This window comes from Nitrosarchaeum sp., from assembly GCF_025699065.1.
Classification (GTDB): domain Archaea; phylum Thermoproteota; class Nitrososphaeria; order Nitrososphaerales; family Nitrosopumilaceae; genus Nitrosarchaeum.
Map to the genome: position 1 here is coordinate 1 of NZ_JAILWF010000002.1, position 57671 is coordinate 57671.

The 57671-nt window shown below is 32.2% G+C and carries 56 protein-coding genes, 3 tRNA genes, 1 other RNA gene and 1 pseudogene; 30 read left to right on the top strand and 31 right to left on the bottom strand.

The window, feature by feature from the left end:
* A pseudogene (locus tag K5782_RS02240) lies at positions 1–472 on the bottom strand (hypothetical protein); the annotation flags it as partial.
* Between the two features lie 34 nt (positions 473–506).
* Here K5782_RS02240 and K5782_RS02245 point away from each other — a divergent pair.
* The gene (locus K5782_RS02245) at positions 507–2735 is read left to right on the top strand and encodes a hypothetical protein (protein WP_297463700.1); all 2229 of its coding nucleotides are present in this window, start codon (positions 507–509) and stop codon (positions 2733–2735) included.
* A 52-nt stretch (positions 2736–2787) separates the two neighbouring features.
* On the opposite strand, the gene glyS is transcribed toward K5782_RS02245, so the two are convergent.
* Positions 2788–4245 (bottom strand): glycine--tRNA ligase, encoded by a 1458-nt coding sequence (gene glyS / locus K5782_RS02250; protein WP_297463702.1) that lies wholly within the window; start codon positions 4243–4245, stop codon positions 2788–2790.
* 31 nt (positions 4246–4276) lie between these two features.
* Entirely contained in the window at positions 4277–5116 is an 840-nt protein-coding gene (locus K5782_RS02255) for a deoxyribonuclease IV (RefSeq protein WP_297463704.1), read from the bottom strand.
* A gap of 85 nt (positions 5117–5201) precedes the next feature.
* Here K5782_RS02255 and K5782_RS02260 point away from each other — a divergent pair, with 85 nt between their 5' ends.
* From K5782_RS02260 to K5782_RS02280, 5 genes are all read left to right on the top strand, one after another.
* Positions 5202–6230 carry a DNA primase gene (locus K5782_RS02260; protein WP_297463706.1) on the top strand — a complete coding sequence of 343 codons (1029 nt, stop codon included), beginning with the start codon at positions 5202–5204 and terminating at the stop codon, positions 6228–6230.
* On the top strand, positions 6230–7351 hold the full coding sequence (locus K5782_RS02265) for a DNA primase small subunit domain-containing protein (protein ID WP_297463708.1): 1122 nt from the start codon (positions 6230–6232) through the stop codon (positions 7349–7351). Before K5782_RS02260 ends, K5782_RS02265 begins: the two co-directional genes overlap by 1 nt.
* An 88-nt stretch (positions 7352–7439) precedes the next feature.
* Positions 7440–10292, top strand: a complete 2853-nt coding sequence (locus tag K5782_RS02270; protein ID WP_297463710.1) for a UPF0182 family protein — start codon at positions 7440–7442, stop codon at positions 10290–10292.
* Between the two features lie 51 nt (positions 10293–10343).
* Complete coding sequence (locus K5782_RS02275) at positions 10344–10886, top strand: gamma-glutamyl-gamma-aminobutyrate hydrolase family protein (RefSeq protein WP_297463712.1); 543 nt, start codon at positions 10344–10346, stop codon at positions 10884–10886.
* 33 nt (positions 10887–10919) lie between these two features.
* The gene (locus tag K5782_RS02280; protein ID WP_297463714.1) at positions 10920–11879 is read left to right on the top strand and encodes a tetratricopeptide repeat protein; all 960 of its coding nucleotides are present in this window, start codon (positions 10920–10922) and stop codon (positions 11877–11879) included.
* Between the two features lie 2 nt (positions 11880–11881).
* Here K5782_RS02280 and K5782_RS02285 read toward each other — a convergent pair.
* A tRNA-Gly gene (locus K5782_RS02285) sits at positions 11882–11955 on the bottom strand.
* A gap of 51 nt (positions 11956–12006) precedes the next feature.
* Between K5782_RS02285 and K5782_RS02290 the strand changes: the two genes are divergently transcribed.
* Positions 12007–12180, top strand: a complete 174-nt coding sequence (locus K5782_RS02290; RefSeq protein ID WP_179365615.1) for a zinc-domain-containing protein — start codon at positions 12007–12009, stop codon at positions 12178–12180.
* On the opposite strand, the gene K5782_RS02295 is transcribed toward K5782_RS02290, so the two are convergent.
* On the bottom strand, positions 12181–12303 hold the full coding sequence (locus K5782_RS02295; protein WP_255458273.1) for a hypothetical protein: 123 nt from the start codon (positions 12301–12303) through the stop codon (positions 12181–12183).
* 74 nt (positions 12304–12377) lie between these two features.
* On the opposite strand from K5782_RS02295, the gene K5782_RS02300 reads away from it, so the two are divergent.
* The 5 genes from K5782_RS02300 (at position 12378) to K5782_RS02320 (ending at position 17161) form a co-directional block, all read left to right on the top strand.
* Complete coding sequence (locus tag K5782_RS02300) at positions 12378–12770, top strand: S6e family ribosomal protein (RefSeq protein WP_297463718.1); 393 nt, start codon at positions 12378–12380, stop codon at positions 12768–12770.
* A 40-nt stretch (positions 12771–12810) separates the two neighbouring features.
* Positions 12811–14073 (top strand): translation initiation factor IF-2 subunit gamma, encoded by a 1263-nt coding sequence (locus tag K5782_RS02305; RefSeq protein ID WP_297463720.1) that lies wholly within the window; start codon positions 12811–12813, stop codon positions 14071–14073.
* Positions 14066–14434 (top strand): twitching motility protein PilT, encoded by a 369-nt coding sequence (locus K5782_RS02310; RefSeq protein ID WP_297464074.1) that lies wholly within the window; start codon positions 14066–14068, stop codon positions 14432–14434. The genes K5782_RS02305 and K5782_RS02310 overlap by 8 nt, the downstream gene beginning before the upstream one ends.
* Before the next feature lie 35 nt (positions 14435–14469).
* Complete coding sequence (locus tag K5782_RS02315) at positions 14470–14922, top strand: YbhB/YbcL family Raf kinase inhibitor-like protein (RefSeq protein WP_297463722.1); 453 nt, start codon at positions 14470–14472, stop codon at positions 14920–14922.
* 100 nt (positions 14923–15022) lie between these two features.
* Positions 15023–17161, top strand: a complete 2139-nt coding sequence (locus K5782_RS02320; protein WP_297463724.1) for an STT3 domain-containing protein — start codon at positions 15023–15025, stop codon at positions 17159–17161.
* Positions 17162–17165: 4 nt separating this feature from the next.
* On the opposite strand, the gene K5782_RS02325 is transcribed toward K5782_RS02320, so the two are convergent.
* Genes K5782_RS02325 through cobO form a run of 3 tightly spaced genes read right to left on the bottom strand, consistent with a single transcriptional unit; the run spans position 17166 to position 18694 of the window.
* Positions 17166–17321, bottom strand: coding sequence for an RNA-protein complex protein Nop10 (locus K5782_RS02325; protein ID WP_007549367.1), 156 nt, complete (start codon positions 17319–17321; stop codon positions 17166–17168).
* A gap of 1 nt (position 17322) precedes the next feature.
* Complete coding sequence (locus K5782_RS02330; protein ID WP_297463728.1) at positions 17323–18120, bottom strand: translation initiation factor IF-2 subunit alpha; 798 nt, start codon at positions 18118–18120, stop codon at positions 17323–17325.
* A gap of 40 nt (positions 18121–18160) precedes the next feature.
* Positions 18161–18694 (bottom strand): cob(I)yrinic acid a,c-diamide adenosyltransferase, encoded by a 534-nt coding sequence (cobO, locus tag K5782_RS02335; RefSeq protein WP_297463730.1) that lies wholly within the window; start codon positions 18692–18694, stop codon positions 18161–18163.
* A 91-nt stretch (positions 18695–18785) separates the two neighbouring features.
* Between cobO and K5782_RS02340 the strand changes: the two genes are divergently transcribed.
* On the top strand, positions 18786–20138 hold the full coding sequence (locus K5782_RS02340; RefSeq protein ID WP_297463732.1) for a cobyrinate a,c-diamide synthase: 1353 nt from the start codon (positions 18786–18788) through the stop codon (positions 20136–20138).
* Here K5782_RS02340 and K5782_RS02345 read toward each other — a convergent pair.
* The 4 genes from K5782_RS02345 to K5782_RS02360 are packed head-to-tail and all read right to left on the bottom strand — an operon-like array spanning position 20127 to position 23691.
* Complete coding sequence (locus K5782_RS02345; protein ID WP_297463735.1) at positions 20127–20768, bottom strand: precorrin-8X methylmutase; 642 nt, start codon at positions 20766–20768, stop codon at positions 20127–20129. The two genes, K5782_RS02340 and K5782_RS02345, sit on opposite strands and share 12 nt — an antisense overlap.
* Positions 20758–21510, bottom strand: coding sequence for a CbiX/SirB N-terminal domain-containing protein (locus K5782_RS02350; RefSeq protein WP_297463737.1), 753 nt, complete (start codon positions 21508–21510; stop codon positions 20758–20760). Before K5782_RS02350 ends, K5782_RS02345 begins: the two co-directional genes overlap by 11 nt.
* Positions 21507–22559: a cobalamin biosynthesis protein gene (locus K5782_RS02355; protein WP_297463738.1), complete on the bottom strand. Its 1053-nt coding sequence runs from the start codon at positions 22557–22559 to the stop codon at positions 21507–21509. The genes K5782_RS02350 and K5782_RS02355 overlap by 4 nt, the downstream gene beginning before the upstream one ends.
* A gap of 37 nt (positions 22560–22596) precedes the next feature.
* Entirely contained in the window at positions 22597–23691 is a 1095-nt protein-coding gene (locus K5782_RS02360; protein ID WP_297463740.1) for a cobalt-precorrin-5B (C(1))-methyltransferase, read from the bottom strand.
* A 134-nt stretch (positions 23692–23825) separates the two neighbouring features.
* On the opposite strand from K5782_RS02360, the gene K5782_RS02365 reads away from it, so the two are divergent.
* Positions 23826–24695, top strand: a complete 870-nt coding sequence (locus K5782_RS02365) for an NAD-dependent epimerase/dehydratase family protein (RefSeq protein ID WP_297463742.1) — start codon at positions 23826–23828, stop codon at positions 24693–24695.
* Here K5782_RS02365 and metK read toward each other — a convergent pair.
* Together metK and K5782_RS02375 are read right to left on the bottom strand one after the other, a co-directional pair.
* Positions 24672–25838, bottom strand: a complete 1167-nt coding sequence (gene metK, locus K5782_RS02370; RefSeq protein WP_297463744.1) for a methionine adenosyltransferase — start codon at positions 25836–25838, stop codon at positions 24672–24674. The two genes, K5782_RS02365 and metK, sit on opposite strands and share 24 nt — an antisense overlap.
* A 5-nt stretch (positions 25839–25843) precedes the next feature.
* A complete protein-coding gene (locus K5782_RS02375) occupies positions 25844–26089 on the bottom strand; it encodes a U6 snRNA-associated Sm-like protein LSm6 (RefSeq protein WP_007549380.1) in 246 nt (81 codons plus the stop codon).
* Between the two features lie 109 nt (positions 26090–26198).
* On the opposite strand from K5782_RS02375, the gene K5782_RS02380 reads away from it, so the two are divergent.
* Complete coding sequence (locus K5782_RS02380; RefSeq protein WP_297463748.1) at positions 26199–26858, top strand: ATPase domain-containing protein; 660 nt, start codon at positions 26199–26201, stop codon at positions 26856–26858.
* Between the two features lie 98 nt (positions 26859–26956).
* Positions 26957–29710: a DEAD/DEAH box helicase gene (locus K5782_RS02385; protein ID WP_297463750.1), complete on the top strand. Its 2754-nt coding sequence runs from the start codon at positions 26957–26959 to the stop codon at positions 29708–29710.
* On the opposite strand, the gene K5782_RS02390 is transcribed toward K5782_RS02385, so the two are convergent.
* Complete coding sequence (locus K5782_RS02390; RefSeq protein ID WP_297463752.1) at positions 29707–31104, bottom strand: single-stranded DNA-binding protein; 1398 nt, start codon at positions 31102–31104, stop codon at positions 29707–29709. The two genes, K5782_RS02385 and K5782_RS02390, sit on opposite strands and share 4 nt — an antisense overlap.
* A 171-nt stretch (positions 31105–31275) precedes the next feature.
* Between K5782_RS02390 and K5782_RS02395 the strand changes: the two genes are divergently transcribed.
* Together K5782_RS02395 and K5782_RS02400 are read left to right on the top strand one after the other, a co-directional pair.
* Entirely contained in the window at positions 31276–32214 is a 939-nt protein-coding gene (locus K5782_RS02395; RefSeq protein ID WP_366069288.1) for an ABC transporter ATP-binding protein, read from the top strand.
* Positions 32198–32959 carry an ABC transporter permease gene (locus tag K5782_RS02400; protein WP_297463756.1) on the top strand — a complete coding sequence of 254 codons (762 nt, stop codon included), beginning with the start codon at positions 32198–32200 and terminating at the stop codon, positions 32957–32959. Before K5782_RS02395 ends, K5782_RS02400 begins: the two co-directional genes overlap by 17 nt.
* Here K5782_RS02400 and K5782_RS02405 read toward each other — a convergent pair.
* The 3 genes from K5782_RS02405 to K5782_RS02415 form a co-directional block, all read right to left on the bottom strand.
* Entirely contained in the window at positions 32956–33711 is a 756-nt protein-coding gene (locus K5782_RS02405; protein WP_297463758.1) for an NAD-binding protein, read from the bottom strand. The two genes, K5782_RS02400 and K5782_RS02405, sit on opposite strands and share 4 nt — an antisense overlap.
* Before the next feature lie 59 nt (positions 33712–33770).
* Positions 33771–33846, bottom strand: a tRNA-Gln gene (locus tag K5782_RS02410).
* A 74-nt stretch (positions 33847–33920) separates the two neighbouring features.
* Entirely contained in the window at positions 33921–34949 is a 1029-nt protein-coding gene (locus tag K5782_RS02415) for a DUF354 domain-containing protein (RefSeq protein ID WP_297463760.1), read from the bottom strand.
* A 64-nt stretch (positions 34950–35013) separates the two neighbouring features.
* Here K5782_RS02415 and K5782_RS02420 point away from each other — a divergent pair, with 64 nt between their 5' ends.
* The 6 genes from K5782_RS02420 (at position 35014) to K5782_RS02445 (ending at position 40625) form a co-directional block, all read left to right on the top strand.
* Positions 35014–36153 carry a hypothetical protein gene (locus tag K5782_RS02420; protein WP_297463762.1) on the top strand — a complete coding sequence of 380 codons (1140 nt, stop codon included), beginning with the start codon at positions 35014–35016 and terminating at the stop codon, positions 36151–36153.
* A gap of 35 nt (positions 36154–36188) precedes the next feature.
* Positions 36189–36752, top strand: a complete 564-nt coding sequence (locus tag K5782_RS02425) for a nucleotide exchange factor GrpE (protein ID WP_297463764.1) — start codon at positions 36189–36191, stop codon at positions 36750–36752.
* 12 nt (positions 36753–36764) lie between these two features.
* A complete protein-coding gene (gene dnaK, locus K5782_RS02430; protein WP_297463766.1) occupies positions 36765–38621 on the top strand; it encodes a molecular chaperone DnaK in 1857 nt (618 codons plus the stop codon).
* Positions 38622–38662: 41 nt separating this feature from the next.
* Positions 38663–39742: a molecular chaperone DnaJ gene (dnaJ, locus tag K5782_RS02435; protein ID WP_297463768.1), complete on the top strand. Its 1080-nt coding sequence runs from the start codon at positions 38663–38665 to the stop codon at positions 39740–39742.
* Positions 39743–39751: 9 nt separating this feature from the next.
* A complete protein-coding gene (locus tag K5782_RS02440) occupies positions 39752–40288 on the top strand; it encodes a hypothetical protein (protein WP_297463769.1) in 537 nt (178 codons plus the stop codon).
* 252 nt (positions 40289–40540) lie between these two features.
* A tRNA-Leu gene (locus K5782_RS02445) sits at positions 40541–40625 on the top strand.
* 5 nt (positions 40626–40630) lie between these two features.
* On the opposite strand, the gene gatE is transcribed toward K5782_RS02445, so the two are convergent.
* The 3 genes from gatE to K5782_RS02460 are packed head-to-tail and all read right to left on the bottom strand — an operon-like array spanning position 40631 to position 46056.
* Positions 40631–42535 carry a Glu-tRNA(Gln) amidotransferase subunit GatE gene (gene gatE, locus K5782_RS02450; protein WP_297463771.1) on the bottom strand — a complete coding sequence of 635 codons (1905 nt, stop codon included), beginning with the start codon at positions 42533–42535 and terminating at the stop codon, positions 40631–40633.
* 11 nt (positions 42536–42546) lie between these two features.
* Positions 42547–43836: a Glu-tRNA(Gln) amidotransferase subunit GatD gene (gene gatD, locus K5782_RS02455; RefSeq protein ID WP_297463773.1), complete on the bottom strand. Its 1290-nt coding sequence runs from the start codon at positions 43834–43836 to the stop codon at positions 42547–42549.
* 33 nt (positions 43837–43869) lie between these two features.
* Positions 43870–46056, bottom strand: coding sequence for a CDC48 family AAA ATPase (locus K5782_RS02460; protein WP_297463775.1), 2187 nt, complete (start codon positions 46054–46056; stop codon positions 43870–43872).
* A 105-nt stretch (positions 46057–46161) separates the two neighbouring features.
* On the opposite strand from K5782_RS02460, the gene K5782_RS02465 reads away from it, so the two are divergent.
* Together K5782_RS02465 and K5782_RS02470 are read left to right on the top strand one after the other, a co-directional pair.
* Positions 46162–46896, top strand: coding sequence for a 50S ribosomal protein L2 (locus K5782_RS02465; RefSeq protein WP_179365643.1), 735 nt, complete (start codon positions 46162–46164; stop codon positions 46894–46896).
* A 55-nt stretch (positions 46897–46951) separates the two neighbouring features.
* Positions 46952–47230 carry an acylphosphatase gene (locus K5782_RS02470; RefSeq protein ID WP_297463777.1) on the top strand — a complete coding sequence of 93 codons (279 nt, stop codon included), beginning with the start codon at positions 46952–46954 and terminating at the stop codon, positions 47228–47230.
* On the opposite strand, the gene K5782_RS02475 is transcribed toward K5782_RS02470, so the two are convergent.
* From K5782_RS02475 to K5782_RS02490, 4 genes are all read right to left on the bottom strand, one after another.
* Positions 47227–47559, bottom strand: a complete 333-nt coding sequence (locus K5782_RS02475; RefSeq protein ID WP_297463779.1) for a DUF5655 domain-containing protein — start codon at positions 47557–47559, stop codon at positions 47227–47229. The genes K5782_RS02470 and K5782_RS02475 overlap by 4 nt on opposite strands.
* Positions 47560–47590: 31 nt before the next feature.
* Positions 47591–47902, bottom strand: an RNA gene (gene ffs / locus K5782_RS02480) — signal recognition particle sRNA.
* 34 nt (positions 47903–47936) lie between these two features.
* Entirely contained in the window at positions 47937–48851 is a 915-nt protein-coding gene (locus tag K5782_RS02485) for a TIGR00269 family protein (RefSeq protein WP_297463781.1), read from the bottom strand.
* Between the two features lie 44 nt (positions 48852–48895).
* Positions 48896–50035 carry a site-2 protease family protein gene (locus K5782_RS02490; protein WP_297463784.1) on the bottom strand — a complete coding sequence of 380 codons (1140 nt, stop codon included), beginning with the start codon at positions 50033–50035 and terminating at the stop codon, positions 48896–48898.
* Between the two features lie 105 nt (positions 50036–50140).
* On the opposite strand from K5782_RS02490, the gene cutA reads away from it, so the two are divergent.
* Complete coding sequence (gene cutA / locus K5782_RS02495) at positions 50141–50452, top strand: divalent-cation tolerance protein CutA (RefSeq protein WP_297463785.1); 312 nt, start codon at positions 50141–50143, stop codon at positions 50450–50452.
* Here cutA and K5782_RS02500 read toward each other — a convergent pair.
* Positions 50449–51501, bottom strand: coding sequence for an mRNA surveillance protein pelota (locus K5782_RS02500; RefSeq protein WP_297463787.1), 1053 nt, complete (start codon positions 51499–51501; stop codon positions 50449–50451). The genes cutA and K5782_RS02500 overlap by 4 nt on opposite strands.
* Before the next feature lie 32 nt (positions 51502–51533).
* Positions 51534–51950 (bottom strand): hypothetical protein, encoded by a 417-nt coding sequence (locus tag K5782_RS02505; protein WP_297463789.1) that lies wholly within the window; start codon positions 51948–51950, stop codon positions 51534–51536.
* A 171-nt stretch (positions 51951–52121) separates the two neighbouring features.
* Between K5782_RS02505 and K5782_RS02510 the strand changes: the two genes are divergently transcribed.
* A complete protein-coding gene (locus K5782_RS02510; protein ID WP_297463791.1) occupies positions 52122–52541 on the top strand; it encodes a secondary thiamine-phosphate synthase enzyme YjbQ in 420 nt (139 codons plus the stop codon).
* 1 nt (position 52542) lies between these two features.
* Here the strand turns inward: K5782_RS02510 and K5782_RS02515 are convergent, their stop codons facing one another.
* Genes K5782_RS02515 through K5782_RS02525 form a run of 3 tightly spaced genes read right to left on the bottom strand, consistent with a single transcriptional unit; the run spans position 52543 to position 53987 of the window.
* Entirely contained in the window at positions 52543–52707 is a 165-nt protein-coding gene (locus K5782_RS02515; RefSeq protein WP_297463793.1) for a hypothetical protein, read from the bottom strand.
* A gap of 52 nt (positions 52708–52759) precedes the next feature.
* Positions 52760–53218, bottom strand: coding sequence for a metal-dependent transcriptional regulator (locus K5782_RS02520; RefSeq protein WP_297463795.1), 459 nt, complete (start codon positions 53216–53218; stop codon positions 52760–52762).
* 1 nt (position 53219) lies between these two features.
* On the bottom strand, positions 53220–53987 hold the full coding sequence (locus tag K5782_RS02525) for a helix-turn-helix domain-containing protein (RefSeq protein WP_007549421.1): 768 nt from the start codon (positions 53985–53987) through the stop codon (positions 53220–53222).
* A 116-nt stretch (positions 53988–54103) separates the two neighbouring features.
* Here K5782_RS02525 and tes point away from each other — a divergent pair, with 116 nt between their 5' ends.
* Both tes and K5782_RS02535 read left to right on the top strand, forming a co-directional pair.
* Positions 54104–55768: a tetraether lipid synthase Tes gene (tes, locus tag K5782_RS02530; RefSeq protein ID WP_297463799.1), complete on the top strand. Its 1665-nt coding sequence runs from the start codon at positions 54104–54106 to the stop codon at positions 55766–55768.
* Between the two features lie 38 nt (positions 55769–55806).
* Positions 55807–56751, top strand: coding sequence for a glycosyltransferase family 4 protein (locus K5782_RS02535; protein WP_297463800.1), 945 nt, complete (start codon positions 55807–55809; stop codon positions 56749–56751).
* Here K5782_RS02535 and K5782_RS02540 read toward each other — a convergent pair.
* A complete protein-coding gene (locus K5782_RS02540; RefSeq protein WP_297463802.1) occupies positions 56748–57641 on the bottom strand; it encodes an NAD-dependent epimerase/dehydratase family protein in 894 nt (297 codons plus the stop codon). The two genes, K5782_RS02535 and K5782_RS02540, sit on opposite strands and share 4 nt — an antisense overlap.
* Between the last annotated feature and the right edge of the window lie 30 nt (positions 57642–57671).

Here is a 57671-nt window from a genome sequence, read left to right on the forward strand (position 1 = left end):
AGACAGCATCAGTATCACTCAACGAGTCACTATCACTACAAGACACCATAACCAAGACAGCTTCAGTCTCTCTAGCAGAATCACTATCACTTGATGACACAGCAAATGCAACCAGATCCGTATCAGTATCCCTCTCAGAATCATTAACCATCAATGACGCCATAACCAAGACAGCATCAGTATCACTCAACGAGTCACTATCACTACAAGACACCATAACCAAGACAGCTTCAGTCTCTCTAGCAGAATCACTATCACTTGATGACACAGCAAATGCAACCAGATCCGTATCAGTCTCTCTCTCAGAATCATTAACCATCAATGACGCCATAACCAAGACAGCTTCAGTCTCTCTAGCAGAATCACTATCACTTGATGACACAGTAGATAATGAACAAGCTATATCTGTATCATTATCTGAATCACTGTCACTACAAGATAAAATCAACAAAAAAATTCCACGTTCATTCACTGAATCATTAAAGTTATCTGACAGTGTAACTTCGTTGAAAAATATACAACCTAATCAAATTCTAGTTGAACAACAACAATCTACTATTACTCTTAACACCAGCAATTCTGAGCTAGTCATATTGTCTACTGATGCTATGCTAAACTCTGTTTCCATAGAAAGAAATGTTGCAAATACAAAAATGAATTACACTGCAATTAAAACAGGAAATACTGTTCTTGTGTCTAATAGCTGGACAGCTCAAATTGATCTAGATGATAGTATAGCTGAATATGACGTACAAGTAACACTTGCCAACTCTACTACAATTACAGGACCTGCTGGATGGAATGGTTTGCTCTCATTGCCAACAATCACTACAATCACAATCCCTGATACCAGTACTGATACATTTGATGATATCACTTCATTTGAAATTGGATTGCCTTCTGATAGTGTTACATTTGATGAACCTGTTAGAATGAAGTTTTCAAATTCTGGTGGTCAGGGATTTGTAACCTACTTTAAGAAACCTGGTGACAGCAGTGTGACATTTATCAATACTGTTTGTAACTCTGATAACCTTGCTTCAGTAAAGGCACAACTTGGTGGAACAGGAGAATGTGCTATTGATAATGGAACTGATATTATCGTCTGGACAACTCATTTTACATCATTTGGTGATGCTCATAAATCAGCAAAATCTAGTTCCTCTGGTGGCACTGGTAGTGCTGGCGGAACATCTAGTGGTTCCTCTGGTGGTGGTAGTCGTGCAAGTGGTAGTGGTACAGGAGCTGCTAGTGGATTTGGTGGAATACTTGGTACTTCATTGACAATCAATGAGGTAACTTATGATAAATGTGGTCAACATATTGCAAGAATTATTGTATCAAGTGATGCTGATACTGCACCATCTGTGAGAGTACAAACTGCAAAGTCAGGATCCATTGATGCAAAATTATCTGATAATCAACCATATGCAGAATCAAACAAGATAACAAAAGTAGACAAGTATCTCTACGAAATTACAATTGATTCAGATGAATCATTTTTGATGATAGTAGTCACAGAACAAAAAGGAGAAATCAAAAACACTGTTCAGACAGTGGTCCGTTTGTTATCCTGTGAAGGATCTATTGTGATTGCAAAGGTGCCAAAAGATGAGATTGAAGAGACATCCACTATTGCACCTAGAATATTTGATACCAAATTCCAAATTGATGATGGAAAGCAATATCGTGCAGATACTGAATCAGAATTCTACTATCTTGATAACCAAGATTTGACTGTTACTGCAATAATTGATAGTAAGATTTCATTACAGAGAGCTGAACTTAGGATAATTCCAATGACTCAATCTGATAATGAGTATGTTGCAGTTAAAATGAATATAAAGTCCATACCTGTATCAAACTCTACATATCTTGTCAGTGCAACAATTCCATCACAATTCATTGCAGAACCAGCAATGAAGTACTGGATACATGTATTAGATGAAGATCAAAACACAAATGAATCAAAACAATACAGCATTGGTGTTAAACCAACAACCATCCCTGACGTGATAGTTGAGATGGATACGCCAACAATTAGACCCACAGGATCTGTTGCAAAACCAGAAATATACATTAAAAATGAAAATTCTCCAACATTTGGTATTGTTTCTCTAGTGGTAGATGGCAAGATAGTCTCAAAGAAATCTCAACTAATTGAAACAGGACAAACTAAAGTCTCATTTGACTGGACTGTACCATCATCTGAGGGTTATTCAAGTAATGAATTACAAGGAAGAGTTGATTTGTATGATAAGACAATTATCACAAGTCAAGCACTAGTTCACAGCTATCCAAAGACAATTACAATGTCCGTATATGATATGAAGCCATTAGAAGTATTGGTAAAAGATGACAAAGTCTTGGCAGATCCTGCATTGATTTATGCCTCTGATTCAGATGAAAATCTTAGATTTAGAGTAATAGATCCTCAAGGACAATGTATTATTGGCGGAACTGATGAATGTCTTGTTAAAGAAAGCACCAAACAGAGTCGTGGTGGATTACAAAGTATTCCGTATGGAGATCAAATTCTTAGAGTAAAGTACAGTGGATCTGATAATGCACTAGAGAGATTCTCAATTACATCAATTGATCCAATTACTGATCAATGGACTGTAACATTGGAAACTGATGATGGATTTGTACCACAAGTTCATGCAACAGAAGACACATCAATTAAGATAAAATACAGATATCACTCTGAAACAATCACCGTGAAATCAAATTAAATCTTAATTTAATTTTGTTATTTTTTAATTAAATATTAAAATATTTTAAAAATTAAGGATATGCAATTGATTCTGCAATTATTGATTGCAAGTCTGAAATTTTTATTCTACTTTGTTCCATAGAATCTCTTTTACGTATGGTGACAGTTTGATCTTCTAGAGTTTGATAATCTACAGTTATTGCAAATGGAGAACCAATCTCATCTAATCTTCTATATCTTCTTCCGATTGCTCCTGAATGATCCAAAAATGCATCACATTTTCTTTTAATTTGTAGATAAATATCGTCGGTTTTTTCTTTTAGTCCGTCTTTTTTTATCAAGGATAAAACTCCTACATGAACAGGCGACAAATATGGTTTTAGAGATAGAACAATTCTATCATTTTCTTTATCATCTTTCAAACTATGCTCTAAAATTGTGTATAGACTCCTGTCAATTCCCATTGAAATCTCAAAGATATGTGGCAATACTTTTTCATCATTGTCCATGACCTCAAATTTTTCATTGCTTTTCTTTGCATGGCTTGAAAGATCATAGTCTGATCTATAATTACATGCAACTAATTCAAGCCATCCTATTGTTGTTTCAACTTCAAAGTCAAATGCAACCTCAGCATAGAATGCTTTTTCTTTATCTCCGAGTTTTCTAAATCTACTTTTTGTTACATCAATGCCAGTTTTTTCATAAAATTCAGTTAATATCCCAAGATAATATGCCACAAACTTGTTAGGGATTACTTTAGATTCCACTGCTTCTCTGCATGTCATAGATACTAGTTTAGTATCTGTCTGAATTCTAATTATTGTATTTTGAATCTCAGAAAATCTATCCATCTGATCTAACTTTTTTGGATTACAAAACACTTCGATTTCTGCCTGATAGAATTCTCTTAAACGAAGTAGACTTTGTCTTGGTGCTATTTCATTTCTAAAACTTTTTCCTACTTGAGCTATCCCTAATGGCAATTTTCCTCGCATTGTCTTAAAGAGTCTTGGAAAATCAACAAAGATTGATTGACATGTTTCTGGTCTAAGATATGCTTCCTCTTCTTCAGGCCCAATTCCTACTTTAAACATCATATTGAATTTTCTTGTTTTTTCAAAATCCCCCTTACATTTTGGACATTTGATGTTATTTTGCAAAACTGCATTATCAAATTCTATCAAATCCGCACTTTCAGGAATTTCAATTTTTGATATTTCAGCTATTGTTCTATCTGCTCTAAAAGTTGATTTACATTTTATACATTTTATTATTGGATCAGCAAAGTTTCCCAAATGACCTGACGCCTCAAAAACAGATTTTGACATTATCTGTGAACCATCAATTTCCATCATTCCGTCTCTTCTTATCAATTCTCTTCGCCATAATTCAAGAAATTTGTTTTTCAAACTTACGCCAGAAGGACCATATTCCCAAAACCCTGCCTGTGCATCTGCATAAATCTCACAACTTGGAAAGTAAAATCCACGCTCAAGTGCTAATTTCATGACATCTTCATAATTCATTGTATCGTATCACCAGTAACTGAATAAATTTCTACGCCAACTCCTTGACCTTTCTTATATTTTCAAAATCATCTCTAGTGTCATCAATTGGAGTTTCCAAAATTATTGGAATTTTTTTCTTGTTGGCAGTTTTTATTACTTCGGCTAATCCTTTCTCTCCAATATTTCCCAATCCTATATGATAATGTCTATCGAGGTTACAGCTAATCTCACCTTTGGCATCATTAAGATGAAGAATCTTCAAATTCTCAAATCCTACTGTGTCATCAAATTTCTTTAATGTTTCTTTGACTGATTTTTCTGTTCTTAGGTCATATCCAGAAACAAAAGCATGACATGTATCCAAACAAACACCAAACTTTTTTGATGGCTTTAATTGATTAAATATCTCTGCTAATTGTTCAAAGTTTGCACCAACAGAATTTTTTTGCCCTGCTGTGTTCTCAAGCAAAATCATAACATCATTTTTTGTTTGTCCTGCCTTGTTTAGTCCCTTAACAAGTTGTTTTATTCCAGCTTCTTTTCCTGTTCCTAGATGACTGCCTAGATGTGTAACTAAATATGGAATACCAAGTTTTCCACATCTCTCAATTTCATTAACTAGTGTATTTACAGATTTTTCAAAACCGTCTACTTTTGGCGTAGATAAATTTGGTAAATATGGCATATGAGCACATGTTGCAAATCTATCTATCATACTTGATTTTAGTTTCTCTTTGAAATTAGTAATGTCATCATTTGAAAGATCTTTTGCATGCCATCCTCTAGGATTTCTAGTAAATATCTGAAAAGCGGAACATTCTCTCTCTACTGCATTATCTACTGCTTTGTCAATTGATCCAGATATTGAAACATGACATCCGATCTGCATAATTGATATTTTTCTTAAAACATAATTTAAACCACCGTTCAAATTCAAAAATCAGATTTTTAAGTAAACTCGGTAAATTACTTTTATGCTTGAACTTGGAGCTGATGAATATGCCAAGTATCCCTTTATGGCCGATGCTGGTCAATATCTAAAGGATAAAGGTTTTCCTCTAGTTAAATTTGGAACAGATCCTGATCTAAAACCCTCTGTTGAAAAAGCATTTCATAGGCTTAAAGTTTCTACTGAAGGAGGAATTTACAAATCTGAACTTATTGATGGTCAAGCATCAAAATCATATGTCCTTGAGATTGAAGTTTTTTCATTTCTTTTAGCTATAGTTTTGATTAAATTAACTGGTATGCATACTCTAACCAAAAGATTTGCACTAGCGGAAGCCAGGCGAGCAGAACAACATCTTGAAAGAGATCTAGGAAAAGCCTCTGAAAAATCTAAAATTGATTTAGCAATAAAAATAATTCATGATTTATTTGGTATTGAAGTAATAAAACGAGACAATTTCTTTGAAATACCAGTAGCTGATTATCTAAAACACTCTACAAGTTTCCATGAGCGAGAATGGAAATTAATCAATAGATATGTCAAGGATGGCAAAGTGTTACTTACTCCAGAAAAAACAGTTAGATTAATTCGAAAAGAACTAGGAACCTATATTGGCTCTAAAATTAATAATGCTCCCACACCTCCTATGATTCCTGGATTTGAAAATATGGTAAACGAATTAATCTCAATTTGTAAAAAACTTACCCCTTCTTACACTACTATTACTGGAGAATATCCACCATGCATAAAACATGCAATTGACGTTCTTGAAAAAGGAGAAAATCTACCTCACTCTGGTAGATTTATGCTTGCTACGTTTCTCTTATCAAAAGGACAATCAGTTGAAGAGATTGCACCATTATTCAAAAATGCACCAGATTATAATCAAAGAGTAACTCTTTATCAATTAAACCATCTTGCTGGAACTTCAGGAAGTGGGACTCACTATTCTTGCCCTTCATGTGAAAAACTTAAAACACAAAATTTGTGCTTTGCAATACCAGAATGTGATAATATCATAAACCCAATCCAATTTGGAAAAAAGAGAATCTGATGCAAGAAAATGACATAAAATTTCTAGAGGATACTTTTAAAAAATATTATTTTGATCATTTTGATCTAATTCGTGTTCCAAACAGAACCTCAGAGAGAGAGTTTGGATTCCAAAAATTTAACTCTGGTATGACTAGACATATCTCAATCAAAGATGATAAAGAATTACATCTACTGTTGATGAAAAATACTCCGTCTGATGTATACTGTTCTAATGCATGTTATTCATTTCCAAATTTACCTATGAATGAAAAAGATTGGAAAGAAGCCGATCTAATTTTTGATATTGATGCTAAAGATCTTAATCTAGAATGTAGAAAAAATCATACAATTTCTAAATGTAATGACTGCAATGAAATATCTACTAATATGAATAGTTGTAGTAAATGTAATTCTATAAAACTAGAGAAAAAATCTCTTTCTTGTAAAAATTGTATAAATGCTTCAAAAAATGAAGTATCAAAACTATCCAATATTCTTATTGAAGATTTTAGTATTCCCCAAAATGATATTCATGTATATTTTTCTGGTAATGAAGGATTTCATGTGTATGTATACAATTCACAATTTCAACAATTAGGTTCTAAAGAAAGATCAGAATTAACAGATTACATAATGTTTCATGGGGCAATTCCAGAAACATTTGGAATGAAAAAAATTAAGCCAAATCGTTCAACATTTCCGGATTTTGATGAAAATGGATGGAGAGGAAGATTTTCTAAAGAAGTGTATGGTACAAAATCAAAGCGTTCAAAAATAATCACCGAATTAATTGTAAATGGATATTCTTCTTTTCAAAAAACTTTGGATGATATTTCTGATAAAATTGGTGCAAAAATAGATCCTAATGTTACAATGGATATTCATAGAATTTTCAGACTTCCTGGTTCATTAAATAGTAAAAGTGGTCTAACCAAAGTTTTCTGTACTGATCTTACAAAGTTTGATCCATATCTTGAAGCCTCATTTCTCAATGAAAAATTAGTTGAAGTAATAGCTAACTGTCCAATTAGATTTAATCTAAAAAACACAAAGTTTGGTCCATATTTTAATGAAAAAGTATCTGTTCCGACATTTGCTGCAGTATATATGATTTGCAAAAAACTAGCAACAATCTCTTAACTTAAACCTCTTAAATGAGAAATTCATGACTAAATTCTAAAATTTACTGGTAAGACATTAATTTACCAAACTGCAAGAAACATTGATTTTGTATAGCGCCTCTACTGACAAACAAGTTCCGCCTCCTGACGCAGGTAAACTTGTCCGATTAATTATAGTTGCAATAATTGCAATTGTAATAATTGCAGTTGCTGGAAATCAGGCAGTAATTTTATCAATGAATTTTACTGAATTTGGGGATCAGTTTACCAAACCACTGTATTATTCCCTTGTCTCAACCATTATTCTTTCAGCTATTGCTCTAGTAAGAGTAAATATCATTGGTAGATCTTCTATCTTTTGGTATGGGCTTCATACGGCAATTGGCTTTATAGGGAAAAGTACTCAACAACCACTCTCAAATAATATTACAAGCTTTAAAGATTACAAGCTTAGCCCATTACAATTTGTAATTTGGCAGATTACCAAGATTTTGCTTTTCGGAGCATTTTTTGTCAATATTATGTTTGGATTTGCAGCTATCTCTTTTATTGATGGGAATAATCTTGGTATTGAAAATATAACTAATATTTTCTCTTTACCATTCGTTACACCAAGTACTGATGGTAGTTATTCGGTTGAACAAGTTGTTCCAATGATTCCATCTCTTGTACTTCTTTTACCTCCAATTCTTGCAGCAATTGGTCTTCGATTGGTTTTGTATGTTGGCATTCATAAAATTATTAATGTCATTACGTCATATCTCCAAGATTCACAAAGCGGAAAACCAAGATATCTCAATTATGTCTCAACAGTAGAAACCATAATTGGTGTGGGAATAGTTTGGTTGGGATTCAATCTCTTTTTCACTGATCAAATTGATTATAATACTAGATATGTGATTGGTGGAACACTTGTAATTGGTTTTGCTCTTTTAGCATTTGCACTTGTAGATAGAATTCGAGCTCGTGTTCTTACTCATATGTTTAAGAGAGATGTTTATATTAGAATTTTAACAATTCTTGCAATTGCAGTTATTGTTGGAGGACTAGTCTCTGTTAACAATAGTATTGCTGATGCAAAAAAAATTGAGTATTTGGGACCATACACTGCTCAACAAATTAGTCTCAATAGACACATTGGCCAACTAAATGATATCAAAGAAAATACTCACGATGTAAAATTACAATCTGTATCGCCAAATAATATCAAAAATTATGTTAATCAAAATAAAGATGTGCTTAATGTTGTTAGAGTATGGGACTGGGAGGCAGCTTTTGCTAAACTAAAACCTGAAATTGGATTAATTCCTTACGTGGATTTTGAGGATAATGATATTCTTCGTTTTAATGGTACATTATACTGGACTGCTTCGATGAAACCAATTTTGCCATCTTCAGTAAGTCTTGCAAACACATGGTATAATGAACATCTTGTATATACTCACGTTCCAAATGGATTTTTAACACTTGAGGCTACAACTGGCCAAATAATTGATAGTAGTAAATTTTTCAAACAACGAGAAATCTATTATGGTGAAGGAGGTCTCTTTTCTACAACCTGGTCTGCATATCCAAACTCTAGGACTACTAGTGCCGAACTTGGAGGTGTATCTTATAATGGTGCAGGAGGATTAGATGTATCTCCACCACTTAGCTGGACTTTTGAACCAAACTTTTTACTTTCATTTCCTGTCGAATCTGTACATGTGATGCGATACAAAGATGTTCATGATAGAATGAAAACTTTGTATCCGTATTTTCTGTATGATCTTTTTGGTAAAGAACTAGATTCTATTCCAGTAACTGATGGCACAAATTCCTATTGGCTTATTCCTTTGATAGTTGGATTTGATACTCACGATGTACCATGGTCTGTTGGAAATCCATATTTGAGATTAGTAGGATTTGCTCTCGTAGATACCTATGATGGTGATATCCAATTAATGAAAACAGGTGATGATTTCTTTACCGATATGTTTGTTAGTCAATACTCTGACAAGTTCACACCAATACCTGCTTGGCTTGAGGAACAAATACGATATCCAGTTGAACTCTTTAATTGGAAAGCAGAGATGTATAACATTTATCATGTAAATGATGTTGAAACATTTATTCAAGCAAATGAATTTTATGAAGTTCCTCAAGGACTAGAGGCATATTATGTTGAAGCAAAACCTCCAGGTTTTAATCAAACTGAATTCATTGGTTTACTTTCATTAGAACTTAGAGGTTCTCAAGGAAGAAATCTTGCAGGATACATGATAGTTGAAAACGATCTTAATCATTTAGGAGATTTACAATTCTATGAAGTTCCATTAAACTCTACTACTAAATTGATTGGTCCTACTGCAGTTAGAGAAGCATTAGATAAAGATCCTACATTTGCAGAACTAAAGACTCTTTTAAGAAATCCTAGAATTGGAGATAATATTCTGTACAGAGTTGGTCAGCATGATGTTTACTTTATACCTGTATACACTGCAGGTTCTGGTGGAGTTGTTGCACAACTTGGTACTATTGCAGCAGTAGGTGCAGCCTTTACTGGTGAATATTATGTTGGTCTTGGAGATACTCAAGAAAAAGCCTTTGAAGCATATTTGAAAAAGGTATCTGGCGTAGCTGGTTCCTCAACTTCAGTTAATGTAGATTATATTGAATTAGGAAAAACAGATAGAATCAATATTATAAAATCATCATTTACAGATAATAAAATTGAGATCTCTGAGCCAACATCAATTCAGATTCCATTATCATTTAAAGAGGGAGAAATATTCTTCTTTACTGAAAATGATCGTCTTGATACACAAGATTTCTTGAAAAAATTCATAGATAATTTTGTAAAACCAAGAACTGATAGAGTATTCATGTGGCAAGAAAACAATAATCTCAATATTGGAACAATAATAGTAAAAGACAATATTCCTGAAATGCATTACATTTCAATTGAAATTGGAAATTAACTTCTAAAATAATTTAGAACGTTAAATTACCTGCATCTTTAGTATCTACTAATGCTACTAATAATTGATAATGGGTCTGTTTACACAAAAACTCTGATTGATTTTTTAACTGAAAAAAATATTTTATTTAAAATTGAAACACCTGAAATATTAGATTTAAAGTCTTTAGATAATTATAATTCATTTATTCTATCTGGAAGAAGAAAAAATGAAAAAATAACAAACCAAATTAATTCTAAAATTATTAATCATGCAATTCAAAATAATAAAAAATTATTAGGAATATGTTATGGCGCGGAAATGTTGGCTTTGACTTTGGGTGGAACAATTAGAAAACTTGCAATATCTCAAAAAGGTACGCAAAAAATTAACATTAACAAAGAAAACTCACTTGTTACAAATGATATAGAAGTATTTGAAAGCCATGGATTTGAAATTTCTAAATTACCAAAGTTTTTACATGTTCTGGGTTCATCTAAAAACTGTAAAATTGAAATTATTCAATATGAGAATAAACCCATTTTTGGAACTCAATTTCATCCTGAAATGAGTAATGATGGTCAAAATTTGATTCAAAAATTCTGTTCTCTATGATTGCTTTTAATAACTCAAATCTTTTTTGATTGTATGGACACGAATGACCATCAACTTTTACTTCCTTTAGTAGATGAAGAAAATATTTGCTTGCCTTTGCCAATAAATGTAGTTTCAAAATATTGGAATATTACACTTCCAATGTCTGAAGCTATTGAATCTGCTAAACAATATCCGAATTCTAATGGAAGTGTCTTAATTGAAGGAATTGAATCTGCAGAAAGGCATGGACTAAAGTGTAAAATTATTAATTCATCTTTATCTGAATTAAAAAAAATTATTGCATCAGGAATTCCTCCAATAGTTATTTTACCTGGAATTCCTGAAATCACACAACACGCTTCAGTATTATCTGGATATGACGATGATGAAAAAACCATTCTTCATTACATCCAAAAAGGGAATTATGAAGGTGAACAACAAGTGGGAGCTATTCCGCAAGAACTTTTTGATAAAGAATGGTCTGAAGATGGACGATTGTTAATTATTTTAGCACCACCCGATGTCTTTTCTTCTATAAAACTAAATGATACCAACGAAATCTCAAATCGATTATGTCTTATTTCTGAAAGATTAATCATACAAAAAAATCTTTCTGACGCTTTGGCATCTTTAAAAAAAGCAATTGAATCAGATGAAAATAATCCAACTGCATTATATCTAATAGCTAGTTTACTTAATGAACAAAACTCTAATGATTGTGTAAAGTATTATGAGAAATGTATTGCTCTTAACAAAAGGTTTTACCTTGCATATGTAGGACTCGGTAACTATTATCTTAAAAACAATCAATTTGAAAAAGCTGAAATTCAGTATAGTAAAGCAATTGAAATCAATCCTAAAAGATCTGCAAAAATTTACAAAAATAGAGCTTATCTCAAAGAAAAACAAAAAAAGAATTCTGATGCAAAAAATGATCTAAAAAATTATCTGAAACTTTTCCCAAAAGCTAAAGATCGTGGGATTATCGAGCAAGCAATAAGAGAATTATGATGTGCGGAGTGCGGGATTTGAACCCGCGACCTTCAGCTTGGGAAGCTGACATCTTACCGAGCTAGACTAACTCCGCTTACTGAAATTAATTAATTATGATTAAATATCTTGATTGTAAAATAATATCATGGATGCACGTTGCCCTGAATGTGAGAAAGTAGCAATTTTAAATGACGAAATTACTATAGTAAAATGCCCGCATTGTAATTTTGAAGCAGATTATGATACATATCTTGAGATAATGAAAGATCAAGCAATTAACATGTCATATGATTATATACCAAAAAGACCTGGGCTTTAACTACCAAAAATTTCCTTTATCTGAACAATCCAAATGTGCTCCACACTTTGGACAAAACATATGGCATGCTTGCAAATCTACCATCTTGTTATCACATCTAGGACACCTAATTTCTTCATCCATGCGTATGTTAAGTAATCTTGATTTAAAAATAATGTCCAAAGGTTAATTAGTCGTTCAACTTTTTTTTGAAACAATTGACAAACTTCAAACTTACCGTATCTGATGTAAAAGGAAAATCTATTACTAAAGAGTTGAAAGACAATGATGCAAACAAGTTACTTGGTTTACAACTCGGTAATGAAACAGATGCGTCTATTGTAGGATTGCAAGGGAAACTAAGGCTTACTGGTGGCAGTGATAAATCTGGAGTACCAATGAGAAATGATATTCATGGATCTGCAAGAAAATATATTTTACTTTCAAAGGGAGTTGGATTACAAGCAGCAGAAATAGGTCAGAGAGTAAGAAAACTTATGCGTGGTAATACAGTTTCAGAAGAGATATACCAAATAAATTGTAAATTTGACGGAGAACTACCAGTAGAAGCTCCTACTGAAGTAGCAACAGAACCTAAAGAAAATAAATAAAAAGAATAGCTTAACATATGCCGGATCTACATTTTCATTGATGCACTGGCGAGAAACTCTTCCTGATTGGTACATAAAAAAATATGGTCATCAACCATGTGTAAATATTGGAACTGCAGGTCATGTTGATCATGGAAAAACTACACTTATTCAAGCATTAACAGGTTCATGGACAAGTGTTCATAGTCAAGAACTAAAAAGGGGAATTACTATACGTGTAGGTTATTCTGATGCAGCATTTTACAAATGTAAAAGTTGTGAAGAACCATTAGGATACTCTACAACTCCAAAATGTAAAAACTGTGGAAAAGAAAGCGAGTTATCTAGAGTCGTTAGTTTTGTAGATAGTCCAGGACATGAAAGTCTGATGGCAAACATGCTATCAGGTTCAGCTTTAATGGATGGAGCATTATTGCTAGTGGCTTCTAATGAACCAGTACCTAAACCGCAAACCAAAGAACATTTTTTGGCACTTCAAACACTTGGAATACAACAAATTGTAATTGTGCAAAATAAAGTAGATTTAATTTCATATGAAGAAGCCATTGCTAATCAAAAAGATATTACAAAATTTGTTAAAGGAACAAATGCTGCAAAAGCACCAATCATTCCAATATCTGCTCAATCAGGACTTAACATAGATGCTTTGATTGGTGCAATTGAATCAACCATTAAGACTCCAGAAAGAGATGAATCTAAAGAACCGATAATGCATGTATTGAGATCATTTGATGTCAACAAACCTGGAATTAAATTAAAAAATATCAAAGGTGGTGTTATTGGTGGTAGTTTAACACAGGGAACTTTGAATGTAGGTGATGAAATTGAAATTAAACCAGGGATAATGGATGAAAAAAAGAAATCATATGAACCACTACTTACAGAGATTACTTCTCTAGGTACAGCGGCTGGTATAGTAGATTCTGTAAAACCAGGAGGTTTGGTAGCAATTGGTACAAAACTAGATCCTGCAATGACAAGAAGTGATTCGTTTATCGGTTCTGTAATTGGAAAACCTGGAACACTACCGGAAAATTCAACTCAAATAAGTCTAGAAGTAAATTTATTTGATTCTGCAGTTGGAGCAGCTGAAGATACTAAAGTACTTCCAATCCAAGTTGGAGAATTACTACGATTAAACATAGGAACTGCTCCAATTCTAGGTAAAGTTTCTAAAATAAAATCAAATAGTATAGACGTTGAACTTAGAAGACCAGCTTGCATATTTGAAGGTGGAAATGTCGCAATTAGTAGGAGAATTACTGACCGATGGAGATTAATTGGTGCAGGAATCCTTGGTTGAAGTTATCTGTGATACAAATTTCTTAATTCATCTAGCAACTAGAAGAATCAAAAACATTGATAATCTTGATGTTGAAATAGGACAAGTTATTTTTGTTGTTCCACAAGTTGTTCAAAATGAACTTTCTGGATTAATCAAAAATCCTAAAAAACAACAGGATATTAGTCAAACATTAAATTTCATAAAAAATTTCAAAGTACTTCCTATAAATGGAAATTTTGCAGATAAAGAACTAATTAATTATGTAAAAAAAAATGGTTCCATTATTGCCACCATGGACAAAGAATTAAAAAAACAAATCAAAAAACATGGTGGAACTATAATGTCTTTATCAAATAATAAAATTATTCTAGAATCATAGCAAAATTTAACTTGAAGAATTTCTTTATCATTGATATGACTAATTTAATTTTGGAAAGTAGTGCTTTCAAAAATGGAGAGCAAATTCCAAAAAAATATGGCTATAAAAATTCTAATGTAAATCCACCATTGACTATTAAGGGAATACCAAAAGATACAAAATCACTGGTGCTTATAATGGATGATCCTGATGCAATGGGTGCAGTAGGAAAAGTTTGGGTACATTGGTTAATGTGGAATATTGCACCTATTGCAGAAATCAAAGAAAATTCAATTCCTGTTGGTGCAATTGAAGGTAAAACTGATTTTGGAGAAATCGGTTATGGTGGTCCAGCTCCGCCTGACAAAGAACATACTTACATTTTCAAATTATATGCGTTAGATACAAACTTGAATCTCAAGGAAGGCACATCAAAAAAAGATGTAGAAAACTCAATGAAAGATCATATTCTTGCCGAAGCTAAACTGACAGGTAGATACTCTCCTTAAACCCTCTTCTTGATTTTATATATCTGATCTCAAATCCATGAATAATTTTAATTACTTTTTATACAAAGAGTAATAAGCAAAGTTTAGAGAGAAAAGCTAATTGATTTCAAACGTAACTTTGGTTTCATTAGGAAAATTTGATCTGAAATTACACCATCTCTTAATTGTAGGAATTCTATCACTATCTTTTTCTATTTCATTTTTAGTTAGATCACAAGCAGCTGATTATGGTTGGGAATTAAATGAATTTGATCCTTTTTTCAATTACAGAGCTACACAATATATCGTTGATAATGGAATAAATGCATATTTTGAATGGAATGATGATCTTAGTTGGTATCCTCACGGAAGAGATGTTTCACAAACTTCTCAAGTAGTCCTTCATGTTACTGCTGCTGTCACGTATTGGATTTTTGGCGGAGGTATGGAACTTTATGATTTTACCATTTTATTTCCAGTTGTTTTTGGTTCTCTTAGCACTATTGTAATTTTTGCGCTAGTCAGAGTGATTGGTGGAACAACTGCAGGATTGCTTTCTGCATTGTTATTTTCCGTATCGTTACCTCTGATAGTAAGAGGTGCAATTGGTTGGTTCAAATCTGAACCTCTTGGGTTGTTTTTAGGCATTTTAGCACTCTATTTTTTGCTTAGCGGTCTTAATTCTAAAAATAGAAAGATAGCAATTGTAAAATTAATAGCTGCAGGAATTACTGTACCGTTATCTATCTCTGCATGGGGCGGTAGCCAGTTTTTTATAATTCCTATAGGCATTTTCTTTCTTACGTTACCTTTTGTAAGATCTGATCATAAATTTATCATGTGGGCAATTCCTCTTTTCACTGCAATTGTATTTTTGATCTCTCTAAGTTTTGAAAGATTGAGTTCAAGTTTTATTTTTGGATTGGGAGGAGCTTCATTACTAATTCCGACAATCTTCATTGTTGCTTGTATTTTCCTTCAAAGTAAAAGTAATGAAAACAAAAAAACTAGAAATGGCTTGTTGTTTTTAGCTGCCATTCTGATAATCGGTGCAAGTCTTTTAATTATTAATGCAGAATCAGAATTTTTATCTCTCCCAAGTTATAGATATCTAAATGCAATTAATCCGTTTTTGACCACTTCAGTTCCCTTGATAGATTCAGTTGCAGAGCATGCTAGCACAACAATTTCACAGTCATTTCTGTTTCATTCTATTCTAATGATATTTGCAGGATTAGGAGTATGGTTGATCATAAAAAATCAAAAAGAAAAAAGTTCTAATTTTATTAAAAATGATATGATTTTATTTTCATTAATTTTTGGATTAATTGGGATCTATGTTAGTTCCGCATTCGTAAGATTGGAAGTATTTGCGTCTATATCTTTGATAATATTGTCTTCAATGGGGTTGTCAATACTTGTAAGAAATATTTTAACCAATACAGAGAGCAAAAAATCTAAAAATCTGATTATAAAATCTTCATTTCTTGCAGGAATTATAATTCTTTTAATCATTCCAATTTCTTTCCCAGAGAATAGTAATTGGGTTACGGCAGCAAAATCACCCCCTACAATTCTTAATGGTGGTACTGCTTATCCAATAAGTACAAATGATTGGACAGAATCAATGGAATGGATAAAAAATAACACTCCCAAAGATGCTGTAATTGCATCTTGGTGGGACTATGGGTACTGGATATCTACGTTGGGTGAACGAGCCTCAATAGCTGACAATTCTACATTAAATACCACTATTATACAAAATCTAGCAAAAATGTTAATGAGTTCTCCAGATCAAGCATGGAAAATGTTAACAGAGATGCAAGCTGATTATGTAGTAGTTTTTGTTTCAGGTCAGAGATTGGCAGTTGACAATGAAGGTCAAGCTCTTTATGTATTACAAGGCGGTGGAGATGAATCAAAAAAACAGTGGTTCATACGAATTGCTGAAAAACCTTTAACAGAATTTTTAGAATCTGATGGTATGAGCGGTAATGAGCATTTTTGGAATGAAACCTTATTGGGAAAAATGTTTCCTTTTACTCCATTAGCATATGTTAATTTCCAAACAAATCAACAATCTGCAACATACCAACCAGGATTTACTCCTGTATATGTAAAAAATATAAAATATCCCTCTGACAGCAACGGTCCATTAAGATTAGTTCATGCATCACCAAGTTTTGATATAGGAAAAGGTCAACCAATGATAGGCGTATTTATCTATCAAGTAAACAAAGATTACGTTCCACTCAACTAATTTTTTAATTATATCTTTCAGCCAATCTATATCTCATGTATTTGTCATCTGGTGAAAACTTTGCTGGATGTGCTGAGATAGTCTCTTCATTACATAAAGGACATTTTTCTTTAAGTGAATAATGATTACATTTTAAACATTTTCTTAATTGGAATCTCATTTTAATTTTCTCTTGTTTTTTTAGATTCTTCTCTAGTAAATTTGAATGAACCTTTCTTTTTTTCTATGCTGTCTTGAATCTCTACAAGTATTGGTTTTAGTGTTTTTTCAGCGGATTTAAAATCTTCGGCAGTAATGGATAATCTATATTTTGGGGCACCCAAATACGTAATATCTATAGTAGGATCTTTTTTTGTTGCATCCAAAAGTGCTTTTTTAATAATTTCAACTCCATCTGATTTATTATTGGTGATTTCCATAATTCCTCTAATTTCTACTGAAGGTAGTTTAATTTTAGAACATATTTCTTCAATAACGGTTGCCGTTTTTTTAGGAAGTTTTAGCTCTTTTATTGATTCTATCCCATTTCTTGCAATTTCAATAAATGCGTCATATACCGAATCAAATTTTGAATAAATTACATCTTCTAATTTCTCAATATCCTCATCTGAGAGATTTCCTTTTTCTTTAACATTTTGCAGTAAAGTTTTTCCCTTTTCAAATTTCTTAACTTCTTTTAGCTTTTGCTTTTTTTGATCCTTTGACACTTGTTTTAATGATAGATCTATATCTCCTCTATCAGAGTTTACTTTTTTTACTAGTAGAACTTTTTTCTCACCATCTTTTACAAACTTACTAACTGATCTAATCCAACCAGGTGCAATTTCTGAGATATGCAAAAATCCTTGAATTCCGTTATATTCATCTAGTGTAACATATGCTCCGTGATCCATAACTTTGGTAATTGTAGCAAGAACAATTTCCCCTTGCTCTGGCATCTCTTGAATTTCAGTAGACATTTCTTCTAAATTTTCATTCTGTATAATTTAATGTTGCTAGTTAGAAATCAATTCCTTTTTTTGCTTTTATTCCATGTTGAAAAGGATGTTTTATTTCTCTCATTTCTGTGACTAGGTCAGCTAATTCAACAATTTCATCCTTAGCATAATTTCCTGTTAACACAAGATCTAGGTTACTTGGTTTTGATTTAATCAAACTAATTACATCTTCTAGTTTCACTAAGCCTAAATTTATTGCATAGTTTATCTCATCTAAAATTACAATATCGTATTTTCCAGACTGAATTTTTTCAGTACTTATTTTAATTGCCTCTTTTGCTATTCTTTCATGTTCTTCTTTGGAGCTCTTATCGTCTATAATCCCAACAAATCCTTTGCCAATAGCTACCATTTCAAATTCTGGCTCTAATCTCTTTGATGAATACATCTCACCATAATGCCATGAACCTTTGATGAATTGTACCATGCATGTCTTTTTTGCATAACCTGTAGCTCTTAACGCAATTCCTAGGGCAGCAGTAGTTTTTCCTTTGCCTTTTCCAGTGTATATTATAGTTAATCCCTTTTCATCCATGATTAATTCATAAATTATCCAAGTAAAAACATTGAGTATTATTTGACACTAATGTATCAATTTAAATAAAAACTAATTCTAGTGATACGAATTGAAAATTCCCAGAATTACTTTAGCTGGAGTTACAAGTGGTGTTGGTAAAACATCAATAACATGTGCCATTATCTATGCTTTACAAAAGAAAGGATTTTCAGTGCAACCATTCAAAGTAGGTCCTGATTACATAGATCCAAGTTATCTTTCAAGCATTTCAAAAAAAGAAACATTTAATCTAGATGTATGGTTAATGGGCAAAAAACATCTTATTGAGAGCTTTGTATCTAATTCAAAATCTGATGTTTCTGTAATTGAAGGAGTAATGGGATATTATGATGGGTTTGGAGGAAATTCAAATTATGCTAGCACTCATCATGTTGCATCTGTTATAAAATCACCTGTAATTTTGATATTAGATGCAAGTAAAACTTCTAGATCAATTGCAGCAACAGCAATAGGATTTCAGAAATTTCACAGAAATTCTAGAATTTCAGGTCTTATACTAAATAAAATTGGCAGTAAAAAACATGAAATTCTATGTAGACAGGCACTTGAAAAAACAAACCTTCCAATTATAGGAGTAATTTATAAAAATTCAGAATTAAATTTTGAAGCTAGACACCTTGGATTGATTCCCGCTAAAGAAAAAAATTTAAAATCAAAAATTGAAAAAACATCTAAAATAATCTCAAATTCACTTGACATTGACAAAATTATTCAAATTATAAAAAATCCTTTTCCGCTTCCAAACAAATCAAAAATTTTATTAAAAAAATCAAAAACCACAATTTCTATTGCACTTGATGGTTCCTTTAATTTCTATTATCGTGATAATTTAGAAGCACTAAGACGTGAAGGTGCAGATCTAAAGTTTTTTAGTCCAATACATGATGAAAGACCTCCAAAATCTGATGGTATTTACATTGGTGGTGGATTTCCTGAAATTCTTGGTAATATACTTGAAAAAAATCATTCTATGAAAAAAACAATAAAAAAAGTATCCGAAGAAAATATTCCCATTTATGCAGAATGTGGTGGATTGATGTATCTTACAAAATCTATTGATTATGGGAATAAAAAATATAAAATGATTGGTTTGTTTGACGCAGAAACAAAAATGACTAAAAAAATGAAATTAAATTATACCAAAGGTAAAATTATCTCAAAAAATAATATTTCAGATAAATTTCATAATCTACGAGGACATGAATTTCACTATTCTGAATTAACTTCTATATCTTCTGACTCTAAATTTGCGTATGAATTAGATATTGGTGATGGAATTAAAAACCACAAAGACGGTATAATTCAATATAATACATTAGCATCATATGGACATCTTTATTTTGATAGTTCTAATTATGCCAAAATTTTTGTAAATAATTGTATTAAAAATTCAAGAAGATGATTCTACTCTTACAAGCTTGTAGAGTGCATTAATTATTGCAGATGCTGAAGAACTACCTCCTTTTCTTCCTTTGTTTGTAATAAATGGGGTGTTTTCTAATCTGCTTAGTTCTTCTTTTGATTCTGAGGCACAAATGAAACCTACTGGAATTCCAATGATTAATGCTGGTTTTACAATACCTTCTTTTACCATATTAATTACCTCCATAAGAGCAGTAGGGGCATTGCCAATAGCAACTATCCCCCCATCAATATCTGATAGTGCTGTTCTCATTGATATTTGAGATCTAGTCTTATTTTCTTTTTTTGCTATCTCCATTATTTTTGGATCTGAAATATTACAAATTATTTTATTTTGAAAGTCCTTTGGATTTTGCTTATTCAAACCACCAATAACACCATTTACATCAACTACGATACTACATCCATTCTTTAAGGCCGTCATCCCACTTTGAATTGCATCTTTATGAAATATTACTTTATTATCTCCTGCAAAATCAAAGTCTGCAGTTGAATGAATTATTCTTCTAACAATAGGCCATTCTTTTTCATTATAATGATGAGTACCAATTTCATCATCAATCATCTGCATACTTGCATCTTCAATAGATTGACCTCTTTTAGTTTGCATTTTCTACCTCTTTTGCTCTTTCTAATATCAAATCTATCATTTTTTCATCAGTTCCTAAGTGTTTTGTAATGTACGTATTTTTGATATTGGAGTTTTTTAGTGCAGGTAAAAGATCATTATTGATATCAGTTTTGACATGCGCACCTTCATGTAAGAAATAAAATACTATTATGAGAACCTCTGGATTATTTTTTTCACAATTCTTAATGCCTTCCACAATATCTGGCTGTTCTATCTCTAACCAACATCTACTTACATTTCTATAATTTGCTTTTAGTCCATCTACAACATAATCCATTGACATTTGGGCATTAGGATCTTTACTACCGTGTCCAATAATTAATACATCAACATTCTTTTTTGGAACTGTAATATTATTTTCTTGTATGGTTGAAGATATTCTATTTTCAACCAAATTAATCAAAGTTTTATGCATACTCATTGGTTTTGTGACCACAAACTTTACTTTGGTATCTTTTTGAAATTTCATTACATCTGTAACCGCATTTTTTACTTTCTTACCAGGATACAGAAAATATGGGACTATTGTTAAATGATCAATATCTTGTTTTAGACATTTTGCAATACCGTCTTCAATGTATGGCGGTTCTACTTCAAGAAAACAATATTCTGTAAAAACATAATTCCCTTTTACTTTAACAGCATTGCAAATTACTTCTAATTCTTCAGATGCCTCTCTTTCTCTACTACCTCTATCAATTAGTAAAAATCCACGTTTCAATCTATTATCCTCGCTATGGCTATAGTCAAATTTGGGGGAAATTTCTGTTTTTCAACAATTAATTTACCTCCAGACACTTTTATAGCTGCAGCCTCTGAAACACTAGCTGTTCCTTCAAATGCTTTGACAGTATCAGAAGGATTAGGTGTAGATACACCTGCTAAATCTTCTCTGTTAACATATTCCACAGTAATCCTCATTTCTTTTCCAATATCAACTAGTCCCTTAACATCTTCAGGTTTTTTAATTGAAACTAATTTTGAAATAGATTTTTCACTCAGTTTGAATTTTTGTAAACAAAGATCCAAACCCTCCTTGATGTTTTCTTTAGATGTATCCCAATGTAATCCAATTCCTACCACAAGACTTGGAGGTCTGTAAACTACAGAATTTTTGAGAAAATCTCCTTCTAAAACTTTATCAGAAATTATAAGATATCCCTTAGAGTCAGATTTTTCCATTTCTTCTAAACTCTGATAAATTTTTACATTTCTTGGAAATTCTTTTATCCAATTTCTTTTGCCTGCATCTTGAAAAATTCCAACCTTTTCTTCATTTACCATAAACGCACTAATTTTTGTGACTGTAGAATCATCTTCTATCTTCCAGCCAAATTCTCTTCCTACCAGATCAACTGCAATTGTTTTATTGACATCGGCTGCAGTAGTGATTACTGGTGTAGCATTAAGCTTTTGAGCAATTGTTTGAGTTAATTCATTTGCTCCCCCTAAATGTCCTGACAATACACTAATTACAAAACTTGTTTTATCATCAATAACAATTACAGCCGGATCTGTTTTTTTATCTTTCAAATATGGCGCAATTAATCTAATTACTGCACCTAAAGAAAATAAACAAATTATTGCATCGTTGTTTTTAAATAATTCAACAATTTTTTCTGATGTAGAGTCTGAATACCATGCTATCTCTTTATTGCTGTCTGAAAATTTAGATGGCGCAAAAATTTCCCAATTTGGAAAATGTTTTTTTAATTCTATTCCTATTTTTATCCCATTTTTGGTAATTGCAAGAACTGAAACTTTATCCACAGTTAAATTCTCTCAAATTAAATAAAATACCTTGCTACTAGAACTTTCTAGCCAAAATATTTCCGTCAAAATCAAATAATATCACATCTAGTGGGACCTTTTCTTCAGAATGTTTTCTCATATGTCGATATGTTTCATTGCATATTTCATCAAAAAAGCCTTTTACATTGTTCTCTATTATAATTTCAGACACATGTCTGGCTGTATTTGCTTTCTTAATACTCTCAATGATCTTTTCACTAGCATTACATTTTCTTGCTAATTCTGCTAAGAAATTCATATCAACTTTAGATCCTTTAACATGTGTCTGTTTTACCCCTGCAGCCATTTTAGCTAATTTTCCAATAAATCCTACAATGTATGCTTTTTTGATATTTTTTCTAGCACATTGCTGTATTGTGTAACCAGAAAAATCTCCCATTTGTATAAAACAATGTTCTGGTAAATCAACAATTTTTTTTGCAAAATCCTCACTTCTTCCACCTGTAGTAAGAACAACTATGTCATTACCCATTGCAATTGATACATCTAGATTTTGTCTAATCGAAGCTGCATATGATGCAGTTGAAAACGGTATTACAATTCCACTTGTTCCTAAAATTGAAATTCCATTGATAATACCAATTCTTGGATTATCTGTTTTAGGACCTAACTCTCGTCCTTTTGGTACAGAAATTATTATTTTGACTCCTGTTTTCAAATGTTGTTTATCCAAAATTTCTTTCAAATTTTCTTTAATCATTTTTTTTGGTACTGGATTAATTGCAGCTTTGTTTAATTCAAGACCAAGTCCTGGTTTCGTTACAATTCCGACTCCCTCCCCACCATCAATATCTATATCGTTGAACTTTTCAGTCAATGATAACTCAACTACTATTTCTGCACCGTGAGTGACATCAGGATCATCTCCTCCATCTTTAATCACAGAACATGTTGACTTGTTTTTATCAAATTGGCATTGATGAATCTGAATTTTGATAAAACTACCTTTAGGTAATTTAACATCAACACTTTCAATTTTTGATTGATTAATAATTGATAATAATCCTGCTTTAGCTGCTGCTGTTGCTGATGTACCCGTAGTATATCCAGTTCGAAGATTTTCTTTTTTTATCTCTTCCACGCTAATCATGCCTAATTTGATGTATTAACTCTTCTTTGATTTGTTTGGAATCTTACTTTTTGAGACTAGAAATTATACTGAAATTTCTTGCGTTTCTAATTAGATTTCTTTAGATTATATTTAAAATAAAAGACGCAAGGTTTATGGAAAAAGACATGCAAGTTGTTATAACTGGTGCCAGTGGATTTATAGCAAAAAATCTCAGAAAATATCTATCTGATAATAATATAAAATTAATTTCAATTTCAAGACATGATTTTAACAAAGTTAAAAATGAAACAAAATTAATTACAAAAAACTATGATGAAAAAGTTATTTTTTCAAAATTAAAAAATTCAGATGCATTAATTCATTTAGTTGGAATTGGAAAACAAACAATTGATAACGATTACAATCAAATTCATATCGAACTTACAAAAAAAATAATTAATTTATGTAAAAAATCAAAAATCAAAAAAATAATTTATCTCAGTGGTTTGGGTGTTTCCAAAAACACTTCATTAGGATATTTTATTTCAAAATACAAGGCTGAGAAATTGATCATTGATTCTAAACTTGATTATACTATATTTCGACCCTCTTATATTGTTGGTAAGGATGACTATCTTACAAAATATCTTAAAAAACAAATTAAAACAGGCCAAATTCAAATTCCTGGTTCAGGTAATTATTTAATTCAACCTATCTACATAGATGATGTTGTTAAAATTATTTTTAATGCTTTGACTCAAAATAATTTTAGTAAAATAATTTTAGATCTTGTCGGTTCAGAATCAATTACTTTTCAAAAATATATTAAAGAATTTTCACGTGGAACCAATACTCAAATTAAAAAAATAAACCTTGAAACCGTTTATCATGAAGCTATTTCTAATCCTGATTGTGAATTTGGGGTAGATGATCTAAATCTGTTAATTGGTGGTTTTAATGGAGATTATAAAAAACTAAAAAATATCTCTAAAATTGAGTTTTCTTCTATACTAAAACTTCTAAAGACCGGCAGCCTTCTTTAATGCGTCTGCCTTATCTGTTTTTTCCCAAGTAAATTCAGGCTCATTTCTACCAAAATGTCCATATGCAGCTGTCTTTCTATAGATTGGCCTTTTCAAATCTAATTGTGAAATAATTCCAAATGGTTTCATATCAAAATTCTTTCTAACCAATTCTTCAATTTCTTTTTCTGGAATTTTACTGGAGCCAAATGTATTAACATATAGTGAAACTGGTTCGGCAACTCCTATGGCATAAGCTAATTGCACTTCACATCTTTCAGCAAGATTCGCTGCAACAATATTTTTTGCAATGTATCTGCACATATAACACGCTGATCTATCTACTTTTGAAGGATCTTTTCCAGAAAAAGCTCCACCACCATGTCTTCCAAATCCACCATAACTATCTACAATTATTTTTCGTCCTGTAAGTCCAGAATCTCCATGTGGACCTCCAATTACAAATTTCCCTGTAGGATTAATATGAATTTTGATTTGATCATTCCAAAGATTTCCTAAAACTGGCTTGATTACTTTATCTATAATTTCTTTTGATATCTGTTCTTGTGTTATTTCAGGTGCATGTTGAGTTGAAATAACTATTGTTTCAATTTTTGTTGGTTTGTTATTTTCATATCTAACAGAAACTTGTGATTTACCGTCGGGTCTAACCCATGGTAAAACTTTGTTTTTTCTAACTTCGGCAAGTTTTTGTGTTAATTTGTGTGCAAGTAATATTGGCATTGGCATTAGTTCTTTTGTTTCATTGGAAGCATAGCCAAACATCAATCCTTGATCACCTGCTCCTTGCTCTTTTTCTTTAGTTGCAGTTACACCTTGACTAATATCTGGACTTTGAGAATGAAGTCTTAATGTAACTTGACAAGATTCAGTATCAAACATCAAATCTTTATTATCATATCCTATTTCTCTGATTATTTTTCTGACTAAGGCCTCTTGAGATTTCTTATCAAAATTAGCATTTGAGGTTACTTCTCCTGCAACAGCAACAAAATCTGTGGTGACCATTGTTTCAATTGCTACTCTAGAATCAGGGTCTTGTCTGAGAAATTCATCTAAAAATGCATCTGAAATTTGATCACATATTTTATCAGGATGACCTTCAGTAACTGATTCTGATGTAAATAGAAAATTATTAGTCATAACCCCTAGAGTTCGTTTTCTAGTTTGATAAACAGTACATTATTGCCTCTCACAATTACTCTGCCATAATTTGCAATTACTTTACCGTCGTGGAATTCTTCTGCATCAGTCATGATTAAATTCATGTATGAATCAACATTATCCATTTTTCCTTTGTATTCAACTTCATTTTTCAGCCTTACAGTAACTTTCTTCTTAGTACTTTTTTGAAGAGTTGTTAATGGCCTTTTTGCACTACTAGTTTGTGACACTAATTATTCACTTGTTTTGCTTACGTTGTTTTCTAGAATAAAAGCCTTGCCTCTTTTGTGAATTATGAAATTCTTTAAATTTTTTCATCATTTTTAGATGATTAACTAAATGATCTCTACAGGATTACAAAAATTAGACGATTTTTTATCTGGTGGAATACCTAAGGGTGTAATTACTGACATTTATGGGGGAAGTGGAACTGGTAAAACTCAACTATTATTTCAAATCTGCATTAATGCAATAAAAAATGGAGGTAATGTTCTTTATCAAGATACAACAGGTAGTTTCAGACCTGAACGAATTCTTGAAATTCAGAAACAACAAAATTTAACATTTGATATTCTTGAAAAAATAACAGTTTCAAGAATTACTAATACCTCTGAACAGCTCAAATCCATTGATGTAATGAATAACTCAAACTTTTCTCTAATTGTAATTGATAATATCACTGATTTGTTTTCATATGAATATTCAAAAGATGATACAATCTTTGAAAAAAATTCTATATTTTTCAAATATATCCATAATCTATCACTTGTTGCAATCAATAAGAAAATTCCTATTATTATTACTAATATGATTAGAAACATAGAAGGTATAGATATGGAAAATATGAGAACTGCTATTGATCCGCTTACACATATTAAAATAAAACTCACAAAAATATCTTCAAAATTTTATGGAGAGATTAAATGGCTTCTTCATCAGACCCAATTTTCTTATAAGATTCTTCCTGCAGGTATATCTGATTATCCTGAAGATATTTAACTATCAATCATAAAGTTTAGCAATGGCAGGAATATTTGATTCAATTCCAATAATCACTGTGGTATTATTTGTACTTGGCTTAGCTGGCGTAATAGTTTATGAAAGATCCCGATCAAATACAACAAAAGAATCAGCTTCCTGATTCTACAATTGATTCACTGTTTAATTATTTTGGATTTACTACTCTTACTGAAATTCAGAAAAAAGCATCTCCTATAATTTTACAAAAAAGAGATTGTTTGGTAATTGCACCAACTGGTTCAGGTAAAACAGAGTGTTCAGTAATTCCCATTTTTTCGCTAGTAAAAAAATCAAAAAAACTTGGAAAAATTAAAGTTCTTTACATTACTCCATTACGAGCACTTAATCGAGATGTTTTTCGAAGGATAATAAAATACGCTCAGCATTCTAACCTTTCAATTGAAATCCGACATGGTGATACAACTCAAACCGCAAGACGAAAAATCACTGAAAACCCTCCTGATATTCTGATAACAACTCCTGAAACTTTGGTTATTCTTCTTACACAATTAAAGATGCTAGATGCATTATCTGAACTCGAATGGATTGTTATTGATGAAGTACATGAATTCCTTGCTAGTGAACGAGGATCTCAATTATCATTAAGTATAGAACGTTTACAACTTAATTCAAAATACTACCTTACAAAAATTGGATTATCTGCAACAGTTGGTAATTTTGAAGAGGCTGGTAAATTTGTAGTAGGAACTAAACGAAAATGTCAGATTATCAGAGATACCTCTGTTCGAAAATATGATGTTGAAGTAAAATTTGTCAATGGAACAATTTCAGATGTTGCAGATAAAATAATTGAGCATGTTTTAGAACTAAATTTAGATTCCCCTATACTTCTTTTTACTAACACCAGAGGCGAATCTGAATTTTTAGCTTCCATACTAAAAGAAAAATCATCTATTAACATAGAATTACACCATGGATCATTATCAAAGGAAGTAAGAGAAGATACAGAGATTTCATTAAGAGAAGGAAAACGTGGAATTGTAGTTTGTACGTCTTCACTTGAATTAGGATTAGACATAGGTTCAATTGAATTAGTCATTCATTATGGTTCTCCTAGACAAGTATCAAAATTAGTTCAAAGAATTGGTCGTAGTAGACATAATAGAGATGCTTCTGCTAAGGGACTAATAATTACAAACAATTCTGATGATGAATTTGAAGCAAGAGCAATACTTGATCGTATTCAAGAAGGCTCTATTGAAGAACAAAAAATTCATGATGGCTCTCTTGATGTGCTTGCACACCATCTTGTTGGAATGACTATGCAATTAGGAGAGATTCCTGTAAATCAAGCATTAGAAACCGTAAACAATGCGTACCCATTTAGAAATTTACAGTTAGGAGACTTGTTAGGAGTTTTAGATTTACTTGATTCTAATTATTTGATATTCTTTGATAGAACAAAAATGACATTTTGGAAAAAAAGTCGTTCTTTTAAATATTATTTTGAAAATCTTTCTACAATTCCTGATATTCTTAAATTCAAAGTGTTTGATAGTGTTGGGAAAAAAATCATTGGTACATTAGATCAAAGATTTGTAGGTGATTTTGGGGATTCTGGAAATATTTTTGTTTTAAAGGGTTTACAATGGAGAATACTTATTGTGGATGAAAAATCATTTTCGGTAAATGTCGAACCCTTTAGAGGAGGGGGAATAACAGTTCCATATTGGGAAGGAGAAAACATCCCAATTGATTATAATACTGCAAAAAAAGTTGGGGCATTTCGTAGCAAGGTGAAAAATGGTACATTGAAATTAATCAATAAAACCATTGAGGAATTAAATTTCAATAAAATTCCAGATGAAAAAAATATCATCATAGAATCTAGTCGTTCTCAGGGTTCTATAGTACTACATTCATGTTTTGGTACTAAAGTTAATTCAACTCTATCTACTCTGCTCTCTTCTATGATGTCTTCTATGTTAGGTTCTGTAGTTGATTCGCGTTCAGATGGGTATAGAATAGTCTTATCTTCTAGATCTCGAATTTCTGAAAAACTTTTCACTGAAATTATAAAAGACGATTATGATCTTTATTCAATTATCACTGCATCTTTGGCAGGAACACATAATGTAAATTGGAAGACATGGTGTGTTGCAAAAAAATTTGGAGTAGTTGGAAGAGGAGCAATTTATGAAAAAAAATCGGCCCGATTTTTATATGAGAGATATGCAAAAACATCTCTTGTAAAAGAAGCATTACGTGAATTATTTCATGATAAATATGATCTTCAAAATACTGATAAAATATTAAAAAAAATCAGAGACAATGAAATTCTAATTACATGGTTAGAAATAGATAAATTTTCAAAATTGGCTGAACCAATTTTAGATCATACATCCAAATATTATTCAGCACCAGCTAATCTTGACAAGGGAATTATTGATCTTGTAAAAGCTAGATTAGCAAAGACAAAGCATCGTCTTATCTGTGCACGATGTGGAAAATGGGAAAGAGTAATGGAAACAAATGAGGTAAAAAATACATTGATATGTCCTTATTGTAAAGCTCGACAAATAACTGCGACTTTTTATTCAGATTATGATCTTCCAAAAATAATACGAAAAAAATTTGAAGGAAAAAAACTAACTTTAGATGAAAAACATCGATTTGAACGAGCCTGGAAAGTATCTTCTTTAATAGAAAATTTTGGAAAAATTGCAGTAACTGTGATGTCTGGATATGGAGTAGGGGCTGATACTGCTGCTAGGATATTGCGGAATATGATCGATGATGAACACATCTTTAAGCAAATTTATGAGGCAGAAAGACAATACGTTGTAACGCGTGGATTTTGGGATTCTTAATTTTTCTTTGTAATTTTAGAAAATGCAGTAAGAGTTAATTCAACTCGTCCTTCCAAACCTGCTTTAGCATTGACTCCTGTTATTGAAATTATTTCTCCCAATTCACATTTTTCTATTAATCTAGCTTGATTTCTCCATCCCTTAACCCAAATTTGACCTGTATCGTCTTCAACAAACATCTCTGATAATAAAACAGATTCTCCAGATTTGGTTTGAATTTCTCTTCTTTCAGGAATTTTTAATACAATTGCTTCAATACAAAAACTTCCATCTGCTTTAACTTCATTAATTTTTGTCCTTAACTGTGATAATGATGGGAGTGATACATCATTTTCCAATTTTCTTACAAATGAATTATTATCTAATGTAACAGAATTTCCATAAACTTTTGTTGGCATGCATTCAATTACATCCCCTTCATTGCAAATACTTGTAGAACTTGAATTATCCATGATGTTGTAAATATTTTTTTTATTATCCACACCCAAAATCATATTTTTTCCATTTTCTGTAGTTACAATTGAAAGAATTCTTACTATTACTGGTTCTGCTTCTTTACCACCTTCAATTTCAATTAAAGTTGAATCATTTCCATGAATCTCTAATCCCTGATTTCCATTTTTCATGTTAATTCCAAGTAATCGTACTTTAGCGCCATGAGAAATCATATTGGGAATATCTGACTCATCTTTTCCCCATAAAACTACTCTAAGCGCAGTTCCGTCTTTACCTTTCAATCTCATTCTCAGTGCCTTTCCAGGCTGACCTCTAGAATTTGTAAATTCCATACTACTTACGATTCCATCTATTGTTCCAGAAATAACAAGATCTTTTTGACCTTCATGTAATTCACTAATGTCTTTTGTAATTTTATCTATAGTTGGAATGTCACTTTTGTCATCTGTTATTTCAATATTAGAACCTGAACCTATATTGATAGTTGGAGAACCGCTAAGATCTGATTTTACATACGCCTTGATAATTTTGATCAAATCACCAGGTTTGATATTTTCAATTCCAGGTAGATTTGCTTTATCATCCCATAATTTTACACTAGCTGTAGAATTAGTATCATATACCGTCATGGTTCTGAGATAAAATGGTGAACCATCTTTGCGAGAAAATTGTTTAGCAGGAGATACGTTAAGAACTCTGGTTTCTAAGGAAATTTCTTTAGCACCAGCATAGAGATCCTTTAAACCCATTTCAACTTTTAATGGTCCTGATAATGAAATTCCAAAATCAGATGCAATCAAAAATAAGGCGCCTTGATCTGTTAGATAACCTGCACCTATCTTCTCTTTTTTGTGTTTAATTTGTTCTTCAATATCTGCTCTCGTTAATTCTGGCTTTTGTTCTAATAATTTATCTATAAGACTATCAAATTCCGTCAATTCATTGTTTGTAAATCAGTTGTATTAATAAAAATTTCATTATTGTAAAGTATCATGTTTATCTATTTCTGATCGCAAATCAGTAAATTTTTTTGTTAATTTTAATAATTCATATCTAGACTTTAGTAGTTTCTTCATTAACTAAATTAGTGGGAAGATCGCATTATTTTCATGTCATGTATTGTTGTTGAGAATTTGTCAAAATCATATGGATCACTAACAGCAGTTGATGATATTGTTTTAGCAGTAAAATCTGGTAAAGTTTTTGGATTTTTGGGTCCTAATGGGGCAGGTAAATCAACTACTATCAAACTTCTAACTACGTTAATTCCACCGTCCAATGGCTCTCTGACAATTTTAGGAATAAATGCAATTGAAAATCCTTTACAAGTTCGTCATAAAATTGGAGTAGTTTTGCAACAGCCTAGCTACGAACCAACATTAACGGTTGAAAAATCTCTTGATAAATATGGCATGATGTGGAATGTTCCAAAAAATGAACGTAAAAAAAGAAGAGAAGAACTCCTAAAAGATTTTGATCTGATTGACATTCGTAAGAAAAGAAATGAGGATCTCTCTATTGGTCAAAGAAGACGTGTTCAGGTAGCTCGTGAATTTATGCACGATATGGAACTTTTATTTCTTGATGAACCTACGGTGGGATTAGATCCTAGTGCTAGAAGAAAATTATTAGATTATTTAAAAAACAAAGCCAAGACAGGTTTGACAATATTTTATACTACACATATTCTAAGCGAAGCTGAATATCTTTGTGATGAAATAGCTATCATTGATAAAGGAAAAATTCTTACAGTAGATACACCTGAGGCATTAAAAAATAGATTTGGAAATAAAAAAACAATAAAAATTCATTTACTTGAAAAACAAAATAAAATAACAACAATTCTTGAGGGAATCGTTGACTGCAAAATTGATTTTGATAATGGAACTAATATTATAATACATTCAGAACAATCTGAATTAGTTTTATTACAAGTTCTACGAATTCTAAATGAAAATAAAATTGAGATAGAAGATCTTTCAGCAGTTCCTACAAATCTAGAAGAGATATTTTTAAAAATGGTGAGTGATAATGCATCCAATAATTAGACTTGTTAATAGAAACTTAACAATATCAATTAATCCTGGATTTTTGATCTGGCAAGTGATTTTTCCTTTAATTTACATTTTTGTTGCAGGTTATGCATACACATCATTAATTGATCAAGTTCCTTTTGGTGACAAAAATATTAGCTATCCTACATTTTTGGCAACTGGTATGATTGGATTTAATATTATGAATAGTACTCTGATCTCAGGAATAATAATTTGGAATGATAGAAGACATGGCATGTTTGAGCAAATAATGTCTGGGCCATTTACACGATCTGATTATATTTTAAGTAATATTTGCACTATTGGAATTGTAGGATTGGTAAGTGCGTCATTAATTGCACTTGTTGGGTATCCTGTATTTTTTGAATCAATTGAATTTACTCCAATTACTATTCCAATGATTATCTTTGCTGCAATTGTGGGTTCTGTTTTATTTGGTTCCATAGCCTCAATAATTTCTACTCGATTACGTTCTAGTGAAGGATTTAATGTTATAATCAATACTGTTTTTTTATTTTTTGCCTTTGTTAGTACTGCATTTTATCCCTCTTCAGGTTCACCAGAACCTCTTAGAACCATTTTTTATCTAAACCCACTTACCTATTTGGTAGATGTTATACGTGGTGGAATTTTTGGTAATATTACAGAATTTGTAATTATTGAAATGTGTGTTTTAGTAGTTATTGCATCAATACTTTTTATTATTGCAACAAAATTACTTACAAAACTAGATTTTTAATTATTAGAATTTTTCACATCGTTAAAACTCTTATACATATTATTTATTTTTTTAATTATGTCTAAATTATCATATTTGATTAAACTTAGATTTGGTATAACGCAATGCCCACCTATTATTCCTGGATACATCTTTGGTCTGTTTCCTAAATTTTCATGAATTTCATCTGCAAATTTCCACATCTCATCAAAATCTATTTTTTCTGTATCACAAATCATTTTAGTAATCTGAGCATAATTAATTAACCATCCATAATATGTTGTATCAACTAAAATTTTTGCTAATTCGGCAGTTTTAGTGGTAGACATCCATTGTATTTTTTGAAATCTTTTCTCTAATTCTAATTTAATTTTAGGGCTAATTTCTTTTTTATCAGATGAGATAAATTTTGTATATTTTTTTATATCATCTAAAAATCTTTTGTGCACTCCACGTACAGGTGAAAATAAAACTGGTATCTCGACTCTATCTTGAATATGTTTTGTAGTACCTGGTTGTACAGTTGAATGAATAATGACAACATTTAAGTCTGAAATTTTTTTTATCCATTTTATTGTTATTTCACTAAATTCGTTTAATTCTCCTGGAAGACAAATATGTAGATATTCTGGATTTTTTATTAGATTATTTTCAGAATAGTTTCTACATTTTGATTTATCACTATCTATTCCTACACAATCAAATCCGCGCTCAGCAAGTAACTCAAAAAGAGTAGATCCAACTTCTCCCATTCCTAAAATGATGTCTGTCATTTGTTACCCTCTGAAAATTCACAGTATTATATTCGTGTTACAGTTGATGTTTTTTAATATGGTAGCCCTGCCCAGACTCGAACTGGGGTTAAGGGCTTCAAAGGCCCCTGTGCTTGACCGCTACACTACAGGACTATCAAAAAGGAGCAACTTGATTCCCCTAATGAACTTTTTATTTACTTGAATTTCTACCTAAAACCAATTCATAATTACTCTTTGATAATTTGAATTAGTTTTTGAATAGGATCTTCCATGTTGTCGGTAATTTTTCTTGCTCTTTTTTTGGAATTATTATCTGAAGTTTCAAGGAATTTTCTAATAATTTTAGTAATTTTTTTAGGATCTGTTTCTCTATTTACAAGATTATTTTTTACTAAAAATCTCTCAACTATATTGGGTACTGCATTATATGAAATAGTTGGAATTCCTAGTAAAGCTGACTCTGCTGTCATAGTGCCACCTGATCCTAGAAAAATATCTGTATGCTCTAACAAATGTTTTCCATCAAATGACATTTTCATAATACTTGTCTTTTTACCGAATATTTTTTTTAAATTTTCAATTTGTTCAGAATATCTTCCAAGAATGACAATATTTTCACCATCAAATTCTTTTACAATTTCATTTATGATTGGTATTATTTTTATTGATTTAGATGTATACGCTGCTTGCTCTTCTTCTACTCTGATCAAAATATTTTTTTTATTATTATTTTTAAATGGTAAAGATTTTTTTTGGCTGTTATTTCTTTTTATCGTTACTGATGCATCAATTGCTTTGTATGTAATAATGTCTTTTGAATCTATACCATATTTTAAAAATTCTTTTTTAGGTATTATCCAAGGAATCAACAATTTTTGAATTAATGGTAATGTTAATTTCATCACTGCTTTAGCATGTGGTGAATCACAAAATGCAATATGCCTTATTCCCATACCAAATGAAACTCTTGCGGCTTCAGGAGAACAGAAGCTAATTACCATATCTGGAGAAAATTTATAAATTAACAAAGATAGTTTTCTTATTCGGTTAATACTGGCCTCGAGTTTATCATATTTTTTACCTCCGCCATGCTTTCCGACATAAATTAGGTCAATTTTTCGAATTTTTGCTAGTTTTGAGACTTCATCATATGATCGAGATGTGCATAAAACATTGTGATTTTTCCTCAGTCTCTCAATTACTGGTTCAGAAAACAATAATTGTTTAGGAGTTAGAATATCTATCCAAATTTTCAAGTATCTCTCATTATTATGGTAAGTTCAATAAGTTTTTCTTAGTCTAATACTAGGCTTATGTGTAATGGGGGGAGCAAAAGTTGTTGTCTATGGACTTAGTACCGAAGGATATGCTATCGCATGTCAAATGGCAATCAAGGGAGCTGATGTATACATTATTGACGAATCAACCCCATCAGCAATTTCATTAAAAGCAGAAATTGCTAAAACTTATCCAAATGTATCTTCTCTAAAAGAAGATGAGCCATTATTAGCTATGGAGCCAATCGATGTAGCTATTTCAAAAGCTCAATATCTTTTCTTTACTCCAAGAATTAGAAAAACAGGACAAGACATCAAAACTGAAATTCATTCAAAATTTAAAGATGCTACAACATCTTTAAAAAAAAATAGTTCTGTGATTTACACTCTCCCTTCTGGTTTTGGTGGTAATAATGAAAATATTTCATTACTTGAGCATGTAACTGGACTTGAGGTTGGAAAACAAATCTCATATTTTTATTATCCATTAGAAGATCTTAATCAACAACCAAAGTTTATTGGTTCTTTCAACGGAAAAGAGGATTCTGCATTGGCAGATCTTTTAACAACTGGAAAAAAAGAAAAAAAATTTGTAGCTATTTCATCTTCTGAGCATTTTCATGCAATTAATGTATTGTCTAGATTTGCTAGCCTAAGTAGTATTTTAGAGGTTTGTCGATATGTTCAAGATGATATAACAAAAAATGATCTATCCTCAGATGATTTCCAAGAAATCTTTTTAGATAATATGATTAGTGGGTTATTTGATCTTAAATCCTTAGGCTCATCATTTGAAAGTGCAAATACGCTCATGTATCTTATCAATGGAAGCGTAAAGGGTATTGATGGCTATATTAAGAAATTAATCGATGAAATTCGATCTACCCTGAAGAAAAATGATCTAAAAGCTAGTAGAACAAAAATTGCATTATCTTGGACACTTGATCAACATGAAATGCGGGGAGATAAAATTGAAATGTTACAGAATTTAACTTCTAGATTACGCGATTACATCGGTGACGTTGAAGCATATGAACATCCAAATTCTGATTTATTTCATAGTGACAAAACTACCATTATTGTAGCATGCTCAAAAATAGATTTTGAAAATATAGAAAAAAATAAACAAGATACCAATATTATTGTAATTAAAGCTAATCCATTATGTGAAATTATTCAATAAGAGTATAAATTAGCTAATAGATCATTATGGGTGAAATGTCAGATGAAAACAATCTAGATGAAGTCCCAGTTAATGTAATTTCTAATAATAAAACCAATAATTTATCTGAGGATTTAACACAAACAATTAGTGATAACATTACTGTAGATGAATTACAAAATCTTTTGGAAATCGAAAAACAAAAAGTGAAAGATTATGAAGATAAAATTAAACATGTATTGGCAGATTATCAAAATCTAAATAAAAAAACACAATCTGATATTGAAAAAGGTGTAAATACAAAAATTGATGAATTTATGTTAGATTTTTTGAAAATTTATGATGACTTTATAAGAGCAAAGCAAGTATTTGCAGAAAGTAAGATCAATACTGATGGATTAGACTCTATTTTGAAAAATATGGATTCTTTGTTAGCAAAATATAACATAACTCCAATTGATGCATTAGGTGAGATATTTGATCCAAATCTTCATGAGGCAATTTCTATAATTGAAGATCCTGAACTAGATAACAATACAATTATCAAAGAACTTAGGAAAGGATATATTTCTCATAAGAGAGTTATTAGACCAACACTGGTAGAAATATCAAAAAAATAATGGTGAAATTAAATGACTAAAATAATAGGAATCGATTTAGGAACAAGTAATTCGGCTGCTGCCGTGGTAATGGGTGGAAAACCTACTATCATTCCCGCAGCTGAAGGTGCTACTGTAGGCGGCAAGGCTTTTCCTTCAGTCGTAGCATTTACTAAAACTGGTGAACTTTTGGTAGGCGAACCAGCACGAAGACAAGCTGTAACAAATCCTGATAGTACTATTGCTGCAGCAAAAAGAAAAATGGGCTCAGATTATATTTTCAAAATTCAAGATAAAAATTACAAACCTCAACAAATTTCTGCATTTATCCTTCAAAAAATAAAAAAAGATGCTGAAGCTTTCATAGGCGAACCAGTTGAGAAAGCTGTAATTACAGTTCCAGCATATTTTGATGATAATCAACGTCAAGCAACTAAAGATGCTGGAACCATCGCAGGTCTTGATGTTGTAAGAATAATAAATGAACCGACAGCTGCATCTTTGGCATTTGGATTAGATAAAACCAAACAAGATATGAAAATTCTTGTATTTGATTTTGGTGGCGGAACTTTAGATGTAACAATAATGGAAATGGGTGGAGGTGTATTTGAAGTAATGAGTACATCTGGTGACACTCAATTAGGTGGAACTGATATGGATAAAGTTGTAATCAATTACATTCTTGATGAATTTAAGAAAAAAGAGGGAACGGATCTATCTAAAGATAGTACTGCAATGGCTAGAGTTAGAGAAGCTGCAGAGAAAGCAAAAATTGAGCTTTCAACTATTATGGAAACTGACATCAACCTTCCATTCATATCTCATGATCCTTCAACAGGTGCAAAAAATCTTGAACTAAGATTAACAAGAGCAAAACTTGATGAATTAATTCGACCTATTATCCAACGATGTAAGCCTTCTATAGAAAAAGCACTTGAAGATGCTAAAATATCAAAAGCAGATGTCAGCAAAATTGTAATGGTTGGTGGACCTACAAGAATTCCACTAGTGAAAAAATTTGTTGGTGAAGTTCTTGGTAAAGAACCTGAGTCTGGTATTGATCCTATGGAAGCAGTAGCTATGGGTGCAGCAATACAGGCTGGAATTATTGCTGGTGATGTGACTAGTGATATTGTGTTACTTGATGTAACACCATTAACATTAGGAATCGAGACTTTGGGTGGAGTAAGAGAACCATTAATTGAAAGAAATACAACGATACCAACATCCAAAAGTAAAGTTTTCACTACTGCTGCAGATAATCAAACAGCAGTAACAATTCATGTAGTTCAAGGAGAAAGACCTATGGCAACTGATAATGTTTCATTAGGAAGTTTTAATCTTACAGATTTACCTCCTGCTCCTAGAGGAATTCCTCAAATTGAGGTAAAATTTGATATTGATGCAAATGGAATAATTAATGTAACTGCAAAAGATCTTGGAACCAAAAAAGAAGCTAAAATTACCATCTCGTCTAACTCAAAATTATCACCTGAAGAAATTGAAAAATTAAAACAAGATGCAGAAAAATTCTCTGATGAAGATAAAAAGAAAAAGGAGAAAATAGATCTAAGAAATGAAGCTGAAAGTTTTATCTACACAGTTGAAAAACTTGTAAATCATGATCTTAAAGACAAAATTTCACAAGAACAAGGCATCAAAGTCACTGATGCTGTAAAAGAAGTAAAAGAATCTCTTGATAAGGAAATTGATATTCTTAAACCAAAACTTGATACTTTAAAAACACTAGTAAATGAAATTACCACTGAACTTTACAAAAATTCTGCTCAGCCAAATACAGATCAGCAAAATGCTGGAGCTGATGGTCAACAAGGACAAGATAACACCCAGCAAAATACTGAATCATCTTCTGATGAAAACAAAAACTAACAAATTCCACCGTTTATACAATTACAATTGAAGGATGATTTATGGCTGCAAAACGTGATTATTATGAGGTTTTAGGAATTTCAAAATCATCTGCTTCTGATGAAATTAAAGCACAATATAGAAAATTAGCATTAAAATTTCATCCTGATCGTAATAAATCTGAAGAAGCTGGTGAACACTTTAAAGAAATTTCAGAGGCATATGCTGTACTTTCAGATCCTGAAAAAAGAAAGGTTTACGATCAACATGGTCACGCTGGTGTAGATGGAAGATATAGTAGCGAAGATATTTTTCAAGGTGCAGGTGGCGACTTTAGTGATTTATTTGGAAGAAGCGGTGGATTTGATTCCATTTTTGAATCAATCTTTGGTAGAACAGGAAGAACTACCTATAGGCAACAAAGAGGTTCAGATATTCTATATCAGACTACCATTACTCTTGAAGATGTTCTTCACGGAAAAAAAATGGAGATTGATTTACAAAAAGAAATACAATGTGAAATATGTAATGGGTCTGGATGTAAACCTGGGACAAACAAGAATACATGCTCTACATGTAATGGCCAAGGTCAGGTACGTCAAAGTAGAAGTATGGGATTTGCATCATTTGTAACTGTAGTGCCTTGTTCAACATGTAGAGGACAAGGTTCAATCATCCAAACCCCTTGTAGCGAATGTAAAGGAAATGGTAAGAAAAAAGGCAGTAAAAAAATATCATTTGATATTCCTCCAGGTGTAGATAACGGTGATTATACTGTTCCAGAAGAAGGCAATGAAATGCCAGGAGGAATAAACGGAGATCTAATTGTTAGAATTAGAGTACAGACTCACCAAAAATTCAAGAGAGATGATGTGGATATTTTTTATGATCAAGATGTATCTATGGTTGATGCTGCTTTAGGGCGTGAAATTATAGTTCCAACTTTGGATGGAACTGAAAAAATTAAAGTGGAATCAGGCAGTCAACCAAATACAATCATAAAATTAAAAGGCAAAGGTTTGCCACGCATGAATTCAAAAAATAGAGGTGATCAATATGTGCGAATTGTTGTTAATATTCCCAAAAAACTAAGCAAGCATCAAAAAAACCTTTTAGATGAATTCCAAAAAGCAGATCAATAGGTAATAAAATTGAAAATAGCTTTAGATGTAGATGGTGTACTGGCAGATGTAATTGAATCATGGTTAATTTACAGTAATAAAATCCGATCTAGTATTTCTAAAGATGAAATAACAAATTGGGATTTTTGGAAAAAATTCAAAATTAATAGATATGATTTTTATGAAGAATTGTCTACATGTTGGAAAAACTGGGACGCCATTCCTCCAACAGAAGATAATCTGTCAATAATTACAGAAAATCTTTCAAATTTTGGCCAAGTTGATATTGTTACAGCAAGAGAACTTTCAACTGATTCTTTTGTAAAAAATTGGCTTAAGCATCATGATATAACTTACCAAAATTATGTCTCAGTAATTGATGGTCCAATGAAAGCAGATTTAGATTATGATGTTTTTATTGATGATTCTCCATTAAATGCAATTAAATTTTTAGAACGGAAAAAAAATGTTTTATTATATTCACAGCCGTGGAATCAAAATCTTTCTGATCCCAAGGTTCAAAGAATTTTTACATTATCTGAAGCTGTTGAAAAATTGAAATTATAATTTGGTATCTTTGATAAATTTTCTTATTGTAACTTGATGACCACTTCGTATGTGATCTATGTGATGAGTATTTACTATTTCTTTAATTTTATCATCACTATAGAATTTTATATTATAACGTCCTAGAATTTTTTTACAATTACTACAATAAATCTCTCTAAATTCCATTTTCTATGTAATTTGTTAATCTGATGTATTTTAACTAAAACAGTATAATAAAGAAACTTATTCAGGATTTCAAAAATTCAGATTGCGGGAGTCGCCCAGCCTGGTCAAAGGCGTAAGGTTCAGATCCTTATCTTCTAGGAGTTCGTGGGTTCAAATCCCACTTCCCGCATAGATTTAGATACTTGCCAATTTTTTCTTGATATTTTTTAAAAGGAGATTATTTATCATTTCACCCGATGCTTTACCCCTTAATTTCTTCATAGCAATTCCCATAAGTGGTCCAACAGCTCGTTCTTTTTGATTTTTAATAATTTCTTGATTTGTTTCAACTATTTCTGTAATGATTTTTTCCAAATCTGATTCATTTACTGCCTCAATTGAAGTATTTTTCATTGCTTCCTCAATAGTTTTGGCTTTTCCAGCCATAATATTTTCAAAAATTATTTCAATTGATTCTTTGGCAATTTTTCCAATATCTAATAATTCAAATGTTTTTACAATATCATCATTTTGTAATAAATTAGCATTTAGTCCATTTCTTTCTAAATTAGTAATTGTGGAACAAAGTATTGATGCTACAAACATAGTATTAATTTTGGTCTTTTCAACAATTTTTTCAAATAATTCAATATACCGTGAATCAAAAATCTGTTCTGCTAGTTGTTCATTAATTTCATATCTTGTTTGTAAGTCTTTGATAGATTCATCCCATGATTTTGGTATGTTTTTTCTTGCATCTTCTAATTCTTTTTTTGAAATTAAGATTGGTGGAATATCTGTTTCAGGATACATTCTTGCTGCACCTGGTCTAGGTCTTAGAAATTTTGTTTCGCCTATCTGAGTAGCTAACCGTGTGTCATTTGGTATGCCTTTATTTTTTATATGTTCAATTCGTAAAATTATTTGATCTATGATAGTGTCCATCATTTCAAACGGGATAGCTAAAACTAAAAATGCATCATTATCATTAATTTTCAAAAATTCTTTCAAATTCTCTATGTCTTTTTCTTCAATACCATAATTTGGTAACTCGTCTGAATGAAAAACTCCGCCTAAACCAAAAAACCTCACTAATTCTGCTACTTCTTTTCCTAATCGTATTCCTTCATAAGGTGAATATCCAAACGTACCTCTCATGTTTTTAAAGACTATTGTAACAATCTCCTGATTTTTCTTTATAGCATTTTGAATAATTTTTGATTCACATTTTTTAAACTGTTCCGTGACTAATCTTCTGTCCTCATTATTATGACTCCACTCTATCTCTTGTAATTTTTTTGAAATTTTTAGTAATCCATGTTGTCTTTTAGCCTCATATTCTACTACTTTTTCTAATTGTTCTAATTGCTGAACACCTTTTACCTCAATTACAACTCCTCCATCTTTAATTGAAACATTAACATCTTGTCTAATTGAGCCTAATCCTCTCTTTACTTTTTTAGTACTCCTCAAAATTCTTCCTAACCCTAAAGCAATTGATTTGATTTGTTGGGGTTTTGCTTCAAATGGTTCAGTAGCAATTTCAATTAATGGTATTCCTAAACGTTCTAATCCAAATTTTCTTGTAGATCCTTCATCACCCAAATTTTTTGCAGCATCTTCCTCTAGACATATAGATTGAATTCCAATATTCTTTCCGTCAACCTCAAAATTACCACCTTGTGATATTAACATAGTACGTTGGAATCCGGTTGTATTAGATCCATCGACAACTGTTTTTCTCATAGGATAAATTTCACTAAAAATATTTGATTTTAATGTTGAAGCAATAATTAACGCAATTTTTCTTGCATCATCATCTAATTCATGTGGTGGTTCTTCATCTTGTTCTACAAGACAACTACTTGCTGGATTAGCGTAATACATTATTGTTTTTGATTTAGATTTTTCAAATAATGCAGCAGGATCATATTCACCTAATTCACTCTTCGATGCTCGTAATTTCCTTAGAAATTTTATAAAATATTCATCAGATTCTGATGACATACAATTACAAAACAACTTCTTATTAGTTGCTAGTTGCTGATGAATTTCAAGTCCTACTTTTACACCGACATCATTTATGGAAAATTCTGACACTACTACAACCTCTAATCTGTTAACTCCGATGCAATATTCTCAAGCATCATTTTCTTTATTTCATTTCTATCTTGAAAATTTCCTAATGTCCACATTGTTTTTACTAGAGCTACCTCAGGAATCATGTTTTCTAGTGGAATTATGCCTAAATCAAGTAAATCTCGACCGCTTTCATATACTGTCATCCTCACTCTACCATCAATACACTGAGATGTCATGCCTAGAAAAATTCCTTTTTCATTTGCTTTTTTTACATTATCGTACATTATTTTTCCAATATGCCCTAAACCAGTACCTTCAAAAATTATTCCATCATAATTCATTTCAATAATCTTTTCCAAGAGGCTAGGATCATATCCTGGATGATATTTGATTAGAGCTACTTTTGTATTGATCTTAATTCTTGGTTGAAATTCTTTTACTTTAAAAAAATTATTTCTTGCATTTCTTTGAACTTGTTCGTTTACAACAATAAATGCTGGATCATCTCCAACAGTTTGAAATGCACCTCTTTTGCTAGTGTGATTTTTTCTAACTCTTGTTCCAAAATGACACGCAATTGTTTCATCGTTTTCATCTTGATGCATTACAATATAGACGCCATTTGTTTTACAATCAATCAAAAATTTTACTGCACCAATCAAATTTAGAGCTGCATCTGAAGAAGCACGATCAGAGGATCTTTGAGAACCTACAAGTGCAATTGGAATAGGAAAACCTGCAAGTGCAAATGAAAGAAATGATGATGTATAATGCATTGTATCTGTTCCATGCGCTATAATTATACCTGAATAGTCTGAATTTGAATGCTCTTTTAATTTCTCAGCAATTTTTAACCAATGTTCTGGCATTATGTTTTCTGAATATTCTGAAAATAACACTTCTGCATCCATATTTGCAATTTTAGAAAGTTCTGGCACTGATGAATTAAGTTCTTCAGCACTTAGAACTGGAGTTACTGCACCGGTTCTATAATCTACTTTACTTGCTATTGTTCCTCCTGTTGATAATAATAAAATTTTTGGCAAGTTTGGATTTTTTTTCACGCTTTCTACTTTCTCAATATTTTTTTTAGGACTAGATATTATTTCGATTTTTTCGATCTTTTCTATTTCTAATCCAATATTGTATCCGCTTTTTAATTTGAGAACAATATGTTTATCGTCACTGTGCTCATATCTTGGCATAATTATTCCCAAATATGTCAAATCTGCTAAAATCTTGACGTTATCTCCAACAGTGATCCTATTATTTTTTAAAAACTCTAATGATTTACCTGTATATCCTCTAAATTCTGACATTTACGAGAGTTGGTATTGCCTATTTAATAAAAACTACCTGTAATAGGAAGCAACTAGTTTTTCACCTATTTTGAGATTCTTCTGTTCTCTTACTTTCTTTACTGCTGCTTCAAAGTGTTTCATAGTGACTTTGGCATCTGTAGAACTCTTCTCTATATCTTTGACATCTGGATGTGCATCTAAAAATTCATGAATCACAAGTGATACTGCAGTATTTGCGATAGCCGCAGTATCTGCACCGCTTAAACCATCTGTCAACTCTGCAATTTTATCAATATCTACACGTTGTGGATCATTTGGATTATCATTAATTGGTATTTTTTCAGCATTAATTTTCAAAATCATCTTTCTACTCTCTTTGTCTGGTAATGGGATCTGAATAATTTTATCAAATCTGCCTGGTCTTAGTAATGCTGGATCGATCATATCGGGTCTGTTAGTAGCTGCTAAAACAACTACTCCATGCATATTTTCCATACCATCTAACTCTGTAAGTAATTGACTAACCACTCTTTCAGTAACAGCTGTTTCGCCTCCTGCACCTCTAATTGGTGCAATTGAGTCAATTTCATCAAAGAATACAACACATGGTGAAGCTTGTCTTGCCCTTCTGAAAATTTCTCTTATTCCACGTTCAGATTCACCAACCCATTTTGATAGTAATTCAGGACCTCTAACTGAAACAAAGTTTGCTTCACTTTGAGTAGCAACTGCTTTAGCTAGTAATGTCTTACCAGTACCACTTGGACCATGAAGTAAAATACCTCTCGGCATTTTATGTCCTAGCTTATCATAAAGGCCTGGATATTTCATTGGCCATTCTACGGCTTCTTGAAGTTCACGTTTTACGTCTTCTAAACCGCCAACTTCTTCCCATTTTACATCTGGGTTTTCTATGAAGACTTCTCTCATTCCAGAAGGAGTGACTTCAATCAATGCTTTCTGGAAATCTTCATTATTTACAATCAATTTATCCAAAGTCTCAGGAGGAAGTTTTTCTTCTTCCATGTTAAGCTCAGGTAGTAATCTTCTCAAGCATTTCATTGCAGCCTCTTTACAAAGATATTCTAAATCCGCTCCAACATATCCATGACTAACACTTGATATCTTTTCAACATTAACATCGTCAGATAATGGCATGTTTCTGCTATGTATAGCAAGAATGTCTTTTCTTCCTTTTTTATCTGGAACTTTAATCTCAATTTCTCTATCAAATCTACCTGGTCTTCTAAGGGCAGGATCTATTGCGTTTGGTCTGTTTGTAGCTGCAATTACGATAACTTTTCCTCGTGCTTCCAATCCATCCATAAGTGATAACATTTGTGATACAACTCTTCTTTCTACTTCCCCAGTTACCTCTTCTCTTTTTGGAGCAATAGAATCAATTTCATCTACAAATATTATTGATGGAGCTTTTTCTCTAGCTTCTTTGAAAATCTCTCTTAGTCTAGCTTCACTTTCTCCATAAAACTTACTCATAATTTCTGGACCGGAAATACTAATGAAATGAGCTTGACTTTCATTTGCAACTGCTTTTGCAAGTAAAGTTTTTCCTGTTCCAGGTGGACCGTATAATAATACGCCTTTTGGGGCTTCAATTCCTAATTTCTCAAAAATTTCTGGATGTCTTAATGGTAGTTCTATCATTTCTCTTACTTTCTTTATTTCATCAGTTAAACCTCCAATATCCTCATAGGTTACTTGAGGTACTCCTCGTAATGTTTCACCCTTTTCTGCAATATGGAAAACAGTTTTCTGAGTAACTAAAACTGCATCTGCAGCAGGTGTTACTCCAATTACTTGAAATGTTAAACGTCCACCAAAATATGGAACCATTACATTATCTCCTTTAATCAAAGGAACACTTTCTAGAGCATCTGCAAGGTAACGCTCATCAATTGGAGGTATTGCCTCAAGTGGTGCAACCACAACTTTTTCAGCAGCAACTGCTTTGATTTTTCTTACAGTAATAGTATCACCAATAGCAATTCCTGAATTATTACGACCCAATCCGTCAATTCTGATAATTCCTTTTCCCTCATCAGATGGGTAAAGTGGAAGACATTTTGCAACGGTTCTTCTCTTACCCTTAATCTCAATAACATCGCCAGTAGATGCATTTAGTGTATCCATAGAATCATAATCAATTCTTGCAACGCCACGACCTACATCTCGTGTATATGCTTCTAGAACTTTAAGAGAAAGTGCATTCTGGCTCATATTACAAACTCTGTTGTCTAATTTTTATATCTTTGTGGTAATTTTAGCAAAATACATGGGTAAAATCACAAGCTTAAAATCCTTAATGAATGGGAATCGATCTACTTGGGTAAGAGACCATTAGTAAGAAGACGTGGCCGTGGAGGATTTCAATTTAGATCTACGTCTACTGGTAAAGTAGGAAGTAAAGCAAAATATCCACGTTTTTCGTTATCTGAGCAACATGAAGGCCTAGTGATTGATCTAGTACATGAGCGTGGTAGAGAAGCACCACTAGCTAAAATACGATTTGAAGATGGCTCAGTCTCATTTATGCCTGCAGTCTTAGGTACTAAAGTAGGCGAAACTTTCCAATTTGGATTAAAATCAAAAATTGAAAAAGGTAATGTAATCAGTGTTCAAAACATTCCTGATGGAACTATTGTCTGTAACGTCGAAAAACATTTTGGTGATGGTGGCGCTATAGTAAAGTCAGCAGGAACAAATGCAACTATTTTCTCTCATGGTGAAGAGGGAGTTACAATAAAACTCCCATCTGGAAAATTCACTACCCTTAATCCAAAGAACAGAGCTATGATTGGAACTTTGGCAGGTGGTGGAGCTGGCGAACGATTCTTTATGAGTGCAGGTAACAAATGGCGTAGTTTTAGGGCTAAAGGAAAGAAATTCCCTATAGTAAGAGGTGTAGCACAAGCAGCTTACGTACATCCACACGGTGGTGGAAGACATCAACACGTTGGACAAAGTTCTACTGTTTCTAGAGATGCTCCTCCTGGAGCTAAAGTAGGTAGCATCGCTGCAAGAAAAACTGGAAGAGCTAGAATTAAAGAAAGAAAGTAATAATCTAATTTTTCTTACCTAAAAATGATTAATATCAGATTAAAATAATTTTTGTATGTCAAAGCAAAGAATCAGAATTTTTGTAAAAGGCAAAGTACAAGGTGTATTTTTTCGTCAGGCTCTTAAAGTAATGGCTAAAAAAAATAATGTTTTTGGTTGGGTAAAAAATCTAAAAGATGGTAGAGTTGAAGCTGTACTTGAAGGAGATGAAGAAAAAGTAAATAGACTAATTGAATGGTCTCATGGAGGACCAGCAAATGCAAGAGTTGAGGATGTTGAAATTAGAAATGAGAAATTTATTGGAGAATTTTCAAAATTTGATGTATTGTACTAGTTGATTATTTCAAAAGCATTTTTTATAATCTCTTTGAGTTCTGTTATTTCTTGCCCTGTTTTGATTTGTAAAGTCTTAGGAACTTCTTTTCTACTTTTTTGAATTTTAATTATAATGCCTTCTCTTTCTGGCTCTACATCTACAAACCATCTAAATGTCATGGATTTTCCAAAAACAACTCTATGCATTCTGATGTCCTCGACCACGTTTTCTCCTAAAGAAAGACAGAATTCTCTTATAGAATCAAATAATGGTAGTACTGAACTTGGAATTTGTTTTTTAAAATCATTATAATCTCTTTTTGTTCCAAAAGAGATCATTCCATCCATAATGATTAAAATTTAATTTTAATTATAAAGGTAGTAGATCTGTTGGTTCCAGTCTAGACGGATAGCCCCATTTCAAGGCATACAAGATCCGCCACGTAGACGAGGAAGCGTGGATGCTCCACCTTAGGATTGCTCCCTCCCGGACCTCATCCCTTTCGATAGTTCGAACTTAGACGTTATCCCTTCGGATAATTCTTGTCCTGCAACCACCCGCCTCGGCGTGATTTCATTTCCGCACACCAAGCGGGAATTACCTATCTAGAGATTTACCCAACAGTTACTGATCTCTGCGTATAGCCGGTTTCAGAATAGGGCACGGCTGGCACCCCAATCCTACCTACTACCATTTTTTTCTATGATGGTATGTTATATTTGCATTAGGTTTGATTTTCTTTTAGTTTTAAAACCATATTACACACAGAACAGATCTTTCCAGTGCATTCATTGCCACATTTTATACAAATTGTCTTTTGTTTGTTATTTCCTTCTTTAACAATTTGAGATACTTTGACTATTGACTGATAGAGATTATTTTTAATTCCACTATGTTTTCCTTCTAATGAATTTAAAAACTCTCTAATTTCTGTTCTTATCCCCTCATTCATGTGTGGACAAGGTTCCGTTTGAAATGGGATGTCGTTTGTAAATGCATAAAATACAATTTCAGATTCATAAATCTCACAAAATGGCTTTATCTTTCTTAACGTGTTACTGGAATTATCTGGATTCATCCAACCAATTTTAGTAGTATCTCCAGATAACATGTTTATTACAAATGTCTGCAACGTGTCATCTAAATTATGCCCTGTTGCTATCACATCTGCACCAATGTCTTTTGCTGCATGATCAATTGCACGTCTTCTTAGAGTTCCACAAATTGAACATGAAGATGTTTTTTCATTTTCTCTCAAATCTAGTGCTTCTTCTAGTGTTAAATCAAACAATTCTTTATAAGAAAAAACTTTGTGTTCTACGTTTAATTTAGTACAATATTTTTGGACAATTTCTAATGCCTCATTTCTATAACCTGGAATACCTTCATCAATTGTTACTGCCTTTATTCTAAAGTTATGTGTTTTAGTCATTTGGTTAATGATTTCAAGTAAAGCAAGTGAATCTTTACCGCCAGATACTGCAACTGCTACTAGTTCATTATTTTGAATCATATCGTATTTTGAAATAGTTTTTGCAGTTTTTCTTACGATAGAACTTGAAAAACATTTGGAGCATAATTTCTCTCCGGAATATTTACGCGTGTATGCTGCCTGATTCTCACATCTATCGCATTTCATTAAATTGTGTGGTTTTTTTTCATTAATGATTCTTTAGGTATTTTTTAGATAGTAAACCAGCCTGATTTCATATATGATAATGCAATATTCAAACCAAACAAAGCAAATGTGAATGCGTAAATTCCCCACATTGTAATGTTTACTGCCTTATCAGAAATTTTCTTATCTATGATTGTATGAATAAATTTTCCGCCATCTAAAATTGGTAATGGTAACATGTTGATGATTCCAATAAAAAATGATATCATCCATAACCATAGCAAAAACATTGAAACATTTGGATCATTCCATTCAATAAAATTCAAAACTGGTTTGTATGCAAATGAATTATCTCTCATTATCCCTATTAGTCCTCTTTGTGGATCTTCAGGTGATGGAATTATTTCAACAGGAAATTGTAAAATCTGTCCATTTCTAAGTACTGAAACATTTGCAATTTCACCTGGAATCAGCTCTGTCTTTTGAAAATCCAACGGACTCAATATTTGGATTCCATTAATTGAAGTAATAATGTCATTTGCAAGTAGTCCTGCTTTTTCTGCTCCAGAGTTTTCAATTATTGAAAGTATCAGTACACCGTCTGGTAAATCATAAAATGTACTTAGCAATGGTTCAGGTAAAACCATTGCAAAGAAAGGATTTGTTAAAAGTATTAATCCTAATGCAAATGCAAAAATTACATTTGAAGTAGCTCCTGCACCAATAACTCTTAATTTTGAAATCTTTTTTGCTTTGTTAAATTCTTCCTCATCTGGTTCTACAAATCCTGCAAACATTGCAATGAATATTGCAAATCCACCAGTTTTTATCTTAATTTTTTCTAGTGTTGCAACAATACCGTGAGCACCTTCATGAATAACTAAAACAATTGGAATTGATAGTAAAAAGTATAGAATTGATGATGAAGATGTCAAAGTTACACCAGGAATTAAAACAGTTAACTGTGAAAATTCCGTTGGTGCTACAAAGTAGTTAGAAATATTTGATAGTAAAAACCAAAATGCAAATCCCATCATAAGAAAACCTGCAACTACACTAACATTAGCAAAAATTTTGATTCCTCGTCTAGTTCGTCCTAACATTCTTGTTAACGCTAATTGTACTTGCTGATTTTTGTAAACTAGACTGTAAATTTTTAGCTCAAAGCCATGTTTTTCTAATTTTAATCCCTTGGCAACTATCAAAATTACTACCCACGCTATTAACACATAGATTATCGAATTTTGAGTAATGAAATCAAGGTCCAAACTAATTGTTAATTTTTTAAACTACGGTCATTTATAGGTATTATGAAGCCAGTCATGATTATCTCCACATATCCTAACAAAATTTCAATTACAAAAATTGCAAATCAATTAATTAAAAATAAAGTCATAGCATGTGTTAACATTACTAAAATTTCATCAATTTATTCTTGGAATGATAAAATTGAAAACACTACTGAATATCTTGCAATTTTCAAAACCACACAAAAAAATAAAAAAACTCTCAAAGAAAAAATCAGAGAGACTCATCCTTATCAAGTTCCTGAGATTGCTGAAATTGCTATTACATCAACAAACACGTCTTATCTCAAATGGTTAGTAGAATCAACATCTTAGGCCTCTATAGCATAACGCAGCAAAGAAACTATTCCTCCCAATCCAGTAACTCTTAGACCTATATCTGTAGAAGAGTCCACACTGTACGTTTTCACACCTTTACTTTCTGCATCATTAAGAAGTTCTATTACTTTTTTTTCATCATTTGTTTGGATTGCTTTATCTGAGAAAACAAGTAACTCAACAGCACCAAATTGGTTTGCCTTGAAGGTTTCCTCAAAACCCATGGTAAATTTCCTGCTTTTTTTGTTTGCCCTTAGCATTATCTCATCAATTATTGAAGATACTTTAGCCAGTTTACTCTCTGACATTATTTCTTTCATAGTTTGGGATTTCGTAAATGTATAAATTCCATCTTCCCCGCCTGAATCAATTCCCTCTGCAATCTGAATTTTATATTTTTGAGCATTTTGGGATTTTAAAATAAAATTGGAAAATCTTTTTTTTGTTTCTCCTGGACCAAATATTATAATAGTATCTGTTTCTTTAGATATAGAAAATAATGCTTGTTGAATCTGTTCAAAAAATTTTTCTATATTGAAATTTGTTTTGTATCTTTTTCCTCCAGAACCAGAATAGATATTTGGAATAAACTCCAAATGTGTTCCTTTTAGTCTTGCTATTCCGCAATCTCCAGTATCAATTGCAACTAATACAAAACCTACTTGCTTGTTATTTGATTCAATTAAATTTTTTTCAACTGGTGACCACTTTTTCTTTGTGATTGTTATGCCATCATTTACTTTAAGAATAAATGAATGATGTGATCCATGAGGTACAGATTCATTACTTGATTCTAATATGGTACCACTAATTCTTAATCTATCTAAAACATCATCAAGGGATATTTTTTCTACATTTAATGCAATTCTTACTCTGATTCTTTCACCCTTGTCTGGTCTTGCATAATCTTTTTCTAATTTAATTACTCTAGTTGTATCTCCAACTATCCTATCCCCTTCATTGATTACACGACGTAAATTCAAAAGATCATCAGAATCTTCTGGCATTACAGAAATTGAATTATCGTCAATTGTTTTTGTAATCATGATCTTATACTAATTAACAGAAACAAAAGAGTTTAGCTTGTAACTTCGCTAGTTTTTGTCTCTTCAGTTTTTTTCTTTAGATAATTTTCAACCCAATCTAATGTGAGCACTCCCGATTCAGCTAGATTTGTTAAAGAATTTGCAGAGGCTTCACCTACTACCTTTCCACTGTTTTTTCTTATTTGACGCCACTTGAGTGCAGTATTTCCGCTCTTCGAATTATAGATAATTCCAAGAATGTCTCTAGCGTTTACAAATGTAATGTCTCTTACTTTTTTTAGAGTAACTTTGTCTGCGGCTTCAACATAAATTGATCCTAAGATGTCTTCTCTTTCAGCAAATACTTCTGAATCTTCCAAATAACTTCTTGGAGCATAAGATCGGCATGTACTGCCAATTACAAATCTTCTAAAACTTTCCAATGATGCAGGAGTGTCAATTGTAACCATTTTGAATAAATCCACAGTTCGTCATTTATCAATCTTGTTGAAAGACTCAATAGGCATCTGCCTGAATTATGCCTTGCTGGCAGTGATGACCCTATCCCTTTGATTGATGATGAGGATCTTGAGTTCTGAGCCTGCTTAGAATTTTTATGATAGACATGATACTTTCATATCATGAAGTCTTTAACTGAATATCTAACATACAACGTAAAAGGACGTAGAGCATTTGTCAATATTACTCCCGATGTAAGAAAACTGGTTCTTAAAAGTAAAGTCCAAGAGGGACTTTGTCTAGTAAATGCAATGCATATCACTGCAAGTGTTTTCATCAATGATAATGAAAGTGGTTTGCATCATGATTATGAAAAATGGTTAGAATCACTTGCACCCCATGAACCAGTTGATCAATATGAGCACAATAATACTGGCGAAGACAATGCAGATGCTCATTTAAAACGACAAATAATGGGAAGAGAAGTTGTTGTTGCTATTACAAATGGTAAATTAGATTTTGGTCCATGGGAACAAATCTTTTATGGTGAATTTGACGGACAAAGACCAAAAAGAGTGCTAGTTAAAATTATTGGCGAGTAATTTATCCGAAATCTACATCGCGTTTCTGACTTTGTGATTCGTTCTTTCTTGCAGAAGCTCTAAACTCCTCATCATGATTCTGAGGCCCATGTCCACATTTTACACATGCCACTTTGAACCCATCATCATCTTTTTGCCAAGTCTCACAGCCACAAAAACATGCCATATGTCATATTGTTTTCAATACGATATATCCTTTGGGATCATTCGATTTATTTCTAAGATGTTTTACAACACTCGCCCATTGGAATCTCATGATCATGAGGGCATTTTCTTGGATGCTTTAACATGGTACAAAGCGCATCTGTAAATTGTTTATTCATATGATGTTCGATTCCACATACCATCTCTTCATCTATTGCAACTTTTAATGCACTGTCCATCAAAACTTCTAACAGTCTACTATTTCTCATCATACTCGAACCGATTCTTTCTCCATCTTGGGTTAGTGTTACACCTGCCTTGTTGTAATTTACAAGATTTTTTTCATTTAGTTTTTTTAGCATTTGTACAACACTTGGCTGTCTGACATTAAGCATCTTTGCAATTGTAGATATCTTGACATCTTCTCCTCTTTCTTTTATGTGCCAAATTGCCTTGAGATACATCTCAACATGTTCAGCTTCTGCTGTTCCTACAAAAAGAGTTTCATCGTTTTCATCATTTAATGTATCCATACTATACCACCTTTGAATCTTTTAATAAATATTCAAAATACTGTCTTGCAAATCCAGCTAATCCTGTATGATCTGCCCAAATTGCTACCAAATCTGGAGTATTCATTGCTCCCATCTCTGGACCCAATAAAATTACAACATATCTGTTATCTGAAATTATCCCTCCTCCGAAGAGTCCTTTTTTGATTTTTACAGTTGCAACTCTGCTTATTGCCTTAAGTGATTCTTTATCCATTTTATCTGAAGTTAATATCTTGATATCTACCCCTTTATCATGTAGCGCTCTTAGTTTTGGCAATGCCTGTCTGACTAATTCTTGCCCTGCTTCTGGCAATGCAATCATTACTTCATTTCTGCAAGATTCAACCATCTCCAAAATTTTTGAAGCAATATTTATTGCGCCAGATAATACCCATATGTCTGGTCTTTCACTGGTTCCGCTTTTTTCATACAAGGGCACAAGCTCGTTTAAAATAATATTTTGATTTTGTAAAAAATCATTTTGCATCTTTTGTTTTGTAGTCTCTAATCCTGTAGATGGAGATTTTGCAAAATATTTTGTTGGTCTTGAATCGTCTGAACCAATCCAACCCTTTTCTTCTAATGTTCCTAAAACCTCATAAATTTTTGAATATGGAACGCCTGATTTTTGGCTAAGATCAGAGGCTGTCAATTCCCCTGTTTCAAGTAATGATGCAAATGTTCTTGTTTCATAACTAGTAAGGCCAATTTTTTCTAGAGCCTTTCTTGTCTTGTCAGTTATGTTCATGCGATCTAATCGTTAAGTTTTGATATTTAAATCAGTCACGCCTGATTACTAAATTCCATACGGGGGCAAGTAGGCAATGCATTATATACCATTTTAGAAAAGTTGCCAATGTAAGCATGGCATTAATTCAGATTTCCAATCAATCAACTAAAAGTCTAGGCAAGAAATCTACTATTAGATTCACTCAAAGCATATGTCCTGACTGTAACATGATATTAGATGCAGAAGTCTTTGAGCGAGACGACAAGGTCTACATGTCAAAGATTTGCCCAACTCATGGTGAGTGTGAGGAATTATACTTTGGTTCTTATCAAATGTACAAGAAATTCAGTACATACTGGGTAGATGGTAAAGGTGCTCATGCTCCAAACGTAATGATTGACAAATGTTCATGTCCAAATAACTGTGGATTGTGCTCAAACCACCTGTCACACAGTGGATTGGCAAACATGATTGTAACTAACAGATGTGATTTGACATGCTGGTATTGCTTCTTTTATGTAAAGAAAGGCCTTGAAGGCGCTTACATGTATGAACCAGATCATACACAAGTAAGAGGAATGATGAAGACTCTAAAGGCTGAAAGACCAATTCCAGGTAATTCTATTCAGATTACTGGAGGTGAGCCAATGCTTAGAGAAGACATTGCTGATGTTATTAAAATAATGAAAGAAGAAGGCGTTGACCATGTCCAGATGAATACAAACGGTATCAGACATGCAATGGATCCAGAAGCAGCAAGAGAAGTCAGACTGGCTGGATGTAACAACTTGTATCTTTCATTTGATGGTGTTACTGCAAGAACAAATCCAAAGAATCACTGGGAGATTCCATATGCCCTTGATAGCTGCAGAAAAACAGGTACTACAGTAGTATTTGTTCCAACTGTAATTAAATCAATTAACGACCACGAACTAGGTGGAATTATTCGATATGCACAAAAGAACATGGATGTAGTTCACGCAGTTAACTTTCAACCTGTATCACTAACCGGTAGAATGGGTAAAGGAGAACGTGAAAAATATAGAATCACAGTTCCAGATTGCATTCAAAGAATCGAAGAGCAAACAAATGGTGAGGTAACTGTTGATGACTGGTTCCCAGTACCAAGTTGCATGCCACTAACTAATGTAATTGAAGCATTTTCTAGCAAACCAAAATACGAACTATCAATTCACTTTGCCTGTGGTGCAGGAACATACATCTTTGAAGATGCAGAAACAAAGAAATTTGTTCCACTAACCAAGTTTTGTGATATTCAAGGAATGCTTGAACTCTTTGAGGACAAAGCAGAAGAAATTCGTTCTGGTAAAAACAAATACTTTACAATGCTTGAAGTTGTAAGAAAACTAAAGGGCTTTGTTGATACAAAGAAACAGCCAGCCGGATTAGATTTGGCAAAAATGTTTGGTAATATCTTAATGAAGAGATCGTTTGAGTCAATTGGTTCATGGCATGTCAAAGGATTATTCTTAGGTATGATGCACTTCCAAGACAAATACAACGAAGACTTGGAAAGACTCCAAAGATGTGATATTCATTATCTTACACCAGACCTTAGAATTGTTCCATTCTGTGCATTTAATGTAATTCCGGAATGGTATAGAGACAGAATTCAAAAGAAATATTCCATTACCGTAGAGGAATGGGAGCAAAGAGAAGGCGTCAAACTAGAAGACGGTTTGTATCGTGGTCTAATGAGACGTGGAGCAGGTGATGAACTTGCTGCTGGCTGTGCAAAGAGTCAAATGTTCCATGACGCTGCTCAGGCAACAATGTAAATCTTAGACCTTAAATTATCTAAAACTAATTTTGTTTTGTGAAGATACTCTTTATTTCTCCAAGATATGAAGGTGGTGTTGGAGGCCATGCATTTAGGGTCGCAGAGAAACTGCGTGAAGTTGGATTTGATGTAAAATTAATGCATGTTCCACATGTACCGATAAAAAATTTGAAAAATCCAAGCTTTGCAGTTTTTGGAATGATTAAAGCAATACTTGACAGAGAAAAATATGATGTTGTACACGCATGGAATGTCCCTTCTGCATTTGTGATGAAGTTTGTAAAGGCAAAAAAGAAAGTTCTCTCAGTTCACGGGATTTATTCAGAACAGGTAAATGCATTGCACTCTGTTGCCACAAGTAGCATGGTTAGTAATGCAGAGTCTAAAGTTTTAAAATTTGCAGATGTTCTTACAACTGATTCAAAATCCGTTCAAAAAACATACAAAGAAAAACTGGGTCTTGATTTTGTGTATCTTCCAGCACCTCTAGATATTAAAAAATTCGATTCAATTTCAGATGTAAAAAAAATTGAGAACCAAATTGCCTATGTTGGGCGAGACAGCTTTGAGAAGGGAACCGATATTTTACGAAATATAGAGCCACAAACTAAAGGCAAAATAGTTTACTGTACAAACATGTCATGGATTGAGGCTATGAAAAATCTCAAGGCATCTTCTGTTCTTGTCGTTCCTTCAAGAATGGAGAGCTTGCCACAATCAATCAAGGAAGCATTTTTTTTAAAAATTCCAGTAATAGCTACAAGTGTTGGAGACATTCCAGAAGTGATTAAAAACAATGAGACAGGAATACTTGTCTCCCCAAACGATCCGCAGTCGTTACTTGATGCAATTAATTCATTATTGGAAGACAAGGAAAAGGCATCAAAAATGGCAGAAAAAGCATATGACTTTATAATTGAAAATTTTACTTGGGAGAAATTAATCTCCAAATACACTGATTTTTATAAAAATTTATCTTAGATAAAAAATTTTGATAATCCGTTTTTTAATTCCATAGAATATTTCCATTTTAATATCGATTCAGTCAAACTGATATCTGCCTGACTAGACTGTACATCGCCATCCAGTGCATTTTCATACTGTATCTCTAGTTTCAAACCTGATAACTCGATCATTATTTTTGCAAGCTGCTCAATTGATGTTGTAATACCTGTACCGATATTGAAAAATCCGTTATTTACATTACCTTGCATAGCAGCTATGTTTGCAAGTGCAACATCTTCAACAAAAATAAAATCTCTTAATTGTGTACCTGTGCCAAAAATTATTGGAGATTTTTTCTCTTTTAATCTGTTGAGGAATTTTGTAATTACACCGGCATATGAACCAGTTTGACCCTCTCCGTAGACATTAAAGTATCTAAGACCAATAATGGATACATTATCTTTGGAATATTTTTCAGCAAGAAACTCGCCGTCTAATTTTGTCTTTCCATACGGGTTGATTGGATTACGTTCACTATTTTCAACTATTGGGATTTTTTTTGGATTTCCATAAACACTTGAACTGCTTGCATAAACTACTTTCAAGTCAAACTCTTTTGCAATTCTAAATACATTTTCAGTTCCTTTTACATTGACATCAATGTATTCTTGTTGTTTTGTAAATGATTCTTGGACATCTGTAAGTGCAGCTTCATGAAATATACCGTCAGAATTTTTTAATATGTCTCTGAGCTGATCAAAATCTCGTATGTCGACTTTATGAAACTCTAAATCAAGTGATGAAATTCTCTCAATCTTTCCTCGGTACAGACTATCAATTACAATTGGAGTGTGATTTTGCTTGAGGAGTTGTCTTACTATGTTGTTTCCGATAAACCCTGCTCCTCCTGTTACTGCAAATTTCATGTCGTCGCTAAAATTTTCCAATCTTTAAAT

What these genes read in the sequence shown, in the direction of transcription:
- glyS (WP_297463702.1), bottom strand. Translation starts at nt 4,245, where the DNA reads ATGAATTATGAAGATGTCATGAAATTAGCACTTGAGCGTGGATTTTAC.
- K5782_RS02255 (WP_297463704.1), bottom strand. Translation starts at nt 5,116, where the DNA reads ATGCAGATCGGATGTCATGTTTCAATATCTGGATCAATTGACAAAGCA.
- K5782_RS02260 (WP_297463706.1), top strand. Translation starts at nt 5,202, where the DNA reads ATGCTTGAACTTGGAGCTGATGAATATGCCAAGTATCCCTTTATGGCC.
- K5782_RS02265 (WP_297463708.1), top strand. Translation starts at nt 6,230, where the DNA reads ATGCAAGAAAATGACATAAAATTTCTAGAGGATACTTTTAAAAAATAT.
- K5782_RS02275 (WP_297463712.1), top strand. Translation starts at nt 10,344, where the DNA reads ATGCTACTAATAATTGATAATGGGTCTGTTTACACAAAAACTCTGATT.
- K5782_RS02280 (WP_297463714.1), top strand. Translation starts at nt 10,920, where the DNA reads ATGGACACGAATGACCATCAACTTTTACTTCCTTTAGTAGATGAAGAA.
- K5782_RS02290 (WP_179365615.1), top strand. Translation starts at nt 12,007, where the DNA reads ATGGATGCACGTTGCCCTGAATGTGAGAAAGTAGCAATTTTAAATGAC.
- K5782_RS02295 (WP_255458273.1), bottom strand. Translation starts at nt 12,303, where the DNA reads ATGGATGAAGAAATTAGGTGTCCTAGATGTGATAACAAGATGGTAGAT.
- K5782_RS02305 (WP_297463720.1), top strand. Translation starts at nt 12,811, where the DNA reads ATGCACTGGCGAGAAACTCTTCCTGATTGGTACATAAAAAAATATGGT.
- K5782_RS02315 (WP_297463722.1), top strand. Translation starts at nt 14,470, where the DNA reads ATGACTAATTTAATTTTGGAAAGTAGTGCTTTCAAAAATGGAGAGCAA.
- K5782_RS02325 (WP_007549367.1), bottom strand. Translation starts at nt 17,321, where the DNA reads ATGAGATTCCAATTAAGAAAATGTTTAAAATGTAATCATTATTCACTT.
- K5782_RS02330 (WP_297463728.1), bottom strand. Translation starts at nt 18,120, where the DNA reads ATGTCTACTGAAATTCAAGAGATGCCAGAGCAAGGGGAAATTGTTCTT.
- cobO (WP_297463730.1), bottom strand. Translation starts at nt 18,694, where the DNA reads ATGGATGAAAAGGGATTAACTATAATATACACTGGAAAAGGCAAAGGA.
- K5782_RS02345 (WP_297463735.1), bottom strand. Translation starts at nt 20,768, where the DNA reads ATGCAAACTAAAAGAGGTCAATCTATTGAAGATGCAAGTATGCAGATG.
- K5782_RS02360 (WP_297463740.1), bottom strand. Translation starts at nt 23,691, where the DNA reads ATGATTAGCGTGGAAGAGATAAAAAAAGAAAATCTTCGAACTGGATAT.
- K5782_RS02365 (WP_297463742.1), top strand. Translation starts at nt 23,826, where the DNA reads ATGGAAAAAGACATGCAAGTTGTTATAACTGGTGCCAGTGGATTTATA.
- metK (WP_297463744.1), bottom strand. Translation starts at nt 25,838, where the DNA reads ATGACTAATAATTTTCTATTTACATCAGAATCAGTTACTGAAGGTCAT.
- K5782_RS02380 (WP_297463748.1), top strand. Translation starts at nt 26,199, where the DNA reads ATGATCTCTACAGGATTACAAAAATTAGACGATTTTTTATCTGGTGGA.
- K5782_RS02385 (WP_297463750.1), top strand. Translation starts at nt 26,957, where the DNA reads ATGAAAGATCCCGATCAAATACAACAAAAGAATCAGCTTCCTGATTCT.
- K5782_RS02395 (WP_366069288.1), top strand. Translation starts at nt 31,276, where the DNA reads ATGTCATGTATTGTTGTTGAGAATTTGTCAAAATCATATGGATCACTA.
- K5782_RS02400 (WP_297463756.1), top strand. Translation starts at nt 32,198, where the DNA reads ATGCATCCAATAATTAGACTTGTTAATAGAAACTTAACAATATCAATT.
- K5782_RS02405 (WP_297463758.1), bottom strand. Translation starts at nt 33,711, where the DNA reads ATGACAGACATCATTTTAGGAATGGGAGAAGTTGGATCTACTCTTTTT.
- K5782_RS02420 (WP_297463762.1), top strand. Translation starts at nt 35,014, where the DNA reads ATGGGGGGAGCAAAAGTTGTTGTCTATGGACTTAGTACCGAAGGATAT.
- K5782_RS02425 (WP_297463764.1), top strand. Translation starts at nt 36,189, where the DNA reads ATGTCAGATGAAAACAATCTAGATGAAGTCCCAGTTAATGTAATTTCT.
- dnaK (WP_297463766.1), top strand. Translation starts at nt 36,765, where the DNA reads ATGACTAAAATAATAGGAATCGATTTAGGAACAAGTAATTCGGCTGCT.
- dnaJ (WP_297463768.1), top strand. Translation starts at nt 38,663, where the DNA reads ATGGCTGCAAAACGTGATTATTATGAGGTTTTAGGAATTTCAAAATCA.
- gatD (WP_297463773.1), bottom strand. Translation starts at nt 43,836, where the DNA reads ATGTCAGAATTTAGAGGATATACAGGTAAATCATTAGAGTTTTTAAAA.
- K5782_RS02460 (WP_297463775.1), bottom strand. Translation starts at nt 46,056, where the DNA reads ATGAGCCAGAATGCACTTTCTCTTAAAGTTCTAGAAGCATATACACGA.
- K5782_RS02470 (WP_297463777.1), top strand. Translation starts at nt 46,952, where the DNA reads ATGTCAAAGCAAAGAATCAGAATTTTTGTAAAAGGCAAAGTACAAGGT.
- K5782_RS02475 (WP_297463779.1), bottom strand. Translation starts at nt 47,559, where the DNA reads ATGGATGGAATGATCTCTTTTGGAACAAAAAGAGATTATAATGATTTT.
- K5782_RS02485 (WP_297463781.1), bottom strand. Translation starts at nt 48,851, where the DNA reads ATGAAATGCGATAGATGTGAGAATCAGGCAGCATACACGCGTAAATAT.
- cutA (WP_297463785.1), top strand. Translation starts at nt 50,141, where the DNA reads ATGAAGCCAGTCATGATTATCTCCACATATCCTAACAAAATTTCAATT.
- K5782_RS02500 (WP_297463787.1), bottom strand. Translation starts at nt 51,501, where the DNA reads ATGATTACAAAAACAATTGACGATAATTCAATTTCTGTAATGCCAGAA.
- K5782_RS02505 (WP_297463789.1), bottom strand. Translation starts at nt 51,950, where the DNA reads ATGGTTACAATTGACACTCCTGCATCATTGGAAAGTTTTAGAAGATTT.
- K5782_RS02510 (WP_297463791.1), top strand. Translation starts at nt 52,122, where the DNA reads ATGAAGTCTTTAACTGAATATCTAACATACAACGTAAAAGGACGTAGA.
- K5782_RS02515 (WP_297463793.1), bottom strand. Translation starts at nt 52,707, where the DNA reads ATGGCATGTTTTTGTGGCTGTGAGACTTGGCAAAAAGATGATGATGGG.
- K5782_RS02520 (WP_297463795.1), bottom strand. Translation starts at nt 53,218, where the DNA reads ATGGATACATTAAATGATGAAAACGATGAAACTCTTTTTGTAGGAACA.
- K5782_RS02525 (WP_007549421.1), bottom strand. Translation starts at nt 53,987, where the DNA reads ATGAACATAACTGACAAGACAAGAAAGGCTCTAGAAAAAATTGGCCTT.
- tes (WP_297463799.1), top strand. Translation starts at nt 54,104, where the DNA reads ATGGCATTAATTCAGATTTCCAATCAATCAACTAAAAGTCTAGGCAAG.
- K5782_RS02540 (WP_297463802.1), bottom strand. Translation starts at nt 57,641, where the DNA reads ATGAAATTTGCAGTAACAGGAGGAGCAGGGTTTATCGGAAACAACATA.